We start from the raw sequence: 56,955 nt of genomic DNA on the forward strand, positions 1-56,955 counted from the left end.
TCAACAACCCGGATGGCAGGCGATAATGTGTCCACCATGTCCCCGTACATGTGTCCACCATGTGTCCGGTCCATACATCTTGGCAAAAGGGACGCAAAACCGCCTGCTCCCACATACGGCCCCTACGCTGCGCTTCGGGGTCCCCTCGCTCCGGCGGCTTGCGGGCCCGCGCGGCCTCCTGAGGTCGCGGGTAGATCAAAAGCAAGATCAAGAGGAAGAGCAAGATCAAAAGCCAGAGCAACGGCAGGCGAATCGCTGCGCTCTCGCTTTTCCCTTTACCTTCGTTTTGGGTTGTTGCGGATCTCGCGATCTGTCTTTCGAAGATAACGCCCGTGGCGGCGCCGCCGCCGAAGGCGGAAGGGGCCAGTAGCGCCGCCACATCCCTAGGATCAACCACCCAACCCCAAAGCCAAAAGCCAAAAAGCCCACCGCAAGGGTGGGCTCGATGGCGTGACCGGGCGATCAGCCTTGCGGCGTACCGACCGCAGCCTGCTGATTGGCCTCGCCGGTGCGCTCGTACCAACCACCGCCAAGTGCCTTGTACAGGTTGACCTCGCTGGTCAGCTGCGACAGACGATCGCTGATCAGTGCCTGCTGGGCGCTGAACAGGTTGCGCTGGGCGTCGAGGAACGTCAGGTTGCTGTCGATACCGATGCGGTAGCGACGTTCGGCCAGACGATAGTAGTCCTGGTTCGCCTGCACCAGGTCACGCTGCGCCTGCAGCTGCTCCTTGAAGGTCTTGCGCGCCGCAAGGCCATCTGAAACCTCCTGGAAGGCGGTCTGGATGGTCTTTTCGTACTTGGCGACGTTGATGTCCTTCTGGATCTTCGAGTAGTCCAGGCTCGCCTTCAGGCTGCCGGCGTTGAAGATCGGCAGGTTGATCTGCGGCTGGAACAGCCAGGTGCCTTGGCCGCCTGCGAACAGGTGGCCCATGTCCGGGCTCAGGCTACCGGCGTTGGCCGTCAGGCTGATGCTCGGGAAGAACGCAGCACGCGCCGCACCGATGTTGGCGTTGGCGGCCTTGAGCAGGTGCTCGGCTTCCTGAATGTCGGGACGCCGTTGCAGGACGTCGGACGGCAGGCCGGCCGGCAACTCGGCCAACTGCTCGGCACCAAGTTCCAGTGGCTGAGGCAGATCGGCCGGGATGCCGGTGCCGAGCAGTACGGCCAGGCTGTTGACGTCCTGGGCGACCAGGCGTTGGTACTGCGAATACTTGACCCGCGCGCCTTCCACAGCCGTACGCGCCTGGCTGAGGTCGAGGGCGGAGGCGACCCCGACTTCATTGCTACGGCGGGTGAGGTCGTAGCTTTCCTCGTAAGTCTTGAGGGTTTCCTGGGTCAGCTTCAGCAGCGCCTGGTCGGCCTGCCAGGTGTAGTAGGCGTTGGCCACGCTGGCCACCAGGGCGATCTGCGTGGAGCGGCGTGCCTGCTCGCTGGACAGGTAGGTTTCCAGGGCTTGCTCGGTCAGGCTGCGCACCCGACCGAACAGGTCCAACTCGTAGGCACTGACGCCGAGGGTGGCCGAGTACTGGCTGGTGATGTTGGATTCACCGGTGGTCGACATGTTCGCCGGCACCCGCTGACGGCTGCCGCTGGCGGTGGCGGAGACCGCCGGCAGCAGGTCGGCGCGCTGGATGCGGTACTGGGCGCGGTAGGCGTCGATGTTCAATGCCGCCACACGCAGGTCGCGGTTGTTCTCCAGCGAGGTCTGAATGAGCTGCTGGAGGGCCGGGTCGTGAAAGACCTGGCGCCAACCTTGTTCGGCCGCGGCCACTTCGGCCGACTGGGCCGGGGAGTACGCGGGGCCTTGCGGCCACTGCGCGGCCACCGGCGACTCCGGGGTCTGGTAATCGGGAATCAGCGAGCAACCGCCGAGGATGAAAGCGGTTACTGTCAGGGACAGCAAAGACTTGGTCATTGCCCAGCCTCATAACTTGGAGTTTCAGGGGTGGCGTCTTTTTTCGGCTGTTTGCTGCCGAACAACGACGACACTGCGACGAAGAACAGCGGTACCCAGAAGATCGCCAGCACGGTCGCACTGATCATGCCGCCGATTACCCCGGTACCGATGGCGTGCTGGCTGCCTGCGCCTGCGCCACTGGAGATGGTCAACGGTACCACGCCGAGGATGAACGCCAGCGAGGTCATGATGATCGGGCGCAAACGCATACGGCATGCCTCGATGGCTGCGTCGTACAGGCTGCGACCGTCTTCGTGCAGTTCTTTGGCGAATTCGACGATCAGAATGGCGTTCTTCGCCGCCAGACCGATGGTGGTCAGCAGGCCGACCAGGAAGTACACGTCGTTGGACAGGCCGCGCAGGCTGGTGGCGATCAGCGCACCGATGATACCCAGGGGTACCACCAGAACCACGGCGATCGGAATCGACCAGCTCTCGTACAGGGCTGCCAGGCAGAGGAACACGAACAGTACCGACAGGGCAAACAGGGCCGGCATCTGCGAGCCGGAGAGTTTTTCCTCGTAGGACATACCCGTCCAGGAGTAGCCGATGCCGGTTGGCAGTTCGCCAGCGATGCGCTCGACTTCGGCCATGGCTTCGCCGGTACTGTAGCCTGGGGCCGGGGCACCGAGAATCTCGACCGCTTCCACGCCGTTGTAGCGCGACAGCTTCGGCGAACCGTAGGTCCACTCGCCGGTGGCGAACGAGGAGAACGGCACCATCTCGCCCGCAGCGTTGCGCACGTACCACTTCTGCAGGTCTTCCGGGCTCATTCGCGAGTTCGGCTGACCCTGGATGTACACCTTCTTGACCCTACCGCGATCGATGAAGTCGTTGACGTAGCTGGCACCCAGTGCGATCGACAGGGTGTTGTTGATGTCGGAGATGGTCACGCCCAGGGCGCTGGCACGCTCGTCATCGATGGTCAGCTGGTACTGCGGCTCGTCGTTCAGGCCATTCGGGCGCACGGCGCTGAGGATCTTGCTCTGCGCGGCCTTGGCCAGGAACTGGTTGCGCGCTTCCATCAGCTTGGCATGGCCAACCCCGGCGCGGTCCTGGAGGAACACGTCGAAGCCGGTGGCGTTGCCCAGTTCGAGTACCGCCGGCGGGGCGAAGGCGAACACCATGGCATCGCGGAAGCTGAAGAAATGTTGCTGGGCGCGGCTGGCAAGGTTGAACACGCTGTTTTCCGCAGAGCGCTCGTCCCATGGCTTGAGCATGATGAACGCCATACCTGAGCTCTGGCCGCGACCGGCGAAGTTGAAGCCGTTGACGGTGAACACCGACGACACGGTATCGGCTTCGTCCTTGAGCAGGTACTTGCGCATATCGTCGATCACCACCTGGGTGCGCTCGGCGCTGGAACCGGCTGGCGTCTGCACCTGGGCGAACAATACGCCCTGGTCCTCTTCGGGCAGGAACGCAGTCGGGATGCGAGCGAACAGCCAGATCATGCCGACCACGATCAGCGCATAGGCCAACAGGAAGGGTAGCTTGTTGCGCAGAATGGTGCCGACGCTGCGCTCGTAGCCTTGAACGCTGCGGTCGAAGTTGCGGTTGAACCAGCCGAAGAACCCACCCTTGGCGACGTGATGCTCACCTTTTTTCAACGGTTTGAGCATGGTCGCGCACAAGGCTGGCGTGAAGATCAGCGCCACCAGCACCGACAGGCCCATGGCCGAGACGATGGTGATGGAGAACTGTCGATAGATCACACCGGTGGAGCCACCGAAGAAGGCCATCGGCAGCAGTACCGCCGACAGTACCAGGGCAATACCGACCAGAGCGCCCTGGATCTGCCCCATCGAACGTTTGGTCGCTTCCTTGGGCGGCAGACCTTCCTCGGACATCACCCGTTCGACGTTTTCCACCACGACGATGGCATCGTCCACCAGCAAGCCGATGGCCAGGACCATGGCGAACATGGTCAGGGTGTTGATGCTGAAGCCGGCGGCGGCGAGGATGCCGAAGGTACCCAGCAACACCACCGGAACGGTCATGGTGGTGATGATGGTGGCACGGAAGTTCTGCAGGAACAGGTACATCACCAGGAAGACCAGAACCACTGCTTCGATCAGGGTGTGGATAACCCCGCTGATCGATTCGGTGACCACTGGCGTGGTGTCGTACGGGAACACCGCTTTGACCCCAGGCGGGAAGAACGGCTCGAGATCGCTGATGGTCTTGCGCAGCGCCTTGGCGGTATCCAGGGCGTTGGCACCGGTCGCCAGCTTGACCGCCAGGCCCGAGGCCGGCTTGCCGTTGAACTGCGCACTGATGGCGTAGTTCTCGCCACCCAGGCCTACCTCGGCGACATCGCCCAGGCGGACCTGCGAGCCATCGGTGTTGACCTTGAGCAGGATGTTCTGGAACTGTTCGGCGGTCTGCAGGCGGGTCTTGCCGATGATGGTGGCGTTGAGCTGGGTACCCGGTACCGCAGGCAGGCCGCCAAGCTGGCCGGAGGACACCTGGACGTTCTGTGCGGCCACCGCGGTCTTGACGTCGACCGGGGTCAGCTGGAACTTGTTCAGCTTGGCCGGATCGAGCCAGATTCGCATCGCGTACTGTGCACCGAACACCTGGAAGTCACCGACGCCGGCTGTCCGCGAGATCGGGTCCTGCATGTTGGAGACGATATAGTTGGCCAAGTCGTCCTTGGTCATGCTGCCGTCTTCGGACACCAGGCCGATCACCATCAGGAAGTTCTTCACTGCCTTGGTGACGCGGATACCTTGCTGCTGCACTTCCTGCGGCAGCAGCGGGGTAGCCAGGTTCAGCTTGTTCTGCACCTGGACCTGCGCCGTGTCGGGGTTGGTGCCCTGCTCGAACGTGGCGGTAATGGTCATGCTGCCGTCGGAGTTACTTTCCGAGGACACATAACGCAGGTTGTCGATACCGTTGAGCTGCTGCTCGATCACCTGCACCACGGTGTCCTGCACCGTCTGCGCCGAGGCGCCCGGGTAGGTTACGGCGATGGCGATGGCCGGAGGCGCAATGCTCGGGTACTGGTTGATAGGCAACTTCAGGATCGACAGGGCGCCGACCAGCATGATCACCAAGGCGATGACCCAAGCGAAGATCGGTCGATCGATAAAGAACTTCGACATGGTTTACTCCGCTTTGGCGTCTGCTTTGGCCGCACTGGCCTGATCGGGGGCCGCTGCCTTCTTGACGTTGCTGGCTTCGCCGACCTTGACCTCGACGCCAGGGCGCACGTATTGCAGGCCCTCGGTGATCAGGCGATCGCCAGCGTTGAGGCCGGATTCGATCAGCCAGTCGCTGCCTACGGTACGGCTGGCCTTGAGCTGGCGCAGTTCGACTTTGTTTTCCTGGTTGACCACCAGGGCGGTCGGCGCGCCTTTGAGATCGCGGGTCACGCCTTGCTGCGGGGCGAGAATGGCCTTGGAGTTGACCCCAGCCTTGAGCCGCGCATGAACGAACATGCCGGGCAGCAAGGTGTGCTCGGGATTGGGGAAGACCGCACGCAGGGTGACCGAGCCGGTGGTCTCGTCGACCGATACTTCGGAGAACTCGAGGCGGCCTTCCTGCTTGAACAGGGTGCCGTCTTCCAGCACCAGTTGCACCGAAGCGGCATTGTCGCCGGCTTTTTGCAACTGACCGCTTTCCAGTTCACGGCGCAGTTTCAGCAACTCGGCGGTGGACTGCGTGACATCGACGTAGATTGGGTCGAGCTGCTGGATGGTCGCCATGGCGTTGGTCTGGCCGTTGCTCACCAAGGCGCCCTCGGTGACCGCCGAGCGTCCGATACGGCCGCTGATCGGGGCCAGGACCTTGGTGTAGCGCAGGTCGATCTGGGCGCTCTTGAGCGACGCTTCGGCCTGCAATCGTTTGGCATTGGCGTCGTCGTATTCCTGCTTGGACACAGCCTGTTCGTTGACCAGTTGCTTGTAGCGCTCGGCCAGCGAACGGGTCGATTGCAGATTGGCCTGGGCATTGGCCAGATTGGCCTCATAGACGGACGGGTCGATCTGGTACAGCTGCTGGCCTTCCTTGACCTCGCTACCTTCTTTGAACAGGCGCTTGAGGATGATGCCGTTCACCTGTGGGCGCACTTCGGCTACGCGGAAAGCGGTGGTCCGCCCCGGCAGTTCCGTGGTGAGGGTGAAGGGCTGGGGCTGCAAGGTCACCACGCCGACCAGCGGCGGCTGGGCAGCGGGGGCGGCTTGCTCTTGCTTGCAGCCACTGAGCAAGGTTGCCAGGGCGACGGCGGAAACCAGAGCGGTAACGGCTGGCTTGAATTGCATGGGGATCCTCGGGTCGCTAGAGCAGGTAGACGCTCAAGAGTAATGGAAGAGTCTTGTCAGAAAAAATCTTATCGAGTGGATAAGTAGCTTACTAACGAATATACTTACATTCACGGTTGTTTGTAAATACCGCTGCTGGGCACATCGCTATCCCCGCAGCCCTTGATTAGCCATCCGGTAGGCGCCCTGCAGAGGCGCCGCCGGCCGATTTCCTGCAGGCAAATAGCTTGCTGGCGCAGATGAGGTCCTACTGCCATGGTCCGACGAACCAAAGAAGAAGCGCTGGAAACCCGCGCTCAGATCATCGAGGCCGCGGAGAAGGCGTTCTACAAGCGCGGTATCGCGCGTACGACACTGGCCGACATCGCCGAACTGGCAGGCGTGACCCGCGGCGCGATCTATTGGCACTTCAGTAACAAGGCTGAACTGGTGCAGGCGCTGTTGGACTGCCTGCACGAAACCCATGACCACCTGGCTCGGGCCAGCGAAAGCGAAGATGAACTCGACCCGCTCGGCTGCATGCGCAAGCTGCTGCTGCAGGTGGTGCAGGGCCTGGTGCTTGACGCCCGGACTCGGCGAATCAACGAAATTCTGCATCACAAGTGCGAGTTCACTGATGACATGTGTGAGATTCGTCAGCAGCGCCAGGGCGCGGTGCTGGATTGTCATGAGGGCATCACCCTGGCGCTGGCCAATGCCGCGCGTCGCGGGCAGTTGCCTGCTGACCTGGATGTGCAGCGTGCGGCGGTCGCCCTGTTTGCCTATGTAGACGGCTTGATTGGCCGCTGGTTGTTGCTGCCTGACAGTTTCGACCTACTGGGTGACGCGGAAAAATGGGTCGATACAGGGCTCGATATGCTGCGCTTGAGCCCAGCGCTGCGCAAATGACTCTTTGTGAAGGATTGTGAGGAAGTGTTTCCCCGGTGGATTAAGCCGGGATTAACGCTTCCTCAAAGCAGATTCCATCAGCGCTATCCGGTCCCACGGGTTCTCAGCGCCCGCGCAATTGCCGGTCTGGCAGGGCGAGCGCTGCGAACAGGCCGAGCAATGCCACCCCGGCACTGGCCATCAGTACATGGCGGAACGTCTCCAGCAGACGCGCCTCGGTCGCTGGATCGGCTTCCCCGGTCTGCAGGCTGCCCAGCAGCGGGTTGCCCAGCGCAGCGAAGCCGTTGTGCTGCAACAAGGCCAGCAACAGGCTGGACATGCACGCCACCCCCATGGCGCCGCCCAGGGAGCGGAACAGGTTGGTGGTGCTGGTGGCAACGCCGATGTCGCCGCGTTCCACGGCGTTCTGCGTGCCTACCAGTGCGGTCGGGAACTGCAGGCCGCAAGCGATCCCGGTCAGCAGCATGAACAGGCCACTGAGCCAACCTGCCTGGGGCGGCGTCAGGGCCATGGCGCCGATGCTCAGCGGCATCAGCAGCGCTCCGGCGAGTATTTGCGGTTTGTAGCGGCCGATGCGGCTGGTCATTCGCCCACCATAGAATGCCCCCATCGGTAAACCCATGGCCAACGGCAGCAGATGCAGCGCCGCACTGTCTGCCCCCGCACCGGTGATGCTCTGGAAACGAAGGGGCATGATCATGGTGAGGGAAATCGACTGAAAGCCGGCGAAGAAGATCACTGCCCAGCACAGCACGGCGGCCCGGTTGGCAAACAATGGCATCGGCAGCAATGGCTCCGGACAGCGCCACTCATGGGCGATGAACAATGTCAGGCCGAGCAGGGCGCAGGCGAACATCGCCAGCACTGCGGGCGCAGTCCATGGCTCGCCCTGGCCGACCAAGGTGATGCCCAGGAGCAGGCTGCCCAGGCCAAGGACCAGCAGCACGGCGCCCAGGTAGTCGACCCGGGCCCGGCGGGTAGCCATCGGCAAGTCGGCCATGGCCCGGTGGATCGCCCACAATGCCAGTACTCCGAGCGGCAGGTTGATCCAGAACACCCAGCGCCAGGACAGGTACTCGGTCAGCCAGCCGCCCAGCACCGGGCCGGCGACGCTGGCAATGGCATACATGCTGCTGAAATAGCCCTGGTAACGACCGCGCTCACGTGGCGGGACGAAGTCGCCAATGATCGCCTGGCTCACCGAGACCATGCCGCCTGCGCCGATCCCCTGCAGCACTCGGGCCAGCACCAGTTGTGGCATGTCCTGGGCCAGCGCGCAGGCGATCGAGGCCAGGGTGAACAGGCTGATGCCGGTGAGGATCATGCGCCGGCGCCCATACAGGTCGCCGAGTTTGCCGTAGATCGGCACCGCGACGGTCATCGCTACCATGTAACCGGAAATCACCCAGGCCAGCAGGCCAACGTCATTGAACTGCGCGGAGATCGCGGGCATGGACACGGCCACGATGGTCTGGTCCAGGGCACCGAGGAAGATGGCCAGCATCAACGCACTGAGGACGTTACGCAAGGCGGCGGGGGGGAGGGCGGCAGTCACGGCATTACCTTGTTCGAGCGCGATAGCGATGTTTTTTTCGCGGATTGGCGGGATTGTAACCGGAGTTAGGTAGCTTCCTATGTACTATCTGCATCCCCTATGCAAGATCGGCATTGGCGCTTTCATCCAGTGCGACATGGCTGCGTGATATCGTGACAGGGCCACAACGGCTGAAAACCGGGGCTTGCACCAGCATGGTGCAGCAAAATGTCGCAGGTTTTCCGCGCCGTTGCATCCCACACCTTATATCCCTCTGCCTGCATGTCGAGCATGACCGCCCAGATGGCGACGGTTGGAACAGGTCAGGTGGACCCGATTCAGGGCTCGGTAGCAAACGTTCAATTTTACCTTTCAAGCGGAGTGATCATGCCCAAGGCTTCCCATCAAGATCTGCGTATTGCCTTCCGCGAGCTGCTCGCTTCGGGTGCGTGCTACCACACCGCGTCGGTGTTCGACCCCATGTCGGCGCGGATCGCCGCCGACTTGGGTTTTGAAGTCGGTATCCTGGGGGGCTCGGTCGCCTCGTTGCAGGTGCTGGCTGCCCCCGATTTTGCGCTGATCACCCTCAGCGAATTCGTCGAACAGGCCACGCGTATCGGTCGTGTGGCCCAATTGCCGGTTCTGGCCGATGCCGACCATGGTTATGGCAATGCGCTGAACGTCATGCGCACGGTGATTGAGCTGGAGCGCGCTGGTGTAGCGGCACTGACCATCGAGGATACCCTGCTGCCGGCGCAGTTCGGCCGCAAGTCCACCGACCTGATCCCGGTCGACGAGGGCGTCGGCAAGATCCGCGCGGCCCTCGAAGCTCGGGTCGACTCGTCGCTGTCGATCATTGCCCGCACCAATGCCGGCGTACTCACGACGGAGGAGTGCATCGTGCGCACCCAGAGCTATCAGAAGGCCGGTGCCGACGGCATCTGCATGGTAGGCGTGAAGGATTTCGATCAACTCGAGCAGATCGCCGAGCACCTGAGCGTGCCGCTGATGCTGGTGACCTACGGCAATCCCAACCTGCGTGACGACGAGCGTCTGGCGCGGCTGGGCGTGCGCGTAGTGGTCGATGGCCACGCCGCTTATTTCGCTGCGATCAAGGCGACCTACGATTGCCTGCGCTTGCAGCGCGGCCAGCAGAACCGCTCCGAGAACCTCAGTGCTACCGAGCTCTCGCACACCTATACCCAGCCTGAGGACTACATCCGCTGGGCCAAGGAGTACATGAGCGTCGAAGAGTGAGCGCTCGGGCGTCTCTTTCAGCAGTTCTCAGCTGGCGCTGGCGCGCAGCCGCGCTACATCTCGGATCGGCGGCGCACCATACAACCGGCTGTATTCCCGGCTGAACTGCGAGGGACTCTCGTAACCCACCCGATAGGCTGCCACCGCCGCTTCCAAGCCATCGTTGAGCATCAAGCGCCGTGCTTCCTGCAGGCGCAGTTGCTTCTGGTACTGCAACGGGCTCATCGAGGTCACCGCCTTGAAGCGGTGGTGCAGGGTCGACATGCTGAGATTCACCTCGCGCGCCAGGTCCTCGATGCGCAAGGGTTGCTGGAAGTTCTGGTTGAGCCAGGTGATGGCTTGGCTGACGCGGTGGGTCTGGCTGTTGGCCAGTGCTATTTCGTACAGGCGATAACCCTGCGGCCCACGCAGCAAGCGGTAGAGAATTTCCCGACGGATCAATGGCGCGAGCATGGCGATATCGCGAGGGGAGTCCAGCAGGCGAATCAGCCGCAACAGTGCATCGAGCAGTTGCGGGTCGGTTCGCTCCACATACAAGCCTCGCCCGGACGGCAGGTTGGGTACCAGCATCGGTCCGCTTTCGGCAATCAACTGGCTGATTTCAGCCGCGTCCAGGTCCAGGCGAATGCCCAGGCTGGGGTTTTCCGGACTGGCGTCGAGCCTGACGCCACTGAGCGGCAGAGTCACCGAGACGACCATATAGTGCAACGGATCGTAGGCATACTGCTCGTCACCGAGAAACAGGCTTTTGCTGCCTTGGGCCAGGATGCACAAAGCGGGTTGGGCCAAGGTTGGCACGGAGCGGACGTTCTCGGTGTAGCGCACCAGGTATAGGTCGTCGATAGCCGATGCCGGGCCGTGGGGCTCGCTGGCATGCCGACGGATCAACTCGGCCAGTTCCTGACGTTGCGCTTCCAGAGTCGGTTCGATGGACGGGGCGATGGTCATGGTGGCGTTCCTGGCGTTCTCACAGTGGTGTGCTGACCGACGCAGCATAGGTTTGGGCAACGCTGCGCGCTAGTCGAAACCTGCCTGTCGATTGCCTGATCCTGTCGCGCCGCAGGATCAGGCAATCGATGAGCAGTATTGGCCTAACGCGCCTCACGTGCGTGACCCTAACCTTGGCAGCCTGGTGTTTACGTCCGCCCGCTTCAAGGAGATCGTGCAATGACCCTACGACAACCGGTCACCCATTTGGCTTTCATCCGTGCCAGCAGCGGTCGCTCGGCAGAGCTCGGTGCACGCCTGCGCGACCTGCTCGAACCATCGTTGCGTACGCCAGGTTGCCTAAGTTTCACCGTGCAGCGTTCGCAGGCCGATGATGACCTGTGGTTGCTCAGCGGCAGCTGGAGCGACCAGCAGGCCATGCGTGGATACTTCGCCTCGCCCACCCTCGATGTGTTCGGCGAACTGGTGCAGGCCCAGGTCTTGCGTAGCCTGGACCTGCACACCTTCGACTGATGCATGGGGTAAGATGCTGCCCCTCGATCAAGCAAGCGGAAAGCGACATGGCACGTAGAGAGTTCCCGCACTTCGAAGCGGTTTCGGCGATGGTTCCAGTGGAAGGCGGTGGCTACCACGCCGCCATAGCCGTCAAGGCCCTGGGCATGGGCGGCGGGCCACGTTTCCATAAGGTGCTCGAAGAGCAACTGTTCAAGAGTGCCCTGGCGGCCGATGCGGCCGCCTGTGCCGAACTCGAGCGCCTGCAAGGCGTCGGCGAGCAAGGCGAGCTGATCTGGTGATCGGCGTCACCCGTCACACCTGCGGGCGGGTCATCTTGAACAGGTTGCCCAGCTCGAAATAGTCCGCCGGACCGCCGCCGCGCAGGATCGGCTCGGCGGCGACAGTGTCGTAGATCCCGTCCTTGAGCAAGTGCTCGGCAATGTGCACTGCCACCACTTCGCCAAGAATCAACCAGCTCGGCACTGGCTCCTGATCGGCACGCTTGAGCTGGACGATCTGGCTCACCTTGCACTCGAAGGCCACCGGGGTTTCGCCCACGCGGGGTACCTTGACGATCCGCGAGGGGGTAGCGGTCAGGCCGCTTAACTCGAATTCGTTCACATCCGCCGCAACGGCCGCGCAACTCTGGTTCATCTGCTCGGCCAGGGGGCGCGTGGCCAGATTCCAGACGAACTCGCCGGTCTGCTCGATGTTGTTCAGGCTGTCTTTGCGCCCGACACTGCAGAAACCGATGATCGGTGGGATGTAGTTGAAGGCGTTGAAGAAGCTGTAGGGCGCCAGGTTCAGCCGACCCTCGCTGTCCTGTGAGGAAATCCAGCCGATCGGTCGCGGACCGACGATGGCGTTGAAAGGATCATGGGGCAGGCCGTGGCCTTTTGCGGGTTCGTAATAGTACATCTGCTTTGGGCTGGTAGGCCCACCTCCTGTAGATGAGGCGCCTAGTGTGCCAAGCCTCGGGACGTCTGGGAATGATCAAGCCCGGACAAGGCCGGGCTGGTAGGGCGCATCAGAGATCAGCTGATGCGGTTGGCTTGGGTGCGGTCGAAACCGTCTTCCGCGAAGCGTTGTGCGCCGGTGTGATCGAAACCGTCTTCGGCGAAGCGCTGTGCGCCGGTGTGGTCGAAGCCGTCTTCAGCGAAGCGTTGTGCACCGGTGTGATCGAAGCCGTCTTCAGCGAAGCGTTGTGCGCCGGTGTGATCGAAACCGTCTTCGGCGAAGCGCTGTGCGCCGGTGTGATCGAAGCCGTCTTCGGCGAAGCGTTGTGCGCCGGTGTGATCGAAACCGTCTTCAGCGTAGGTTGCCGATTGGCTTTGTACGGCGGCGAAGCTATGAGCGTTGGTACGTTCGAAGCCATCTTCGGCGTAAGCGCCAGCGGCGAAGACCGAGAGAGCCAGGGTGAGGATCAGAGTGTTTTTCATGGTCAGTGCTCCTTTGGGGACGAGAGGTTGTTTGCTTCTATGGGTTTCATCCTACGCCGAATAATTTGATTAAAAAGCGCAAAAAATAGAGCTTAAAAATCGATTTTATCGATGTGTTTGGGTGCTCCCTTTGAGCCACGGCTCTGCGGTGCTAGGAAATGGAGGCTGGCGTGATGAATTTGCCCTGTGAATCAATGACGTGGGCTGGGCATTAATTGCAGGTTAAGGCTGGAGCTGGTCTGCATTCAGATTGGGAACGATCCATTTTGTGTAGCGGCGCCACTGGCTCCTTCCGCCTGAACGGCGGGCAACTTCTTTTCTTGGAAAAAGTTGCACAAAACCGCTTGCTCCCACATCCGGCCCCTATGCTGCGCTTCGGGGTCCCCTCGCTCCGGCGGCTTGCGGGCCCGCGCGGCCTCCTGAGGTCGCGGGTAGATCAAAAGCAAAAGCAAGGCAAGATCAAAAGCCAGAGCAACGGCAGGCGAATCGCTGCCCGCGGTCTGTCATTCGAAGATAACGCCAGTGGTGGCGCCGCCCCTAACTTTGCGACGTCAGGAGGCCGAGCGTAGGCGCCTGTAGGGCCAGGTGCGCAGCACCAAACCAGCTACCTCGACTACCCGTGAAACTGAAAAAGGGCGCCCATTTCACCGGCCGCCCTTTTTCCATTGCGAGGTATCACGCTCAGTCAGTGGTGATCCGCGAATGCTGCTTGGTGTCTTTCATGGTGGCGTAAACCAGCAGCGAGCAAGCGATGCAGCCGGTGACATACCAGTAGAACCCGCTCTCCAGACCGACGCTCTTGAACCACAGCGCCACGTATTCAGCGGTGCCGCCGAAGATAGACACGGTCAAGGCATACGGCAGGCCTACGCCCAGGGCGCGAATTTCGGTAGGGAACAGCTCGGCCTTCACCACAGCGTTGATCGAGGTATAGCCGCTGACGATGATCAGAGCCGCCATGATCAGGAAGAACGCACCCCACCAGGTCTCGATGGTGTGCAGGGTACTGAGGATCGGTACGGTGAACAACGTGCCCAGCACACCGAAGGCGATCAGGATGGGGCGGCGGCCGATCTTGTCGGAGAGGCCGCCGATCACCGGCTGCAGGCACATGAACAGGAACAGCGTAGCGGCCGAGATGGTGGTCGAGTCGCTGATGCTCATGCCCACTGTGTTGACCAGGTACTTCTGCATGTAGGTGGTGTAGGTATAGAAGGCCAGCGTGCCGCCCATGGTCAGGCCGACCACAGTCATCAGTTCCTTGGGGTGGCGCATCAGTGTGCGCATCACGCTTTCCTTGGCTTTTTCCTTCTTGGTGAACGAAGCCGTTTCTTCCATGCCGCGACGCAGCCACAGCGCGACCACTGCGCACATCGCGCCGATCACGAAGGGCACGCGCCAGCCCCAGGCGTAGAGCTGTTCGGTGGTCAGGGTCTGTTGCAGGATGATCAGCACCGCCAGGGCGATGAGCTGACCGGAGATCAGGGTCACGTACTGGAAGCTGGAGAAGAAGCCGCGGCGGTCCTTGGTGGCCATCTCGCTGAGATAGGTCGCGGAGGTGCCGTATTCACCACCAACCGACAAACCTTGGAGCAAACGTGCGATGACCAGCAGGATCGGAGCGGCGACGCCGATGGTGTCGTAGCCGGGGGTCAGGGCGATGACCAGCGAGCCTGCGCACATCAACAGCACCGAGGCCATCAGTGCGGCCTTGCGTCCCTTGCGGTCGGCGTACAGGCCCATCAGCCAGCCACCGATCGGGCGCATCAGGAAGCCCACGGCGAAGATCGCGGCGGTGTTGAGCAATTGTGCGGTGGTGTCGCCGGCAGGGAAGAAAGCTTTGGCGAAATACAGGGAGAATGCGGCATAGACGTACCAGTCGTACCACTCCACCATGTTGCCGATGGAACCGCTGAAGATCGATTTCAGACGGCTGGACGTGGACTTTTCAGCGGCGGGCGCGACGGCCGCCCCGGCTGGCAGGGAGGTGGCGTTATCCATCTGGGATACCTTCTCGTTGTTTTTGTGGAGCGCGCCTGAGCGCAGCTTGCCAGGGCAATTGCAGAAGGTGTGCCAAACGGGGGCGCCGTGATTCATTTGAGTGCGTGGCGGGTTCCAAGCGTCCATGGAAGCCCCGTCGATACTGGCCTGGGGCACTGCTTTCAGCAACAACGAGATTGCCCCGGGTGGGACTTCAGGGCAGCCCCATGCGCCCTGGTGAGCGATCTTCCGCTTATTGTGCGGGGCTAATGAGCGGAAATCCGCCTATTGCCGCGGAAGAAAATCTTCCCGCGCCAGGCCATGCCGTTGCATCTTTTCATTCAATGTACGCCGCGGCACTTGCAGCGCTTCCATCACGGCTTTTATTTCACCGCCATGCTGGCGCAATGCCGCGCGCAAGCATTGGGCCTCGAACGCTTCCATCTGCTCAGCCAGCGCGGGGCCGGCTGGAGCCACCTCGATGTTCGACGCGCCGAGCCCCAGGGCATGGCGCTCAGCCGCATTGGCCAGCTCGCGGACATTGCCCGGCCACTCATGGGCCAGTAGTTGCGCCAACTGCGGCCCCGATAACGCAGGGGCGGTGCGGCCCAGCCGTTCAGCCGCCGCCCGGGAGAAGTGCTCGAACAGCAAGGGGATGTCCTCACGCCGCTCCCGCAGCGGTGCCAGGCGCAGTTCGGCGACGTTCAGGCGATACGCCAGGTCTTCGCGGAACCGCCCGGCGCGGGCCTCTTCAAGCAGGTCAGGCTTGGTGGCGGCAATGATCCGCAGATCGACGCTGATGCTCTGGTTGGCCCCCAGCCGCTCCAGTTTCTGCTCCTGGATCACCCGCAGCAGCTTGGCCTGTTGGGCCAGGGGCATGCTTTCGATCTCGTCGAGGAACAGGGTGCCGCCGTTGGCGTACTCCAGCTTGCCGATACGTTTGCCTTGGGCGCCTGTGAATGCACCGTTTTCATGACCGAACAGTTCGGCCTCGAACAGCGTTTCGGGAATGGCTGCGCAATTGAGTGCGACGAAGGGTTTGTCGGCGCGCGGGCCGAAGTCATGCAGGCAGCGCGCGACCCGCTCCTTGCCACTGCCGGTCTCTCCGCGAATCAGTACGTTCACCGGCAGGTTGGCAAGGTCCAGCACCTGTCGGCGCAACTGTTGCAGGCCTTGGGACATGCCTAGCAGGGTCGCCTCCAGGCGCGACTTGAGGTCGGCCTGCTCATGCAGGTGGCGGTTCTCCAGTACCAGTTGGCGCTTTTCCAAGGCGCGGCGTAGGCTGCCCAGCAGGTGCTGCGGAGTGAAGGGTTTCTCCAGGAAATCATAGGCGCCGTTGCGCATGGCCTCGACCGCCATCGGCACATCGCCGTGGCCGGTGAGCAGGATCACCGGCAAGTCGGGGTCATCGCCTTGCAGGCGTTCGAGCAATTGCAAACCGTCCATGCCCGGCATCCGCACATCGCTGATCACCACGCCTGGAAAGTGGCGGGGCAGTTGGGCGAGGCAATCTTCGGCGCGGCCGAACAACTGCACGTTGAAGCCGGACAGGCTCAACCACTGCTCGACTGCTGTACGGATACTGGCTTCATCGTCGACGACGATCACGGAATTCAACATGCAGGCTCCTGATCTTGGGGCAGGGTGAGGCTCAGGCGGGCACCCCCAGGCAGGTTCTCGGCCTGCAACTGGCCACCGGACTCATGAACGATACCGTAGGAAATCGCCAGGCCCAGACCAAGTCCTTCGCCCACGGGCTTGGTGGTGAAAAAGGGATCGAAGATCCGTGCCAGGTCCGCTTCAGGAATGCCGCCGCCGGTGTCCAGAATACTCAGGCGCCACTGCGTTGCTTCGGGCTCGATGCGAATCTCCAGACGTTTGTAGCCTTTGTCGGCCATGGCGTCGAGACTGTTGCGCAGCAGATTGATCAGCACCTGCTCGAGACGGATGGCGTCACCGCGTACCCAGGCCGGTCGCGCCAGGTACAAGGCGACCTCGACGTCGTCGGCGCGGATCCGCGTTTGCAACAGGTGCAGGGCCTGGTCGACCACTACGGCCAGGTCCAGGCGCTCGCGCAGGCCGACTGGGCTGTTGCGCGCGAAGGTCTTCAGGTGACCGGTGAGCGCGGCCATGCGCGTGAGCATCTGCTCCAGCGGCTCCAGGGCCTGACGTGCCTCCTGGTAGCGGCCGTGGTCGAGCAACAGGCGCAGGGTTTCGAGTTGCATGCGCTGGGTGGTCAACGGCTGGTTGATCTCGTGGGCCATGGCGGCTGACATCTGCCCCAGCGCGGCCAGCTTGGCCGACTGCACCAGGCCTTCCTGTGCGGTACGCAGCTCCCGGGTGCGTTCTTCGACCTGGCGTTTGAGTTCCTCACGGCTGCGCTGGCGCACGCGGGCCAGGCGTAGGCGCTGGCTGACGAACAGCATGGCGAATACCAGGCTCAACCACACAGCGGCAGCACCGAGTGCCGCGTTGCGCCCGGCGGCTTCGACCCGGGGCTTGCGCAACAGGTGCAGGGTCCAGGCTTCGGCATCCAGTGGCAGACTTTCCCACAAGTATTCGGCGCTGCCTTCCGGGCCCTGGACGCGGCTAAGGTGGCTGTTGGCGGAAAAGCGGGTCAGTATTTCGTGTTGCAAGGGCACCAGGGGGTGCTTGTTGTACTGACGGGTTTCGGCCAGCTCGGCACGGTCGGCGCTGTTCAAAGGCTCAAGCTCGCGGTAGCGCCAGCCGTCCTGATTGGCGATGAAGGTGATGCCACGGGCGTCGCTCACCAGCAGCACATCGCTGCCCTGACGCCACTCTCGCTCCAATTCCGGGAACTCCAGTTTGACCACCATGGCGCCGAGAAAGCGGCCCTGCTCGTCGGTGATGGCGTTGGCGAGAAAGTACCCTGGCACGCCACTGGTCACACCGACACCGTAGAAGCGGCCGCTGCCCTGGCTGCGGGCCGCCTTGAAGTAGGGCCGGAAGGCATAGTTGAAGCCGACGTAGGAGGTCGGCAAACGCCAGTTGCTGGCCGCGATTGCAAGGCCCGTGCGGTCGAGCAGTTCGAGGGTGGAGGAATTGGCTGCACCATTGATGCGTTCGAGCTTGCGGTTGAGGGCGTCGCGGGTGGTTTCATCGACCGGCCCGGCCAAGGCCTGGATCAGTTCTGGATCCAGCGCCAGTACGGCAGGCAGCGCCCGGTAGCGGTCGATCAAGGTTTGCAGGGCGTTGGCATAGAGTGTCAGTTGCTGGCTGGCACGCAAGGCATCGTCCCCCATTGCCTGACGCTTGGCCTGGTGCATTGCCCAGCCGGCACTCAGTGCAGTGCCGACCAGAATCAGCAGGGTGATCAGCCCCAGACGCAGGGCGCGAAAGGAAAACGGCATGGGAGCGGTCCGGGAAATTGCACTATCGGGGCCTGCCCTTTGTCGGGTGAACCCGCTCCTGGCGGAGCGGGCTTGTCTGGCGAAAGGGGCGGTACGTTACAGCAACTCGAAGCTCGCCTGCTGCACGTTCTCGGAGTCCAGCCCGACCTGGACATTGAACTCGCCAGGTTCGGCCACTCGCTGTAGCTGGGCATTGTAGAACTTCAGATCGTTTTCGTTGAGCGTGAAACTCAGGGTGCGCGACTCACCCGCCTTGAGCATCAGCTTCTCGAAGTGCTTGAGCTCTTTCACCGGGCGGCTCATCGAGGCGGATACATCCTGCAGGTACAGCTGAACCACGGTTTCACCCTCACGCTTGCCGGTGTTCTTCACCGTGACCTTGGCTTCCAACGTGCCGCCACGCTGGAGTTGCTTGGTCGACAGGCGCAACCCGGACAGCTCGAAGGTGCTGTAGCTCAGGCCATAGCCGAACGGGTAGAGCGGACCATTGGGCTCCTCGAAATACTGCGAGGTGTAGTTGCCCGGCTTGCCCGGCGTGTAGGGGCGGCCGATGCGTGTATGGTTGTAGTACATCGGGATCTGGCCGACCGAGCGCGGGAAGGTGATGGCGAGCTTGCCGGCCGGGTTGTAGTCACCGAACAGCACGTCGGCGATGGCGTTACCGCCCTCGGTCCCGGCGAACCAGGTTTCCAGGATGGCATCGGCCTGCTCCCGCTCCCAGCCGATCGACAGCGGACGGCCGTTCATCAGCACCAGGACCAGCGGTTTGCCGGTGGCTTTCAGGGCCTTGATCAGGTCGCGTTGGACCGCTGGGATTTCCAAGGTGGTGCGGCTCGACGACTCGTGGGACATACCGCGCGATTCGCCGACCACGGCGACCACCACGTCCGATTGCCTGGCCGCCTTGACCGCTTCGTCGATCAGCAGGGAGGCGGGGCGAGGATCGTCGACGATTTCCGGAGCATCGAAGTTGAGGAAGTTCAGGTAGTCGAGGATGGCCTTGTCACCGGTGACATTGGAGCCTTTCGCATAGACCAGCTTGGCCTTGCCCTCCAAGGCCCGGCGCAGGCCTTCGCGGACGGTGACAGAGTGCATCGGTTTGCCGTCGGCGGCCCAGCTACCCATCATGTCGATCGGCGCATCGGCCAGTGGTCCGACCAGGGCGATGGTGCCGGACTTCTTCAGCGGCAGGGTCTGCTGGCGGTTCTCCAGCAGCACCAGGCTGCGCCGCGCCACGTCGCGGGCGGCTTCGCGGTGCAGGCGGTCGTCGGTGTAGTAATCCTTGAGGTCGGTCTCGGCCTTGCCGATGCGCACATAGGGGTCCTTGAACAGACCCATGTCGTACTTGGCGCCCAGAACCTCTCGTACCGCCTGGTCCAGTTCGGCGCGTGACACCTCGCCGGACTTCAGCAGCCCTGGCAGTTCCTCGCCGTAAAGGGTGTCGTTCATGCTCATGTCGATGCCGGCCTTGATCGCCAGCTTGGCGGCTTCGCGACCGTCACGGGCGACGCCGTGGCGGATCAGCTCCTGGATGGCACCATGATCGCTGATGGTCACGCCCTTGAAACCCCATTCCTTGCGCAGCAGATCGTTCATCAACCAAGTGTTGGACGTGGCAGGCACGCCATTGATCGAGTTGAGCGCGACCATCACCCCGCCGGCACCGGCATCCAGTGCGGCGCGGTAGGGTGGCAGATAGTCGTTGTACATCTTCGGCAGGCTCATATCGACCGTGTTGTAGTCGCGTCCGCCTTCCACCGCACCGTACAGGGCGAAGTGCTTGACGATGGCCATGATGCTGTCGGCGTTGGCTGGGCTGCTGCCCTGGAAAGCGCGGACCATCACCTGGCCGATCTTCGAGGTCAGGTAGGTGTCTTCGCCGAAGCCTTCGCTGGTGCGCCCCCAGCGTGGGTCACGGGCGATGTCGACCATGGGGGCGAAGGTCATGTCCAGCGCGTCGGCCGACGCTTCGATGGCCGAGGTCCGACCGACCTTGGCGATGGCCTCCATGTCCCAGGTCGCCGCCAGGCCCAGGCCGATCGGGAAGATGGTGCGCTCGCCGTGGATGGTGTCGTAGGCGAAGAACATCGGGATTTTCAGGCGGCTGCGCATGGCGGCATCCTGCATGGGCCGGTTCTCGGGTGCGGTACGCGAGTTGAAGGTGCCGCCGATACGCCCTGCGGCGATTTCCTCGCGGATCTTTTCGCGGGGCATTTCCGGGCCGATGCTGATCAGGCGCAGTTGGCCGATCTTCTCGGCCTCGGTCATTTGTCCGATGAGGTGGTCGATGAAGGCCTGCTTGTCCTGCAGGGGAGGAGCGGTCGGGGCGGCGAGGGCGGCCTGGGCGGCCAGGGCCATGGCCAGGCCCAGCAAAGACAGTTTCATCGTGAATTCCGTGGTCGGGGCCTTGGCTTTAACCAGATTGGCTATGGGCGCAGGCGAAATGTTCAGGCGGATATTGTTGTGCATGCCAGCCGGCGATTATGCCTGAATCCGCCGCTTGCGAAGGGAGTCCTGTCACTCCCGATTCGGCCACGCCGATCGTGAAAGCCTTCGCCTGACCCGGTCATCGACGTAGAATGCGCGGCATTGCGCACTGCGCTTCCCGCTATTCGAGGCACCCGTTTCCATGTCCGCCCCTATTTCCGCTTCCTCCGCGCCGGATGCGCGTGCCCAGTTCCTCGACCAGCTCGGTGCTGCCCTGCAGGGCGATACCCTGGTCAAGTTGGTGCTGGCCCGCCCGGTGGGCGCCGACCCGACCTTGCAGCGCATCATCGCCAAGCCGTTGCAGGTCAAGGGTCAACCGTGCCTTTCGCTGGTCTACCGCCACCAGACCCGCGACATCACCCGCAATCTGCCGCTGGATGAAGCCCAGGCGTTGGTGGCTGACTTGTTGCCCGATGGGTTTCGCAATGCCCACCTGTTCGATGCCGACGGCGAGTTGCAGCTGACCTTCAGCAAGAAGGGCAAGCCGATGCTGCAACGCCATGGCGCCCAGCCACCGCGTGAGGCCGCGGGCTCGACGGCGCATGATCGCGAGAAGAAGCGCTACCTGTCGCTGTCGCGGCCGTTTCTGCGCGACCTGGGCGTCACCGATGCCCAGGGCGCGCTGATTCCTGCCATGTCGCGCAAGTGGAAGCAGATCAACAAGTTCATCGAAGTCTTCGACCATGCCCTTGCCAGCGCCCCTATCCCTGGGGAGCAGGTACTGCGCGTGGCCGACTTCGGTTCGGGCAAGGGCTACCTGACCTTCGCGATGCACGACTACCTGCGTGACACCCTCGGTCGCGAGGCCGAGGTGACCGGTGTCGAATTGCGCCAGGACATGGTCGACCTGTGCAACGCCGCCGCCGCGCGCCTGGATCATCCAGGGCTGCAATTCCAGTGCGGCGATGTGCGCAGTGTGGTCCCGGAGGCCATCGAGGTGATGATCGCCCTGCATGCGTGCGATGTCGCCACCGACTATGCCATCCACACCGGCATTCGCTGCAACGCCTCGATCATCATGTGCTCGCCGTGCTGCCACAAGCAGATCCGCCCGCAGCTCCACAGCCCAGGCCTGCTGCAGCCGATGCTGCAGTACGGGCTGCACCTGGGCCAGCAGGCCGAAATGCTCACCGACAGCCTGCGCGCGCTGTACCTGGAAGCCTGTGGTTACGAGACCAAGGTGTTCGAGTTCATCTCGTTGGAGCACACCAACAAGAACAAGATGATTCTCGCGGTGAAGCGGCGCCAGCCGGTGGATAACGCAGCGCTGTTGGAGAAGATTGCCCAGTTGAAGGCGTTTTATGGCGTACAGGAGCATTGTCTGGAGACGTTGCTGCGCAATGATGGGTTGATCTGATCCGGAATCTTTGTGGGAACCGCCGAAGGCGCCTCAATGGTGAGGCGGTACGCGCCTCAGCGGTACGCCTCCGGCACCTGGATCGCCAGATCGGCTGCGCCCAACGGGTGCGTTGAAGCATCGAAGAAGTGCAGTGTCGTCTCCGTCATATCGCCGAAGCGCTCGACGAAGTGCTGCTTCTGGTTGATCACCGACGCTTCGCTCAATGGACGAATGGCGATCGAGACATGCGCTGGTCGCGCCTGGCGGATCGCTTCGAGCAGGTGCCGGTCGCTGCTGTCCAGGTGCTGGCCGAACAGGCACAGGCCCTGACTTTGCTGCGCCAGTTGGCCGAGGCACCAGGTTAGGTAGTCGGAACTGCGGATGGCGCGCAGCTTCTCGTCACTGCGCTCCTCGTTGACGAATAGCGGTACCTCACCCGGAATATTCACGGCAAAGCCGTCCAGTAGTTCGCCGGCTTCGGCGCTGCGTTGGCGGGTGCTGCCGTCGGGCAGCTTGAGCAGGTGCAGGCCGCCATGCAGATGCAGGACACGGGTCCCTTCGCTGTGGGGGCGGCGCACGTCGAAGAAACCTTGCTCGTCGAACAGCGTGGCGAAGCCCTGTGGGTCGTGCTGCATGGCCCAGGGCAGGATCAGGTCATAGTTGCTGGTATAGACGCTGCGATAGCCGCGCAAGGCCAGGTTGATCGTCCCCAGGCTGGCGGTCGGTAACAGCGACCACGGCAAGTGCACCGTGCGCACGGCATGGATCAACGCTTCCTTGATCGAGTAATAACGGTTCAGCGGCGCGGTCGAGTTGATCGCCAGCGCGGCATTGGCCCGCACCGTGTGATTGAGGGTGCTCAACAGGGGCTCGAACAACTCGCTACCCAGGGACTTGAACAACGCCTGGTCGCTGACTCCCAGGCCTTTCTTGCGGCCAGCGCGCTGGGCCTCTTCGAACAGCGAGAAATAGCCGAATGGCTTCCACAATGCACGGCTGGCGCCGTTGCCGAGCAGCAGCGCATCACAAGGATGGCGTTGGTTGAGTTCTGGCCAAGGGGCGAGACGGGCGTCGAGGGCTGGCATGTGCGTTCCATTCGGTAAAGCGGGAAACGGCGGGACTTTAGCACGGCGTGCGCACTGCATCCTCTAAAAGCTCGTGTCGTTGCTATCAGGAGATGGCCCGTTGGTTTACTGGTCCGTGGCCTCCTGGCGCTGCCTGTTCCGCCACACGCGATACGCCCGGATGCCCGCCCGCACCGACCCGAACAGCTGTTTCTCCTCCATTTCCCGGGCCATGCCCGAGCGCACCAGCATGCGCAGGAAGGTGCCGCGGGCGCGGGCAATGGCGAAGTGGATACCTTGAGCGGCCAGGGTATCGCGTAACTCACGCAAGGCGGCCATGCCACTGACGTCGATGTTGGTGACGGCCTCTGCGTCGAACAGCACGGCCTTGGGCTCGGGTTCGGTCTGCATGGCCTCGAGCAGGCGCATCTTGAAGTAGTCGGCGTTGAAGAACAGGATCGCGTCGTCGAAGCGGTACACCACCAGACCCGGAACGGTACGGGCGTCCTTGTGCCGACGGATGTCGACCTGGCCCTCCGTTCCCGGCAGCCAGCCGAGCACTGCATCGGTCGGCTGATAGATGCTATGGAGCAGGCGCAGGATCGCCAGGGTCACGGCGAAGACGATACCGGGCAGCACCCCCAGGCCCAGTACACCGACCGTGGTCAGCAGGCACAGCCAGAATTCGAAGCGGCTCAGGCGGCGGATCTGTGGCAGCGACTTGATGTCGATCAGTCCCCAGCCGGCCATCAGCAGCACGGCGCCCAGCGCCGCCTGCGGGATCCAGGCCATCGGCGCGGTGAACAGCAGCAGGATCAAGGCGATCACCAGGGCAGCGATGATGCCTACCAATTGGCTCTTGCCGCCAACCATGTCGTTGACTGCGGTGCGCGAATCGGCACCACTGATGGCGAAACCCTGAGAAATGCCAGCGGCAAGGTTGCTCACCCCGAGGGCGACGAACTCATGGTTGGCATTGATCGCGTAGCCGTGCCGTGCGGCGAAGCTGCGCGCGGTGAGCATGGCACTGCAGAAGCTGACGGTGGCGATCCCGAGGGCGTCGCGCAGCAGGCTTTTCATTTCTGCCAGGCTGCTCTGCGGCCAGGCCAGTTGTGGAATGCCCGCGGGTACTTCACCGAGAATGGCGACGCCGAAGCGGTCCAGGCCGAGCACGCCGGCCAGCAGGGTGAACACCGCCACCGTCACCAGCGCCGCGGGCAGGCGCGGGTAGCGCCGCGGCAACCAGATCAGCAAGGCCAGCCCACCGAGGCCAATGGCCAGGCTGAGCCAGTGGATCTCGTTCAGACGCTGCACGAAGTTGAGCAGGCTCAGGATGAAGCCATCACCCTCGATCTTGAAGCCCACCACTTTGGATAGCTGCCCGGCGATCAGGCTAAGACCGATGCCGTTGAGGTAGCCGATCAGGATCGGTCGGGAGAAGAAGCTGGCGATGAAGCCGGCACGGGCCATGCCGGCGGCGATCAGCATGACCCCGACCAGCACGGTGACGATCACTGCCAGCTCGGCGGTGCGTTGCGTATCGCCCATGGCCAGTGGCGCCACGGCGCCGGCGATCATCGCGCAGGTGGCCGCATCGGGGCCGACCATCAGCTGACGTGAACTGCCCACCAGGGCGTAGACCATCATTGGCAGCACGCAGGCATACAGCCCGTACTGTGGCGGCAGGCCGACGATCTGCGCATAGGCGATGGCGATGGGGATCTGAATGGCGGCGACTGAAAGCCCCGCCTGGAGATCGGCGGAAAACCACTCGCGTCGGTAATGCAGCAGGTTGGCGAGGCCTGGGAGCCAGCGTGAGAGCAACATGTGCAGTCCTTTCCGGATGTTTCGCTAATCCATGAAGCATATGCGCCATAAGCCGTTTCGCTTGCAAGCATGTCGGCGCGCCGTGCATTCAAGCGAGGAGTGGGAAAGGGGGCGTTGGGCCAGGTCAACGAACGTGCAGAAACGAAAAAAGGAGCCAAGGCTCCTTTTGACTGCGATGACGTTGCTGGAACGCCATGCGGGAATGCGATGTGGAGCGGGTAGAGGGAATCGAACCCTCGTCGGAAGCTTGGGAAGCTACTGTTCTACCATTAAACTATACCCGCGTAGACGGTCGACTTTGTACCAGAACCTGCCTGCAATGAGAAGCCCAAGGTTATAAAAAAGCTTGTCGGCGGCCTTTAGCCTGCGGGTCGAGGCGCCAGGTCGCCGATGCGCTCAGATGGCCAGTGCATGCTGCTCCTGCGCGTAGTTGAAACGCGGTCGATGCTCGCGCACGGTCGGCTTGAGGAAGCCGAGTATGGCTTCCCGGGTGGCTTCGCAGGCGGTCTTGTGTTCCATGTCGAGGAAGTGCCCGGCATCACGGATCACGCTGAAGTGGCTCTTGTCCACATGGCGGCTGAACTGACGGGCGTCATCGGCGGTGGTGTACTCGTCCCGGTCGCCGTTGATGAACAGTACCGGGATGTCGATGTTGCGCGCTGCGGTCAGAGCGCGTTGCAGGTCATGTTGCAGCACCTGGTTGATATGGAAGTGCATCTGCGCGTACTCGTGGCTGTCGAGGCTGCTGACGTGGCGGTAGTTGAAGCGCTTGAACAGCGACGGCAGGTACTTGCCGATGGTGTCGTTGACCAGGTTGCCCACCTGGTAGCGATCGCAGGCCGCGAGGTACTGGCAACCACGGTCGAGATAGTCGCGCATTGGTTCGTTGATGATCGGCGAGAACGAGCTGACCACCGCCTTCTTCACCTGCCGGGGTTGATGCGCCAGCGCCAGCAGGGTGCAGGCTCCGCCCCAGGAGAAGGACATCACGTGATCGGCATGGAAGTGTGCGATCAGCTCAAGCAGGATGTGCGCCTCGGTCTCTTTGCTGATGAGCCGTTCCTGACGATTGTGCGGCTTGGACTTGCCGGCATAGGGTTGGTCGTACAGCACGACGTTGAACTGCGGGTGCAGGTTACGCACCGTCTGGGCAAACGAGGCCGTGGTAGCCAGCGAACCGTTGATCAGGATGATCGTCTTCTCGGCCGCATCCGCGCGATAGAACTCCGTGTAAACCCGATACTGACCTTGGATATCAAGTACAGCGATTTCTGGCCTCATGTCATCGACTCCTGGCGCAAAAAGGGTATTCGCGTCACCTAGGGTGCACGTGCTTTATGACAGGTAGGCATTCGCCTGAAGCTAACCGGGGGCCCTGTGTCGATCCATGGCAAACGGTTCGACGGTATTGTTATAGGCGGGCAATCTGCCGTGCCCCAAGGCATCGGGGTCTTGGGTGGCCGGCAAAAAGGCGTCTTGGACTGCGGGGCTGACCAGGTGGTCACATGCAGACCGACGAATTAGGAGTCAAGCAGCGAGGCGGTGATCCTGCAAGGTCCGCATGAGCAGAAATGTGACCTGAGCCGCTGGGCGGTCGTATGACGTCCGGACAGTGTCCAGTCTTCACACCGAGGCGATTTCCTCAGCGCTCAGCGCCCGGAACTCCCCTGGCGCCAGCGTGGGGTCGAGACGGATGGTGCCCATGCTTTCCCGGTGCAGCCCGACCACCTTGTTGTCGAAGAAGCCGAACATGCGCTTGACCTGGTGATAGCGCCCTTCGACGATGCCCAGGCGAGCCCTGCGCGGACCGAGGATGTCCAGGCTGGCGGGCTGGGTGGTGAGGTTTTCGAACGCGAAGTACAGCCCTTGCTGGAAGGTGGCAGCGTAGTGCGCGCCGATCTCGTCCTCGGTCTCGACCAGGTAGTGTTTGGGCAGCTTGGTCTGCGGCTGGGTCAGGCGCCGTGACCATTGGCCGTCGTTGGTCAGAATCAGCAGGCCGGTGGTGTTGTAGTCCAGACGCCCGGCGATGTGCAGGCCTTCGCGTAGAGCCACGGGCAACAGGTCGAGGACGGTAGGGTGCTGCGGGTCCTGGGTGGCACTGACACAGCCGGCCGGTTTGTGCAGCATCAGGTAGCGCGCCGGACGCCCGACCTGGATCACCTGCTCATCCACCTCGACGCGGCTGAATTCGCGGACCTCGGCCTGTGGGTCGACCACCACCTCACCGCCCAGGCGTACGCGCCGCTGGGCGAGCAGCAGGCGGACCTGCTGGCGGTTATAGCAGGGCAGATTGGCGAGGAAGCGGTCAAGGCGCATGGTTGGGAGGGTATCGATTGGGGAACGCAGTCTATCGTGTCGACGCTGTGGAGGATGCGGGTAATTGCAACTCGACCGCAGCGCAGGCAGGGCAGAGGCAGGCACGGTCGCGCAGTTCGTCGGGAAGGGCCTGCAACACGGCCGGGTCGATGCTGACCGAGAAGCACCAGCAAGGCTGCGTGGCGGTCCGCGGATCGGCCAGGGTGCAGCGATTGGGGGCGCCGCAGGCGGGGCAGCGCTGAGGGTCGTTCACGTCAAAGCTACCTGTTTCAAATTATTGCACAAAGGGCACTGCACCTAGGTTCAGCGGTCTTAATCATTGCCGATGAGCGTCTGCTCGCCGGCGCTCGCCAACGCCGTTGGCCGGGCATCTTAGCGGTCCAGGAGGCCGCCATGTCCTATCGAATTCTGCTGCTCGCTCTGTTGGGCCTGATGACTTCCGCTTGCGCACCCTATTACGGCGACGGCGGTTATTATCGCTCGGATACCTACTACAGCGGTGGCTATGTGAACCCCGGTTACTACCGCTATGACCGCTACTATGTAGCACCGCAGCCCCGGTACTACTACCAGCCGGTGCCTCGCTATTACCGACCGGCCCCTGCGCCGCATCATTATCAGGGTTACCCGCGACCGGGAGTGAATCAATGGCATGGCAATCCACGCAACGATTATGGCCATCGCCAGCGTCATGACTACGGTCGGGATCGCGACCGCCACGACTATCGAAACGACAGCCAGCGTTATCAGAACGATCGCTGGTATTCCAGCGGCCGTGGCGAGCGCGAGCGCCGGCCGGACGGCATGCGTGGCGAGCGCAATCGTAACTGGCAGCGTTGAGAGCCTGCACTAGCCAAGGTCAGCCAATGGATGGCGACCCTCCCAGGCCTTGGCGAAGTGCGCTTCGACCACCGCTGTCGGCACCTGCGACACATCGGGCCAGTGCCAGCGCGGCAGATTGTCCTTGTCGATCAGACGGGCGCGCACTCCTTCGCTGAACTCCGGGTGACGGCAGCAGTTCAGGCTCAAGCCGTACTCCATCTGGAACACCTGTGGCAATGACAAATGGCGAGCTCGCCTGATCTGCTCCCAGACCAGGTGCGCGGTCAATGGGCAGCCCTCGTGCAGGCGCTGGCCAGCTTCGGCCAGCAGTGGGTCGGGGTGATGTTTGAGGTTTTCCAGTGCACGCCAGGCCGATGCGGCATCGGCCACATCCAGCACCTCATCGATCACTTGCCTGCGGAGCAACCATTGAGCCGCTGGCAGTTCGGCGCTAGCGCGATGCTGCTCGGCCTTGAGCAGACTGTTCAACTGCAGGGCCGTCTGTTCCTGCCAGTTCAGTTGCAGCAACTCCTCGATCAGGGCGTCCTGCTGCTGTTCCCCCAGGAAGCGGTCGGCCAGGTCCAGGTCCAGGGCGTCCCGGGCGTTGATCGGTGCACCGGTCAGGCCGAGGAACAAGCCGACTTTGCCGGGCAATCGAGCAAGGAACCAACTGGCGCCGACATCCGGGTACAGGCCGATACTGATCTCCGGCATCGCCAACCGGCTACTGGGCGTCACGATGCGCAACGAGGCACCCTGCAAAAGCCCCATGCCTCCACCGAGTACATGTCCGTGCCCCCAGCACAGCAGGGGTTTGGGATAGGTGTGCAGGGCGTAGTCGAGGCGGTATTCAGCGGCGAAGAAACTGGCAGCCAGCGGCGGCACGCTGCCGGGGTGGTCGCGACAGGCCTGGGCCAGGGCGCGGACGTCGCCGCCGGCGCAGAATGCCTTGGCGCCGCTGCCACGCAATAGCACACAGACGACGCCGGGGTCGTGGGCCCAGCTGTGCAACTGCTCGCCGAGTCGTTCGATCATCGGCAGATTCAAGGCGTTGAGCGCCTTGGGCGCATCCAGGGTGGCGATACCGAGCCTGGCGCCATCGACGCCGGTGAGTACCTCGCAGTGAATGGACATGAACTACCTCGCGCAAGTCATCTATCCAGTATGGCTTGCCACGCCGATCATGCCGGTCGTCGGTCGGATCGATTGACAGCCGTGGCCGGGTTACCTAGTGTCGCGCCATTGTTTACGGATGGCGCCATGACTGACGACGATCGCATCAAACTCGAACCCAGCTGGAAGGCCGCCCTGCGTGCCGAGTTCGACCAGCCCTACATGCAGCAGTTGCGCGAGTTCCTGCGCCAGGAGCACGCCGCCGGTAAAGAGATCTACCCGCCAGGGCCGCTGATCTTCAACGCACTCAACTCCACGCCGTTGCCTGAGGTTAAGGTAGTGATTCTCGGCCAGGACCCCTATCACGGTCCCGGCCAGGCCCATGGCCTGTGCTTCTCGGTGCAGCCGGGTGTCCCTGCACCGCCTTCGTTGGTGAACATCTACAAGGAGCTGCAGCGTGACCTGAACATTCCCATCCCCAACCATGGCTGCCTGCAAAGCTGGGCCGACCAGGGCGTGCTGCTGCTCAACACGACCATGACCGTCGAGCGCGCCAATGCTGCGTCGCATGCGAAAAAGGGCTGGGAGTTCTTCACCGATCGGATCATCCAGGTGGTCAGCGAGCAATGCCCGAACGTGGTGTTCCTGCTGTGGGGGGCACATGCCCAAAGCAAACAGAAGCTGATCGATGGCACCAGGCACTTGGTACTCAAGTCGGTGCACCCTTCGCCGCTGTCGGCCTATCGTGGGTTCCTCGGCTGTGGACATTTCAGCCGGGCCAATGGGTTTCTCGAGCAGCGGGGCTTGGCGCCGATCAATTGGGCGTTGCCGGCGTTGTAGTTCGCGGTGGCCTTTTCGCGGGTAAACCCGCTCCCACAGGTACACCACACGCCGCAAGGACGGTGCTGTACCTGTGGGAGCGGGCTTGCCCGCGAAAAGAGCGATGCGATCAAGGCTGGCTGGCGTTCCACCACCTGAACAGCGGCTCAGCCAGAAACAGCACGAACAACAGGCGCATCACCTGCAACGCTGTCACCAGCGGCACCGACAGTTGCAGCGTCTCCGCCGTCAGGCTCATTTCGGCAATGCCTCCAGGCATCATGCCCAAGGTCAGCGAACGCAGATCGAGCGCTGTCAGTGCGCTCAACCCCCACGCCGCGGTGGCGGCAATCACCATGCACAGCAGGGTGGCGAGCAAGGTCCGGCCCAGGAATGCCGGCGCGCGACGGAAGAATGCACGGTTGAAGTGGCAGGCCAGGCCACTGCCGATCAGCCATTGCCCGAGTTGACTGGCGCCATTGGGCAGAGCGATCTGCAGGTTGCCTGCCAGGCTGACTGCTGCGGCCACCAGCAATGGCCCGAACAGCCAAGGGTTGGGCTGGCGCAGACGTTGCCAGGCAAAGCCGACCGCCACGCCCGCCGGCACGATCAAGGCTATCCAGCCCCAGTTCACGCCAGCAGAGTGATTCAGTGCCACGCCATTGCCCAATAGCAGCTTGAACAGTGCCGGCACGCAAAGCACCACGGCCAGCACTCGTAGGCTCTGGGCTGCGGCCACTTGGCTGAGCACGGCACCGTTGCGTGCGCCGAGGTTGACCATTTCTCCCGAACCACCGGGCATGCTGGCGAAGAACGCCGTGGCGCGGTCCTCGCCGCTGCGCCGCAGCAGCCATACGCTGATCACGCTGGACAGGGTGGTGAACAGTGCGCCGAAGAAGATCAGGACGAAGTGGCTGGCCACTTGTTCGATGATCGCTGGCGTGAAGTGCAGGCCGATGCCGATGCCGATGATGCATTGTCCGCATTTGCGGCCATTGGGGATTTCCGAGAGTTGCCAGGGCGTCAGGCAGCGTACCAGGATGATCGCCAGCAACGCCCCGACCATCCATGGCAAGGGCCAGCCGATCTTGCTGGCGGCAAAACCGCCAGCAAGACCGACCAGCCCGGTGGCCCAGTACAGCGGCAACGACCGGTCAGGCATCGGCCAGAGCCCGGCGCTGCTGACTGCGCTTGCGCCAGATGCGCAGCAGCGGCAGGGTCAGCATGCAGGCGGTGAGCACCCAAACCGACAGGCTGATCGGGCTGGACCAGAGAATGCCCAGTTCGCCGTTGGAGATCGACAATGCCCGGCGCAGATTCTGTTCCATCAAGCCGCCGAGGATGAAGCCGAGCAGGATCGGCGACAGCGGGAAGTCCAGTTTGCGCAGGATGTAGCCCATGATGCCGATACCGACCATCAGGAACAGGTCGAAGGTGGTGGCGTGCACGGCATAGACGCCGATCCCGGTGATGATCGCGATGACCGGCACCAGCGCCCAGTTCGGTACGGCGAGGATGCGGGTGAAGATGCGGATCATCGGAATGTTCAGGATCACCAGCATGATGTTGGCCACGAACAGCGAGGCGATCAGGCCCCAGACCAGATCCGGCTGCTGTTCGAAGAGCAGCGGGCCAGGGGTGATGTTGTACAGCGTCAGCGCACCGATCATCACCGCGGTGGTGCCCGAGCCAGGTACGCCCAGGGTCAGCATCGGCACCAGGGCGCCGCAGCAGGACGCGCCGATGGCGGTTTCCGGAGCCGCCAGACCGCGGGCGTCGCCTTTGCCGAAGTTACCGCTGGCGCCGGCGATGCGTTTCTCGGTCATGTAGGACACGGCACTGGCCAGGGTGGCTCCGGCACCGGGCAGTACGCCCATGATGAAGCCAAGCAGGCCGCAGCGGATGTTGACCACGAACACCGATGCCGCTTCCTTGAAGTTGAACAGCATGCGCCCGGTGGCCTTGACCACCTGGTGGCCATGGTGGGTCTTTTCCAGCAGCAGGAGGATTTCGCTGATCGAGAACAGGCCCAGTACCAGCACCACGAACTGGATGCCATCGGCCAGGTGCACGCTGTCACCGGTGAAGCGGTAGACGCCGCTGTTGGCGTCGATGCCGACCGCCGAGAGGAACAGGCCGATCAACGCAGCGATGAAGGTCTTCAACGGTTTGTCGCCGGCCATGCCGCCCAGGCAGACGATGGCGAATACCATCAGCACGAAGTACTCCGCCGGGCCGAAGGCAATCGCCCACTTGGCCAGCAGTGGAGCGAACAGCACCATGCCGCATGTGGCGATCAGGGCGCCGATGAACGAACTCCAGGCCGACAGCGACAGGGCCACGCCCGCCAGGCCGTTGCGGGCCATGGGGTAGCCGTCGAGGGTAGTCATCACGGTCGAGGCCTCGCCCGGGATGTTCAGCAGGATCGAGCTGATCCGCCCGCCGTATTCGCAGCCCAGGTACACCGCTGCCAGCAGAATCAAGGCCGACTCTGGCGGCAGGCCAAGGGCGAAGGCGATCGGGATCAGCAGGGCCACGCCGTTGATCGGGCCCAGGCCCGGTAGCAGGCCGACCACGGTGCCGATCAAGGTGCCGGAAAGGGCGGTGACCAGGTTATAGGGGCTCAGGGCGACGCCGAAGCCCTGGCCCAGGTAGCTCAAGGTATCCATGTGTCAGTTCTCCAGTACGCTCAGCAGACCAAGGGGCAGGGGCACGTCCATGACGTGATCGAACAGCCAGTAAAGGAACAGGCTCATGACCACCACCACCACGGAGCTGTGCAACCAACGACCGCCGTACAGGCGGGCCATCGGGATACCGATCAGGATCGCGCTGAGGATGAAGCCCAGGGCTTCGAAGGTGCCGGCGAAGACCAGCAGCAGGCCGACGCAGGTTGCGATCTTGGTCAACGTGGCGCGGTCGAGTTCGGGTTCGTCATCCTTGCGCACGATGGGCGTGGGGCGGATGGCGAGGTACAGCAGACCCAGGCTCATCAAGGCGAGCATCAGCAACGGATAGGCCCGCGGACCCACCGGTTCATAGGAAAATGCGGCCTGGTAGGGCCAGGCCATCACGGCCAGTGCGGCGCATACCGCCAGCAGGGCCAGGGCGAAGATGCGTTGCAGGATCATTGGAAAATCCTCGATTGAAGCGGCTCTCATACTTCCCTGTGGGAGCGGGCTTGCCCGCGAACATCGGCAACGCCGATGCCATGCATCGCGGTGCGTTCTTCGCGGGCAAGCCCGCTCCCACAGGGATCGTGGAAGGACTCGGCGGGTTACTGAACCAAGCCGAATTCCTTGGCCAGTGCCTTGTACGCAACCACCTGTTTCTTCACGTAGGCGTCCAGTTCCTCGCCGGTCATGGCGAACGGGAACAGCTCACGCTGGTCACGCAGCTTGGCGAAGTCTTGAGAAGCCAGCATCTTGTCGAACGAGGCCTTCCACCAGGCGTAGTCTTCGTCGCTGACCTTTGGCCCGAGGTAGAAACCGCGTACCACTGGCCAGACGATGTCGTAGCCCTGCTCCTTGGCAGTCGGGATGTCTTTCATCTCCGGCTCATCCAGGCGGTTTTCCGAGAACACCGCAAGGATGCGCATGCTGCCGCTCTGGATGTGCGGCATGGAGTCGGAGATATCGGTGGAACCGACCTGGATGTGGCCGCCGAGCAGTGCAGTGGCGATCTCGCCGCCGCCCTCCAAAGCCACATAGCGCAGGTCACGCGGATTGATGCCAGCGGCCTTGGCGATCAGCGCGGTCTGCATCCAGTCCTGGCTGCCAACGGTGCCGCCGGAACCGATCACCACCTTGCTCGGGTCCTTCTTCAGCGCTGCGACCAGGTCGTCGAGGGTCTTGTAGGGCGAGTCGCTTTTCACCGCGATGGCACCATAGCTGGTGCCGACAGCGGCCAACCATTTCACTGCATTTTCGTCGAAACGGCCGAACTTGCCTTGGGCCAGGTTCAGCAGCGAACCGCTGGACCAGGCCACCAGGGTGCCGGCATCGGCGGGGCGCTGGGCGACCACGGCGTTGTACGCCACTGCACCGACTCCGCCGGGCATGTAGGTGACGCGCATTGGCTTGCTCAGGATGTTTTCCTGCACCAGAGCGCTTTGCACCAGCTTGCAGGTCAGGTCGAAGCCACCGCCTGGCGAGGCCGGCGCGATGCATTCAGGGCGTTTCGGTTCGGCAGCGATGGCACTGCTGGCAAGCAGCAGGCAGCCAGTGGCAAGGGCGAGGCGGCGCAGTGAAAAGGTCATCGTCTATCTCCGAGGGTGTTGTTGTTATGAGGTGTTACCAGAGGGCCACGCTGTAGCTCACCAGCAGACGCACTTCGTCGGCATCGCGGGCGAAGTTCGAGCGGAATGTGGCATTGCGCAGGCGAACGGCGACGTTTTTCAGCGGGCCGCTTTGTACCACGTACTTGAGCTCGGTATCGCGTTCCCATTCCTTGCCTTCGCCGCCTGCGGCGCGACTGACGTTGTCGCCGCTGATGTAGCGGGTCATGAAGGTCAGCCCAGGAACGCCCAGGGCGGCGAAGTTGTAGTCGTAGCGCGCTTGCCAGGAGCGTTCGTCGGCACCGGCGAAGTCGTTGATCTGGACGAAGTTGACCAGGTACGGGTTGGCGCCATCGACGTAGGGAAAGGCGCTGTCGCCGGTCAGCTGCTGCCAGGCAGCGCTGACCTTATGGCCGCCCAGGGCGTAACTGAGCATGCCGTTGAACGTGGTGTTGTCGATGCGTCCGGCCTTGGCCTGCCCTGCGTCGTCGCTGAGCGCCAGACGCAGGTCGGCGCCGAAGGTGCCCGGCCCCCACGGCTGGCTGGCGACCAGACCGATGAAGTGCTGACGGTAGATGTCGTCGAGCTGGGCGAAATGGTAGCTGCCGGTGAGGCGGTCGGTGATTTGATAGTCCAGGCCGGCCAAGGACAGATTGTCGGCTGTGAAGCTCCCGCCGAAGCGGCCATTCTTGTTGTTGAGGGCGAGATCTTCCCAGTTGGTGTCGTTGCGATCCTTGGCTTTGTCCAGGCGTCCGCCGGTGAAGGTCAGACCCTTGATTTCCTGCGAGGTGAGCAGCCCACCTTCGAAGGTTTGCGGCAGGATACGCCCGTCGTTGGGCTGCAGGGTGGGCAGATCCGGTATCAGCGAGCCGATCTTGAGCTCGGTGTTGGATACCTTCACCTTGCCGGTCAGGCCAAGCTTGGAATACTCGTCGGCGGCTTTGCCGTCATCATGTACCGGCAGCAGGCCGCTGCCGGCGCGGTCTGGGCTGGAGTCGAGCTTGATGCCCAGCATGCCCAATGCATCCAGGCCGAAGCCTACGGTGCCTTCGGTGTAGCCAGACTCGAAATTGAGCATGAAACCCTGGGCCCATTCGTCGCGCTTGGATTGTTGCGCGCTGGTGCCGTCGCGAAAATCGCGGTTGAAGTACATGTTGCGGGTTTCGAAGGTGGCCGTGCTGTCTTCGAGGAAGGCTGCCTGGCTCAATGGGGCGACGCCGGCTAGCGCGAGGGCGCTGGCGAGGGCGGAAGGTCGTGTAGACAGGGAACGGCGAGGCGTGAACGCCTGCGGCTGCGATGACAGCATCGGGATGACTCCGTATTTTTGTTCTTATTCGATGCACCTTGTTGGTGCTTTTTCCGGCGCGCAGTGCGACCGTGATGCGATGCTAGGTAACGAACCTTTCACCAAGCTTTCACTGTGAAAGGATTGTTACAAGGAGCTTCACAGTGCCGATTACAGCGGTACACTCCGCGCCACCGTCCACCCGAGCAGGGAGAATCCGATGCGTGTGCTGCTGGTCGAAGACCATCTGCAACTGGCCGAAAGCGTGGCCCAGGCCCTCAAGAGCCAAGGTCTGACCGTTGATGTGCTGCATGACGGCGTGGCCGCCGACCTAGCCCTGGCCAGCGAGGACTATGCCGTGGCCGTGCTCGATGTCGGCTTGCCGCGGTTGGATGGTTTCGAAGTGCTGGCCCGTCTGCGCGGGCGCGGCAAGAACATTCCGGTGCTGATGCTCACCGCGCGCAGTGACGTCAAGGACCGGGTCCACGGCCTGAACCTGGGGGCCGACGACTACCTGGCCAAGCCCTTCGAACTGAGCGAACTCGAGGCGCGGGTCAAGGCGTTGTTGCGCCGCAGCGTGCTCGGCGGCGAGCGTCAGCAGCGCTGTGGGCCGCTGGTTTACGACCTCGACACGCGGCGTTTCAGCCTCGGTGACGAGAACCTGACCTTGACCCAGCGTGAGCAAAGCGTGCTCGAGGCTTTGATCGCCCGCCCTGGTCGGGTGATGAGCAAGGAGCAGTTGGCCGCCCAGGTGTTCGGCCTGGACGAAGAAGCCAGTCCGGACGCCATCGAGATCTATATCCATCGCCTGCGCAAGAAGCTCGACAGCCAATCGGTCGCCATCGTGACCTTCCGTGGTCTGGGTTACCTGCTCGAGCATCGCGATGCGTGATGCCGGCAGCCTGCGTGGAAGGTTACTGGGCAATCTGGCACTGCTGCTGGTCATGCTGATGCTTGCCAGTGGCCTGAGCGCCTACTGGAACGGCCGCGAAGCAGCCGATACCGCCTACGATCGCACCCTGTTGGCCTCGGCGCGGACCATCGCTGCCGGCGTCTCCCAGCGGGACGGCAGCCTGAGTGCCGATGTGCCCTACGTGGCCCTGGACACCTTCGCTTACGACAGCGCCGGGCGTATCTACTATCAGGTGCTGGACATCGATCGGCAGTTGATCTCCGGTTACGAAAACCTGCCGCCGCCGCCGCCCGGCACCCCCCGGACCGATGATTACCCGGCGCTGGCGCGGTTCTACAACGCCACTTATCAGGGCCAGGACGTCCGTGTGGTGAGCCTGCTGCGGGCAGTGAGCGAGCCGAACATGAATGGCATGGCCGAGATCCGGGTGGCTGAAACCGAAGAGGCACGTGTGCGCATGGCCCGTGGGCTGATGGCCGATACCTTGCTGCGCCTGGGCATGCTGGCGCTCACCGCGTTATTGATGGTCTGGTTCACCGTCAGTGCAGCATTGCGGCCCCTGGAGCGCTTGCGCTCGGCGGTGGAGGAGCGCCAACCCGACGACCTGCGTGCCTTGCCGGTGGTACCGGTGCAACGTGAGCTACGACCGTTGGTGGAAGCGCTGAACCACTTCACCGAGCGCCTGCGTGCGCAGTTCGAGCGCCAGGCGCAGTTCATCGCCGATGCCGCCCATGAGTTGCGCACGCCCTTGGCGGCGCTCAAAGCGCGGGTGGAGCTGGGGCTGCGCTCGGAGCAACCTGAGCAGTGGCGCCAGACCCTCGACGCCGCAGTGCAGGGTACCGACCGCTTGACCCATCTGGCCAACCAGCTGCTTTCGCTGGCACGAGTCGAGAACGGTGCGCGGGCAATCGCCGAAGGCGGCGCGCAGCGCCTGGACCTGAGCCAGCTGGCCCGCGAGCTGGGCATGGCCATGGCACCCCTGGCGTACAAGCATGGCGTGGCCTTGGCACTGGAGGCCGAGCGACCGGTGTGGCTCAAGGGCGAGCCGACCCTGCTCAACGAGCTGCTCAGCAATCTGGTGGACAACGCCTTGGCCCATACCCCAAGGGGGGGCAATGTGATCTTGCGGGTGCTGGCCCCGGCGGTGCTGGAGGTGGAGGACGATGGACCAGGAATTCCCGAGCAGGAGCGGGCGCGGGTGTTCGAGCGATTCTATCGGCGCAGCGCCCAGGGTAGCGGCCTGGGCTTGGCCATCGTGGGCGAGATCTGTCGCGCGCATTTGGCGCAGATCAGCCTGCATGATGGGGAGAAGGGCGGCTTGAAGGTGCGGGTGAGTTTCACTGCAGATTGAGTGGCAGTCTCCACCGGCCGTGACGCCGGCAAGCTTCAGGTGCCTAGCGCAACATGCTGCGGGCTTCGAGCAACTCGCCGATCTCCAGCTCGGTGCCGAACGGCAGGCCCAGGTGCCGGTAGGCCGGTAGCGCCGCCAATGGCCGGCTGCGCCCCCGCTGGCTGACGCAGCGGGCGATCTGCACGATGTCGATGTAATCCACGTGATCGGTGCGTCGGTCCAGGTCTTGGACCAGACTCGGGAGGCTGACCAGTTGCTCGGGAAACTCCCAGGACGACAGGATCTTGTCGCCCAGCACGGGCTGGATCTGTTCGATCACGTAATGCAGGCACACCGGATCAGACAGCAGCTCGTTGTGCTCTTCGGCATAGATCAGCACCGGTAGCGCACCGATCTGGTGAACCAGGCCGCCGAGGGTGGCCTGGTCGGCTTTGAGCTGAGTGTAGCGTCGGCACAGTTCATAACTGATGCCCGCCACTTCAAGGCTGTTTGCCCAGATATCCCTTAATTTCTGCTCCACGGCCGGCGAGCGGGCGTGGAAGATCTGCTCGATCACCAGGCCGATGGCCAGATTGCAGCTGTAGTTGATCCCCAGTCGGGTGATCGCCGTATGCAGGTCGGTGACTTCCACCGCGGCGCGCAGCAAGGGGCTGTTGACCACCTTGATCAGACGTGCCGAGAGCGCTGCATCACGGCCGATCACCTTGCTCAGGGCGGCCACGCTGATCTCGCTGTCTTCGGCGGCATCGCGGATGCTCAGGGCGACTTCCGGCAAGGTGGGCAGGACCAGGTCATCGTTGCTGATAGCATCGAGCAGTTGCGCTTGGACCATTTCGGCCAGCTTGTTCATGGGCTTCTCTACGGCAGTGGTGGTGCGGCCCCGTCCGTCGGGCGGGGCAGGCTGGTCAGCGTTGGATTTCCTGGTCGCGGTCCAGTTCGTAAGGCAGATTCAACAGCGTCAGGCGCGGACCGCCGAGGCTGGCCAGGTGCAGATTGTCATCGGCCACGGCCTCGGCGCTGAGCACGGCAAGCAACTCGCAGCCATGACCGGTACTGGCGGCCAGGACCACTTCGCCGACCGACGAACCGTGGGTTGGCGAGAAGATTTCCGTGCCGGCCAAAGGCACTTCCTGCTGCTCCAGAGCCAGGCGATATTGCCGGCGCTTGAGCTTGCCCAGGTACTGCATGCGGGCGACGATTTCCTGGCCGGTATAGCAGCCTTTCTTGAAGCTCACACCGTCCAGGGCCTGCAGGTTGATCATCTGCGGGATGAACAGCTCTCGGGTCGGTCCTGTGACCTGGCCAATGCCGGCGCGGATCTGGCCGAGCAACCAGTCATTGAGACTGGCCTCGGCCATGCTGGCCGCCAGGGTTTCGCCCACGGAACCTGCCTGCTCGGCGGGAACCCAGAGCTCGACACGCCCTGGCGAGACGGCCACTGCGATCAGCCCGGCGTTGCGCACCGTGGTACCGGCTGGCGCATCGGCTGGCAGCGGCACCTGCAGTGCCTGCAGCGCAGCCTGGCCACCCTGCAGGCCGAAGCGGGTCCAGGCGGCACTTTCGTCGGTCAGCGTGGCCTTGGAGAACACCGCGTACTTTTTCAGGTCGGCCATTTGCGCATCGAGCAGCTCGCTGGCCATGGCCAGCAGGTAGCCGTTGCCCTCGGGGAGGATGCGGAAGCTCGATTGCATCCGTCCCTTGACCATGCAGCGGGCACCGAGGCTGGCGTGGTCGAGGCTCAGGTAGTTGATGTTGCAGGTCAGCTGGCCCTGGAGGAACTTGCCGGCGTCCGAGCCGCGGACGGCGAGGATGCCCTCGTGGGACAGGGGGCTGTAGAAAGCGGAATCGGGCATGGGTCATCGCGGTGGCTTAAAGACTGGTGGCCATCATAGAACGCCGGTAACAAAATAGGTAGGTGACTAGACCAACGCCTTGTGCCGCTTCGTTCGCCGCTTGGTATACTGCGCGACCTATTCGAGGAGGGCCCCATGGTCGAACAAACTGAACTCAACCGGCTTTTCTGGCACAGCCGCCGCGGCATGCTGGAACTGGACGTGCTGCTGGTGCCCTTCACCCAGGAGGTCTACCCGAACCTGAGCGAAGCGGACCGGGAACTGTACCGCCGCCTGCTGACCTGCGAAGATCAGGACATGTTCGGCTGGTTCATGGAGCGTACCGAGTCCGAAGACCCGGAGCTGCAGCGCATGGTCCGTATCATCCTGGACCGTGTCCAGCCCAAGTGAAGGTTTCCAGTGCCGCTGGCAAGGCTCGCGCCTGCTGCTGACGGCCTACCTGGGCTGCCAGCTGCTGGCGTCGCTGGCCTTGTTGTCGAGCACGTTGCCTGGCTGGCTCATTCTGGTGCTTGTCTTCGCTTGTCTGGCCCACGCCTGCTGGGCCATCCCCCGCCGTATTTCGTTGACCCATCCACATGCCGCGACCGGCCTGCGCCGTGATGGGCGTGGTTGGTGGGTATTCTCCCAGGCGGGGGGCTGGCAACCCGTGCGTTTGTGCCGCGACAGCATGGCATTGCCGGGGTGGGTGGTGCTGCGTTACGTCAGGGCAGGGCAGCGTTTTGCCCAGAGCCAGTGCGTGGTCGTGGATGCCCTGGAGGCCGAGCAGCACCGGCGCCTGCGCCTGCGCCTGAAGTTCAGCCGCAGGCGTTGGGCAGGCCTTACGCCGGAGTAAGGACGGTGTCCCTGGCCTCGTCGAGCATCCCTGGATAATCCAGCGTGTAATGCAGTCCGCGGCTTTCCTTGCGCTGCATGGCCGAGCGGATCATCAGCTCCGCCACCTGCGCCAGGTTGCGCAGCTCGATCAGGTCACGACTGACCTTGTAGTTGCTGTAGAACTCGTCGATCTCATCCAGCAGCAGGCGGACCCGATGCTCGGCCCTTTGCAGGCGTTTGCTGGTGCGGACGATGCCCACGTAGTCCCACATGAAGCGCCGCAGTTCGTCCCAGTTGTGCGCGATGATCACGTCTTCGTCCGAGTCGGTCACCTGGCTGGCATCCCAGCAGGGCAGGGCCTTGGGGATCTGGACCTGCTCCAGGTTGGCCTGGATGTCGGCGGCGGCGGCGCGGCCATAGACGAAGCATTCGAGCAGCGAGTTGCTGGCCATGCGGTTGGCGCCATGCAGACCGGTGAAGCTGGTCTCGCCGATGGCGTAGAGGCCGGGCACGTCGGTGTGGCCGCGATCGTCGACCATCACACCGCCGCACGTGTAGTGCGCGGCCGGTACCACCGGGATCGGCTGGCGAGTGATATCGATACCGAAGCCCAGGCAGCGCTCGTAGACGGTGGGGAAGTGCTGCTTGATGAAATCGGCTGGCTTGTGGCTGATGTCCAGGTACACGCAATCCACGCCCAGGCGCTTCATCTCATGGTCGATGGCGCGCGCCACGATATCGCGTGGTGCCAGCTCTTCGCGGGGGTCGAAGCGCGGCATGAAGCGCTCGCCGTTGGGAAGGCGCAGCAGGGCGCCCTCGCCGCGCAGGGCTTCGGTGATCAGGAAGCTCTTGGCCTGTGGATGGTACAGGCAGGTCGGGTGGAACTGGTTGAACTCCAGGTTGGCCACCCGGCAGCCGGCGCGCCAGGCCATGGCGATGCCGTCGCCACAGGCGCCATCCGGATTGCTGGTATAGAGGTAGACCTTGGCAGCGCCGCCGGTGGCCAGCACCGTGAAGCGCGCGCCGAAAGTGTCGACCTCGCCTGTGTTGCGGTCCAGCACGTAGGCGCCCAGACAGCGCTCGCCCGGCAGGCCCAGGCGGCGCTCGGTAATCAGGTCGACGGCCACGCGTTGTTCCAGCAGCTCGATGTTGGCGCGTTGACGGGCCTTGGCCAGCAGGGTGGTGAAGATCGCCGCGCCCGTGGCATCGGCAGCGTGGATGATGCGTCGATGGCTATGACCGCCCTCGCGGGTGAGGTGGAATTCGAAACCGCCGTCGTCGACGCTGTGCCGCTCGTCCCGGGTAAAGGGCACGCCCTGCTCGATCAACCACTGGATCGCTTCGCGGCTGTGTTCGACGGTGAACCGCACCGCCTGCTCATGGCACAGGCCGCCTCCGGCATTGAGCGTATCCTCGACGTGGGACTGCACGGTGTCGCTGTCGTCGAGCACCGCGGCGACACCGCCTTGGGCCCAGAAGGTCGAGCCATTGGCCAGGTCGCCCTTGCTCAGGACCGCGATGCGCAGGTGGCTGGGAAGGTTCAGTGCCAGGCTGAGGCCGGCCGCACCGCTGCCGATCACCAGGACATCATGTTGGAATTGTTGGCTCATGTCGGGACACTAGTAATCTTTGGAAGGGGCACGGCACAATAGTCACGCGCCGATGGCAATGTGAAACTATCGTGAATACTGGCCGGGATGCCTTTATAGCAGCCCCGGGTGGCGAATTTCCATGCCGCTGGTGAGGTGTCGGCAATCTCGTGGGAACTTTCCGACACGGCGGGAAATCCTATGAAGGCTGCCCGCACGCCACCATTTTGCCAGCGGCGACGCAGGGCGGCAGCTGTATCCGGGCTGCTACCCGCGTATTCGAAACCTGATTATCGACGCCGCCGGCTCCGATCGTGCCGCGTCTTTCGTGCGAGCCGACCAAGGGCCGCAGGAAACTTGCTTGGAGGGGAGAACTTTTGCGCAAAGCCCGAGTCTATGTTTGCAAGCCTGAACGATGGCTGTTGCAACGCTCCTTCAGGTTCATTGAGGAGTGTTCATGCTAACCCAGGAAGAGGATCAGCAGCTGGTCGAGCGCGTGCAGCGCGGCGACAGGCGAGCTTTCGATCTGTTGGTGCTGAAGTATCAGCACAAGATTCTGGGGTTGATCGTGCGGTTCGTTCACGATACCCACGAGGCCCAGGATGTGGCGCAGGAAGCCTTTATCAAGGCCTACCGTGCGCTTGGCAATTTCCGCGGTGACAGCGCGTTTTATACCTGGCTGTACCGCATCGCCATCAACACGGCGAAGAACTACCTGGTGTCCCGTGGAAGACGGCCGCCAGACAGTGATGTGAGCTCTGAGGATGCGGAGTTTTACGACGGCGATCATGGTCTCAAGGATCTCGAGTCCCCAGAGCGCTCGTTGTTGCGGGATGAAATCGAAGGCACCGTCCATCGCACCATCCAGCAACTGCCCGAAGACCTGCGCACGGCGTTGACCCTGCGTGAGTTCGATGGGTTGAGTTACGAGGACATTGCCAGTGTCATGCAATGTCCGGTGGGTACCGTGCGCTCTCGAATCTTCCGCGCTCGGGAGGCCATAGACAAAGCCCTGCAACCTCTGTTGCAGGAAACCTGAGACAGCGGCGACAGCCAAGAGAGGAACCGCCATGAGTCGTGAAGCTTTGCAGGAATCGCTGTCCGCGGTAATGGATAACGAAGCGGACGAACTGGAATTACGTCGGGTGCTGAACGCCGTCGACGATGCCGAAACCCGTGCCACCTGGTCGCGTTACCAGGTCGCCCGTGCAGCCATGCACAAGGAGTTGCTGCTGCCGAAACTGGATATCGCCTCGGCGGTGTCTGCCGCACTGGCCGACGAAGCCGTGCCGGCCAAGGCCAAGAAAGGCCCGTGGCGCAGCATTGGCCGCCTGGCTGTCGCTGCCTCGGTCACCGTTGCGGTACTGGCCGGTGTGCGTATGTACAACCAGGACGAGATCACTGGTGCCGAGCTCGCCTCCCAGCAGCCAGCCCAGCAAGGCCTGAGCATGCCACAAACCCAGGGCCCCGCTGTATTGGCAGGCTATAGTGAGAGCAGTGAGCAACCGACCGGGCCGATGGCCAACGGCGTGCTGCAGAACCAGGCTGGCTGGGATCAGCGCCTGCCAGGTTACCTGCGCCAACACGCTCAGGAGTCTGCGATCAAGGGCACCGAAACCGCTCTGCCATATGCCCGCGCCGCCAGCCTGGAAAACCGCTAAATAAGGAGGACCATGCGCGCGCTACCTCTCCTGTCGCTGCTGCTAGGCAGCTGCATGACGGTGCCAGTGTTGGCGGCCAATTCTTCGCCCGAGGCGAGCGAATGGCTGAGCAAGCTGGCACAAGCCGAGCAGAATCAGAGTTATCAGGGCTCCTTCGTCTACGAACGTAATGGCAGCTTTTCTTCCCACGATATCTGGCATCGCGTCCAGGACGGCAAGGTCAGCGAGCGATTGTTGCAGCTCGATGGCGCCGCCCAGGAAGTCGTGCGCGTGGATGGCAAGGTGCAGTGCGTCAGTGGTGCGTTGGCCAGTGATCTGGCTGGCGCAGGGGCACCGGATTCGGCGCCGCGGGTACTCGATCCCCTCAAATTGATGAGCTGGTACGACCTGAGCGTGGCCGGCAAGTCACGGGTGGCCGACCGCGATGCGGTGATCGTCACCTTGACCCCGCGTGATCAACACCGCTACGGCTTCGAGTTGCACCTCGACCGTCGCACCGGGTTGCCGTTGCGCTCGTTGATGCTCAACGACAAGGGGCAATTGCTCGAGCGCTTCCAGATGACTCGTCTGGACACCGATGATGTGCCCAGTGACGATGATCTGCGTGCCAGCGCCGCCTGCAAGCCTGTGGCGCGTGCCAGCGGCTCTTCGGCGCAGGCTGTGGTTGGCTGGCGCTCGGATTGGTTGCCGCCGGGTTTCGAATTGATCGGCAGTTCAGTCCGCCGCGACAGTGAGCGTGGCACCACGGTGAGCAGCTTGATGTATGACGATGGCCTGACCCGCTTTTCGGTGTTCCTCGAGCCTATCGACGGCGATGCGGGCACCGACACGCGCACTCAGCTTGGTCCTACCTCGGCAGTGTCGCGGCATCTGAATACGCCTAAAGGCAAGGTCATGGTGACCGTGGTGGGCGAGGTGCCTCTGGGCACCGCAGAGCGAGTGGCGCTATCGATGCGTCCGCAGGACAACCAGGCGCGCCAGTAATGGCGCGCTTTTCTTTTAGCCGTGCCAACCTGTGCAAACCCTTGGCTGAAATGAAATTAAAGCATTGTCATTTGCAATCCTTCGTCAAATTTTCTATAGGTCAGACTTCTTGGAGTCTGGCCTTTGCTGCGTCTGCAAAAGCTTAACTGCTAACTACGCTCGTTGTGACGGGAGCCGTATGTCAATACCACGCTTGAAATCCTATCTATCGATGTTCGCCGCCGTGCTCATGCTTGGCCAGGTGCTCACTGCCCAGGCCGAAGAAGCCCTGCCGGACTTCACGACCCTGGTCGAGCAGGCCTCGCCAGCGGTGGTCAACATCAGTACCAAACAGAAACTGCCTGACCGCCTCGCCGGTGGGCAGATGCCTGATCTTGAAGGTCTGCCACCGATGTTCCGCGAGTTCTTCGAGCGCAACATCCCGCAGCAGCCGCGTTCGCCCCGCGGCGACCGTCAGCGTGAAGCCCAGTCGCTGGGCTCGGGCTTCATCATCTCCAGCGACGGATACGTGCTCACAAACAACCACGTGGTGGCCGATGCCGACGAGATCATCGTCCGCCTGTCGGACCGTAGCGAGCTGAAGGCCAAGCTGGTCGGTACCGATCCGCGCACCGACGTGGCCCTGCTCAAGGTCGACGGCAAGAACCTGCCGACCGTGAAGCTCGGTGACTCGGAGAAGCTCAAGGTCGGTGAGTGGGTATTGGCCATCGGTTCGCCGTTCGGCTTCGATCACTCTGTGACCAAAGGTATCGTCAGTGCCAAGGGCCGAACCCTGCCCAATGACACCTACGTGCCGTTCATCCAGACCGACGTGGCGATCAACCCAGGCAACTCCGGCGGCCCACTGTTCAACATGAAGGGCGAAGTGGTCGGGATCAACTCGCAGATCTTCACCCGCTCCGGCGGCTTCATGGGCCTGTCGTTCGCCATCCCGATCGACGTGGCGCTGGACGTTTCCAATCAGCTGAAGAAAGACGGCAAGGTCAGCCGCGGCTGGCTGGGCGTGGTGATCCAGGAGGTCAACAAGGACCTGGCCGAGTCGTTCGGTCTCGACAAGCCGGCTGGCGCACTGGTCGCCCAGGTACTCGAAGATGGTCCGGCTGCCAAGGGTGGCCTGCAGGTAGGTGACGTGATCCTGAGCATGAACGGTCAGCCGATCGTCATGTCCGCCGATCTGCCGCATCTGGTCGGTAGCCTCAAGGACGGCGAAAAGGCCAAGCTGGAGATCATTCGCAACGGCAAGCGTCAGAACCTGGACGTAGTCGTTGGCACGCTGCCGGACGACGACGCCGACATCGCTGCCGGTGCCCAAGGGAGTGCCGAACGTAGCAGCAACCGCCTGGGCGTATCGGTCAGCGACCTGACCGACGAGCAGAAGAAATCGCTCGAGCTCAAGGGCGGCGTGGTCATCAAGGAAGTCCAGGAAGGTCCGGCTGCGCTGATCGGTCTGCGTCCGGGCGACGTCATCAGTCACCTGAACAACCAGGCCATCACCTCGGCCAAGCAATTTGCCGAGATCGCCAAGGAGCTGCCGAAGAACCGCTCGGTATCGATGCGCGTCCTGCGTCAGGGTCGTGCAAGTTTCATTACCTTCAAACTGGCTGAATAAGCTGGCGTTGAGGTAGGAAAAGGGCAGCTTCGGCTGCCCTTTTTCATGAAGTCCTTTATTCACGGTGATGAAACCTCAATGCACAGCCGATCGAGGAATCTCCCATATCCCTGAAGCTTGAGGTACAATTCCCGGCTATTTTTCGGCGGGCGTCCGGCTCGCAGCCTTTTCGAGTGTTGACCTGTGAGTGATTTGAGTCATATCCGCAATTTCTCCATCATCGCCCACATCGACCATGGCAAGTCGACGCTGGCCGACCGTTTCATCCAGATGTGCGGTGGCCTGACTGCGCGTGAAATGGAAGCCCAGGTGCTCGACTCCATGGACCTGGAGCGTGAGCGCGGTATCACCATCAAGGCCCACAGCGTCACGCTCAACTACAAGGCGCAAGATGGCAAGATCTACCAGCTGAACTTCATCGACACCCCCGGCCATGTCGACTTCACCTATGAAGTCTCGCGCTCGTTGGCAGCTTGCGAGGGTGCTCTGCTGGTGGTCGATGCTGGCCAGGGCGTCGAGGCGCAATCGGTGGCCAACTGCTACACCGCGATCGAGCAAGGTCTCGAGGTGATGCCGGTACTGAACAAGATGGATCTGCCCCAGGCCGACCCGGACCGCGTCAAGGACGAGATCGAGAAGATCATCGGCATCGATGCCACCGACGCCGTAGCGTGCAGCGCCAAGAGCGGCATGGGCGTCGACGAGGTGCTCGAGCGCCTGGTGCACACCATCCCGGCCCCCGAGGGGGAAATCGACGCCCCTCTGCAGGCGCTGATCATCGATTCCTGGTTCGACAACTACCTGGGCGTCGTTTCCCTGGTGCGTGTGCGTCATGGCCGCGTCAAGAAGGGCGACAAGATCCTGGTCAAGTCCACCGGCAAGGTGCACCTGGTCGACAGCGTCGGGGTCTTCACCCCCAAACACACCCAGACCGCTGACCTCAAGGCCGGCGAAGTGGGCTTCATCATTGCCAGCATCAAGGACATCCATGGTGCTCCGGTCGGTGACACCCTGACCTTGTCCGCGACCCCCGAGGTCGAGGTGCTGCCAGGCTTCAAGAAGATCCAGCCGCAGGTCTACGCGGGTCTGTTCCCGGTCAGCTCCGACGATTTCGAAGACTTCCGCGACGCTCTGCAGAAGCTCACGCTCAACGATTCCTCGTTGCAGTACATGCCGGAAAGCTCCGACGCCCTGGGCTTCGGTTTCCGCTGTGGCTTCCTCGGCATGCTGCACATGGAGATCATCCAGGAGCGCCTGGAGCGCGAGTACGACCTGGACCTGATCACCACTGCACCAAGCGTGATCTACGAGCTCGAACTCAAGACCGGCGAAACCATTACCGTCGACAACCCGTCGAAGCTGCCAGATGTATCGGCCGTGGCCGATTTCCGCGAGCCGATCGTCACTGCGACCATCCTCGTGCCGCAGGAGCATCTGGGCAACGTCATCACCCTGTGCATCGAGAAACGCGGCGTGCAGCGCGACATGCAGTTCCTCGGCAGCCAGGTGCAGGTGCGTTACGACATGCCGATGAACGAGGTGGTGCTGGACTTCTTCGACCGCCTCAAGTCCACCAGCCGCGGCTACGCTTCGCTGGACTATCATTTCGATCGCTACCAGTCGGCCAACCTGGTCAAGCTGGATGTACTGATCAATGGCGACAAGGTCGATGCCCTGGCATTGATCGTGCACCGCGACAACGCGGCCTATAAAGGCCGCGCGTTGACCGAGAAGATGAAGGAACTGATTCCTCGGCAGATGTTCGATGTAGCGATTCAGGCAGCCATCGGCGGCCAGATCATTGCGCGGACAACCGTCAAGGCGCTCAGAAAGAACGTACTGGCCAAGTGCTACGGCGGTGACGTCAGCCGTAAGAAGAAGTTGCTGGAGAAGCAGAAGGCCGGTAAGAAACGCATGAAACAGGTCGGCAACGTGGAGATTCCACAAGAAGCCTTCCTTGCCGTGCTCAGGTTGGATAGCTAGGTCCTATGTCGCTAAATTTCCCGCTGTTGCTAGTCATCGCCGTTGCTGTCTGCGGCCTGTTGGGCTTGATCGACCTGCTGTTCCTGGCCCCGCGCCGGCGAGCAGCGGTCGCCAATTACCAGGGCAGCGTCAGCCAGCCAGAAATGGCCGTGGTCGAACGCTTGAACAAGGAGCCGTTGCTGGTTGAGTACGGCAAGTCGTTCTTCCCGGTGCTGTTCATCGTGCTGGTGCTGCGTTCGTTCCTGGTGGAGCCGTTCCAGATCCCGTCGGGGTCGATGAAACCGACCCTGGAAGTCGGTGATTTCATCCTGGTGAACAAGTTCTCCTACGGCATCCGTCTGCCGGTGATCGACAAGAAGGTCATCGAGGTGGGCGACCCGCAACGCGGCGATGTGATGGTCTTCCGCTACCCCAGCGACCCGAACGTCAACTACATCAAGCGTGTGGTCGGTCTTCCGGGTGACCAGATCCGCTACACCAGCGACAAGCGGTTGTACGTCAACGGCCAGCCGGTCGCCGAGCAACTGGTCGGCGCAGAGCCGGGCACCTTGGGCAGCGCCGAGCTGTACAAAGAGAAGCTGGGCGAGACCGAACACCTGATCCGCAAGGAAATGACCCGCTATCGCATGCCGCCCGACCAGCAATGGACCGTGCCGGCCGGCCACTATTTCATGATGGGCGACAACCGCGACAACTCCAACGACAGCCGTTACTGGGACGACCCCAATATCCCCCAGGCGCTGCATGGCATGGTCCCGGACCGCAACATCGTCGGCAAGGCCTTCGCGGTGTGGATGAGCTGGCCAGAGCCCAAGCTCAGCCACTTCCCCAACCTGTCGCGGGTCGGCCTGATCCATTGATACCCAACGGCGCTGTCCAGCAGACAGCGCCGAATGCATTTCTGACATAGGCTGTGTTCTCAGGGATCGAGAGATCCGCCGCCGGTGGCGGTGGACCACAGCCAAACAAGTCTTCCAGGATGTTGATTTGAACAACGCGTTGAACAACCCACGGGTGGCCGCATGAGTGCTTCCCTTGCCCGTCTGGAGCGCAAGCTCGGTTACACCTTCAAGAACCAGGATCAGATGCTCCTGGCCCTGACCCATCGCAGCTATGCCGGGCGCAATAATGAGCGCCTGGAATTCCTCGGTGACGCCATTCTCAATTTCGTGGTTGGCGAAGCCCTGTTCGAGCGCTTCCCTCAGGCGCGCGAAGGCCAGTTGTCGCGCCTTCGTGCACGGTTGGTCAAGGGCGAGACCCTGGCCCGCCTGGCCCGGGGCTTCGACCTGGGCGAGTATTTGCGCCTGGGATCGGGTGAACTCAAGAGCGGCGGTTTCCGCCGCGAGTCGATCCTCGCCGACGCCCTTGAGGCACTGATCGGTGCCATTTACCTGGACGCCGACATGCAGGCTGCCCGGGAGCGTATCCTGGACTGGCTGACCAACGAGTTCGACGGCCTGACCTTGGTCGACACCAACAAGGACCCCAAGACACGCCTGCAGGAGTTCCTGCAATCGCGTGGTTGCGAGCTGCCGCGTTACGAGGTGGTGGACATCCAGGGCGAACCGCACTGCCGTACCTTCTTCGTCGAATGCGAAGTGGTTCTGCTGAACAACAAGAGCCGTGGCCAGGGCGTCAGCCGGCGTATCGCCGAGCAGGTCGCCGCCGCCGCTGCATTGATCGCCCTGGGCGTGGAGAATGGCAATGACTGATAGCAACCCGACCCGCTGCGGCTACGTGGCCATCGTCGGCCGTCCCAACGTGGGCAAGTCGACGCTGCTCAACCACATCCTCGGGCAGAAGCTCGCGATCACCTCGCGCAAGCCGCAGACCACCCGCCACAACATGCTCGGTATCAAGACCGAGGGTGACGTGCAGGCGATCTACGTCGATACCCCGGGTATGCACAAGGCCAACGACAAGGCCCTGAACCGCTACATGAACCGCAACGCCTCGGCGGCCCTGAAGGACGTCGACGTGGTGATCTTCGTGGTCGATCGGACCCGCTGGACCGATGAGGACCAACTGGTGCTGGAGCGGGTGCAGTACGTCACCGGCCCCGTGATCCTGGCCGTGAACAAGACCGACCGGATGGACGAGAAGGCCGAGCTGATCCCGCATCTGCAGTGGCTGCAGCAGCAACTGCCGAATGCCGAGATCGTGCCGATTTCGGCCCAGCAGGGGCACAACCTCGAGTCACTGGAAGCGCTGATCGCCAAGCACCTGCCGGAAAACGAGCACTTCTTCCCCGAAGACCAGATCACCGACCGCAGCAGCCGCTTTCTCGCCGCTGAACTGGTGCGTGAAAAGATCATGCGTCAGCTCGGTGCCGAGCTGCCGTACCAGATCACCGTCGAGATCGAGGAGTTCAAGCAGCAGGGGCATGTGTTGCATATCCACGCCCTGATCCTGGTCGAGCGGGATGGCCAGAAGAAGATCATCATTGGCGACAAGGGCGAGCGTATCAAGCGTATCGGTTCCGATGCCCGCAAGGACATGGAAGTGCTGTTCGACGCCAAGGTCATGCTCAACCTCTGGGTCAAGGTCAAAGGAGGCTGGTCCGACGATGAGCGCGCCCTGCGCTCGTTGGGCTACGGCGACCTGTAGCGGTCCAGCGCAATTGGCGTGCTCTGTGGGAGCGGGCCTACAGAGATAGTGCATGGAACAACCTGACGCCCAGCCGGCCTATGTACTGCACAGTCGTGCCTACAAGGAAACCAGTGCACTGGTCGACTTCCTCACGCCCCAAGGCCGTATGCGCGCAGTGTTGCGCCGGGCCAGGGGCAAGGGCGGCAGCCTGGTGCGGCCGTTCGTGCCGCTGGAAGTGGAGCTGCGTGGGCGCGGCGAGCTGAAGAACGTCGGGCGCCTCGATACCCTGGGCATCGCCGCCTGGTTGCATGGTGACGCACTGTTCAGCGGCCTCTATCTCAACGAATTGCTGATGCGCCTGCTGCCGGCGGAAGCGCCTCACCCGGCATTGTTCGAGCACTACACCTTGACCTTGCAAGCGCTGGCCGCAGATCGGCCGCTGGAGCCGCTGTTACGTTCCTTCGAATGGCGCCTGCTGGATGAACTGGGCTATGCCTTCGCCCTGGGGCAGGATGTCAACGGCCAGCCCGTGGATGCCAGTGGCCTCTATCGCCTGCGAGTCGATGCGGGCCTGGAGCGGGTGGAACTGGTGCAGCCTGGCTTGTTCACGGGGGCCGAGCTGTTGGCCCTGGCGCAGGCCGACTGGGACGCTCCCGGCGCCTTGCTTGCAGCGAAGCGCCTGATGCGCCAGGCCTTGGCGGTGCATCTTGGGCCAAAGCCTCTGGTTAGCCGGGAACTGTTTCGCAAGCGCTGAGCACGTCGTATCCTGTAGCGCTAAACCATCAGGAGAGCCTTTCGTGACTCACAGCAACCGCATGCTTCTTGGCGTCAACATCGACCACGTGGCGACGCTGCGCCAAGCCCGCGGCACGCGTTACCCGGACCCGGTCAAGGCCGCCCTGGACGCCGAGGAAGCCGGTGCCGACGGCATTACCGTGCACCTGCGCGAAGACCGCCGGCATATCCAGGAGCGTGATGTGCTGCTGCTCAAGGAAGTGCTGCAGACCCGCATGAACTTCGAGATGGGCGTCACCGAAGAAATGATGGCCTTCGCCGAAAAGATCCGCCCAGCGCACATCTGCCTGGTGCCCGAAACCCGCCAGGAGCTGACCACCGAGGGTGGGCTGGACGTGGCAGGCCAGGAGGAGCGGATCAAGGCTGCTGTCGAGCGCCTGGCGCGCACCGGTGCCGAGGTGTCGCTGTTCATCGATGCCGACCAGCGGCAGATCGAGGCCTCGCGCCGTGTCGGTGCCCCAGCGATCGAGCTGCATACTGGACGTTATGCCGATGCCCAGACGCCAACCGAGCTTGCCGAAGAGCTTCAGCGCATCAAGGACGGCGTGGCGTTTGGCGTGGGTCAGGGGCTGATCGTCAATGCCGGGCATGGCCTGCATTACCACAACGTCGAGGCGGTAGCCGCTATCAAAGGCATCAATGAACTGAACATCGGCCATGCGTTGGTGGCCCATGCGCTGTTCGTCGGCTTCAAGGCTGCCGTGGCCGAGATGAAGGCCCTGATCGTGGCGGCCGCGCGCTGAGAACGATCGCCGGCGCCTGCAGGCGCCGGCTCAAGGGGAAGGCGGCGTTACTTGCGCGCCAGTAGCGTCGCGCGCCGTGGCGCCGGCAGACCTTCGATGGTCTTGCCATGGTCATTGGGATCGAGGAAGTCGACCAACGACTGATAGCGCATCCAGTCGGTGCTGCGTTGTTCCTCGACACTGGTCACACTGACATCCACGCAGCGTACCTCGCTGAAACCCGCGCGCCGCAACCAACGCTCCAGCGCCGGCACCGACGGTAGGTACCAGACGTTACGCATCTGCGCGTAGCGGTCTTCGGGCACCAGCACCTGCTGTTCGTCACCTTCGATCACCAGCGTTTCCAGTACCAGTTCGCCGCCTTTGACCAGGCAGTCCTTCAGCGCCAGCAGATGTTCGATCGGTGAGCGGCGGTGGTAGAACACTCCCATGGAGAACACCGTGTCGAAACCTTCGAGATTGGCAGGCAGGTCTTCCAGGGCGAATGGCAGGTGCCAGGCGGGCAGGTCGGGGAGGTATTGCTGCACTGCCTGGAACTGACAGAAGAACAGCCAGTTCGGGTCGACGCCAATGACCATGTCGGCCCCTGCGCCGAGCATGCGCCACTGGTAGTAGCCGTTGCCACAGCCGACATCGAGGACGCGCTTACCCTTGAGGTCCAGGTGCGGGCTGACCCGAGACCACTTCCAGTCCGAGCGCCATTCGGTGTCGACGTGGACGCCGAACAGGTCGAACGGCCCCTTGCGCCAAGGTGACAGGCCCATCAGAGCCTGATGCATCTGGGCGCGGGTGGCATCGTCGCAGGGGCAGTCCAGACGCAGGCCATCGACCAGGTCGATCTCGCTCGGTTGCAGACGCGGCAGGGCCTCCAAGGCCCCGCGCCAGCGATCGAGGTCGCCATGGCCTTTTTCCAGCTTGGCTTCGAGTTGAGCTTGCAGGCCTCGGGACCAGGAAGCCAGTGGAGTGCCCGCCAGGCGGCGGACCAGGGGAGACAGATCGATCATCGGCTTTCTCCGCGAGATACCCCGTACTTTAGTGCGGGGAGGGATAGCGAGGCGTGCGAACTGCGCGCCCTTACGCCGGCCTGTCTTGCTGCTCGATGTAGCGCCGAACCACGTGCAATGGCGCACCGCCTACGCTGCCGGCGAAATACGACGCCGACCATAACGCATTCCCCTGCCAGGCTGGTTGCATCAATTCCGGGAAATAACACGCAACGAATCCTCCACTAGACCAACCTTGAGAAAACCAGGGTAACCGCGCTATTTTGCTGAATAATATGGATAAAGGCTAATCCAGAGTGAAAGCTACCAAAACCCTCCAATTGCGCATCAAGGACAGGCATGCGCCCGTTCTGCGCGGGTGGGCGCGGTCGGTTAACACTGTCTGGAATTACCTGAACGAATTGAGCTATCGCAACATCTGTGACCATGGGCGATTCTTGACCGGCTTTGATTTTCAGCCGTACACCAAAGGCTCCGGCAAGTTGCTCGGCTTGCATAGCGGCACCGTGCAGGAATTGCAGGAACAATACGCCGTCAAGCGTAATGCAGCTAAGCGTGCGCGGCTGGCCTGGCGCAAGTCGGGCGGCGTTCGCCGGTCGTTGGGTTGGGTTCCCTTCAAGGGCGCTCAATGCGCACCGGTCTGGAAAAATGGGCAACTCTACTTTAACGGGCATTACTTCGGCGTATGGGACAGCTACGGCCTTGGGCAATTCAAGTTTCGCGCCGGTAGCTTTAGCGAAGATGCCCGTGGCCGTTGGTACTTCAACGTGTGTGTTGAGGTCGAACGTACTTGCCCAGCCGGACAGGCTGAAATCGGTATCGACCTTGGGTTGAAAACCACGGCCACCTGTAGCGACGGCAGCGCCCTTGAGGCGGGGCGGTTCTACCGCGACCTTGAAGGCAAGTTGGCCATTGCCCAGCGTGCCGGCAAGAAAACCCGCGCGCGAGCCATCCACGCCAAGATCGCGAACCGTCGCAAGGATGCACTTCACAAATTCAGCACCGCGCTTGTGCAGCGGTGCGGGCTGATCGTTGTTGGCAACGTCAAGCCCAAAGCGTTGGCTAAGACCCAAATGGCCAAGTCGGTGCACGACGCCGGTTGGGGCATGTTGAAAACGATGCTGTCTTACAAGTGCGATAGCGCAGGCATCGTTTTTCGTGAAGTCAACGAAGCGTACACCACCCAAGCCTGTTCGCATTGCGGCGCACTCCCGCCCAGTAGTCCGAAAGGTAGAACCGGCCTTGGAATAAGAGAATGGACGTGTGAGTGTGGTGTCACTCACGACCGCGACATTAACGCGGCGAGGAACATTCTCGCGGTCGGGCATGGCCGTCTACCTGTAGGAATTCCCGTCCTTTAGGGCGGGGAGGATGTCAAGGCAGGGCTATCAGCGAAGCGAAGTTAAGGCATTGGAACCATGGCACCACCTTGGTGAAGCCGGCGGCGAGCAGTCGTTCCTTGTGGGCGTCGAGGGTATCGGGTTTCATCACGTTCTCGATGGCGCTGCGTTTCTGGGCGATCTCCAGTTCGCTGTAGCCATTGGCACGCTTGAAGTCCAGGTGCAATTCATTGAGCAGGGCCTGTTCGGCATCGTCGGCGAAACGCAGCTTTTCCGAGAGGATCAGCGCGCCTCCAGGCAGCAGCGCCTGGCGGATGCGTCCAAGCAATGCCAGGCGTTGCTCAGGCGCGATGAACTGCAGGGTGAAATTCATCGCCACGACCGAAGCAGGTTGCAGCGGCAGGGCGAGAATGTCGGCTTCCAGCACCTGTACCGGCAACAGTTCCTGGAACATCGAATCCTGGGCGGCCAGATACTGTCGGCAGCGCTCGACCATGGCCGCCGAATTGTCCACGGCGATTACCTGGCAGCCTTCGCTACGTACGTGGCGACGCAGAGACTGAGTGACCGCGCCCAGCGATGCGCCAAGGTCGTACAGCGCGGTGTGCGGCTGGGCGAACCGTGCCGCCAGCACCCCAAGGTTCTCGACGATGGTCGGGTAACCGGGCACCGAGCGCTTGATCATGTCCGGGAATACGCGGACCACGTCCTCGTTGAAGACGAAGTCGGGCACCTGCTCGAGGGGCTGGGCGAAAAGCCGGTCGGATTGCTTGCTCACGGTGTGCTCGTGCTGGGAAACGGGGCGCCATTCTAACCAAAAGCCGGCATCGCTGCCTAATGATCGGACCAATGCGACGAACTGCGGGGTGGGGGACGGTTTCCTTGTTTCAAAGCCCTGACCGGGAACGGCGATCTTTCTCCATGGGTATCGTAATAACCCCGACTTCGCCGCGCAGTGGAGATGTTTAAAGTCGTCTAAGTAGTCCAGTGTCGAATAAGCCATTAGAGGCATTGAATGTATGGTAAAGGAAAGTCGTGAGTATTCAGCGCTGTTCGCGTCGGATCAAGTAACACCTGGGAAGTCCTTCACCTTTGAACAATTGGACAGCGAGCAGCGCGCAGCTCTCGTACCCAGTCAACTGTTCGATCATAAGAAAAATGACCCGGCATTCATTTTTAGTTCGGACAATCTATTAACCATCAAGCGCTATGAACATGCCGTTGGACGCTTGCCCAGTCATCAGGAGATTGAGGCAAACCGAGCCTTTGCCATCTTGCAGATCGACGTCGCCGACGTGAAAGTGCTGTTTGACAATCTGCGAGCGCACGCCAACTCCTGGGATGCGATCGAAGACGAATGCAAGCGTTTAGGTTCCGGCTTGCAGGTATTTGCCGAATCAATCATCACGGAAGGCGCTGCGCTGATAGCGCAGATCAAGGCAATGGACTCCTGGAGTGCCCAGGTCGACAGCAAGGCCCTGGGTGCCGCAGCCTTCATGAACGATGATGGCAAGACCTTCCGCGAGCAGGTCGACGCCCACCTCTCGTTGATCAAAGAGGATGTCCTGCACCAACGCAGCAACATTCAACACATCAGGGCGCTTGTCGACCGTTTCGGTGATGACATTAGCGAAAATCTCAAGCCCATGACCGATGCCTTGTTGGCGCAGGTCCAGAGCCAATCCGTTCCCGAAAAACTGGTCGAGCTGCAGCAGAAGCTTGCCGAGTTGGACGAGGCCATACAATTCAATTTGAGCCAATATAAAACCTTTGTCGGTGTTTCTTTCTCCGGCTTGGCGTTTGGCCCTTATGGGCTCATCATTACCGGTGGCATCTTCGGCGCCAAAGCTGAAAAGGTCAGAAAAGAAAAGAACGAACTGATTAAACAACGCGCGCAGGTGGACCGCGACATCAAAGCGCTCGTTGGTGATGTCGGTGGATTCGAAACCATCGGTGAGCATATCTTGGACATACAGTTTCGCCTGGTTGACGTCAGTGTCGCGGCAAAGAATCTAGAGGATGTCTGGATTCTCTTGGGATCTTATGTAGAACATTCCATCAGAAGAGCCGAGCGGGTGTCGACCCAGTTGGAGCTTCGTCACTTCGTCACTTCGTTCGAGCGGGTCATCAGGCCTTGGAACAACATCCAAGACATCTCGATCCAGCTTTCTCGGCTGTTCAACAAAGCCCTCAAACTCGAAGGAGACGAATAAATCATGGACATCAAAGCAGACGATCTACCGG

The 56,955-nt window shown here is 62.4% G+C and carries 52 protein-coding genes and 1 tRNA gene (1 of these 53 only partly in view); 24 read left to right on the plus strand and 29 right to left on the minus strand.

The genetic code is table 11. The features are described 5' to 3' along the window. Positions 1-462: 462 nt before the first annotated feature. The 3 genes from KY379_RS21455 to KY379_RS21465 are packed head-to-tail and all read right to left on the minus strand — an operon-like array spanning position 463 to position 6,224. The gene (locus KY379_RS21455; protein ID WP_133332023.1) at positions 463-1,917 is read right to left on the minus strand and encodes an AdeC/AdeK/OprM family multidrug efflux complex outer membrane factor; all 1,455 of its coding nucleotides are present in this window, start codon (positions 1,915-1,917) and stop codon (positions 463-465) included. Then, a complete protein-coding gene (gene ttgB, locus KY379_RS21460; protein ID WP_133332024.1) occupies positions 1,914-5,066 on the minus strand; it encodes a multidrug efflux RND transporter permease subunit TtgB in 3,153 nt (1,050 codons plus the stop codon). The genes KY379_RS21455 and ttgB overlap by 4 nt, the downstream gene beginning before the upstream one ends. Positions 5,067-5,069: 3 nt before the next feature. Further along, the gene (locus KY379_RS21465) at positions 5,070-6,224 is read right to left on the minus strand and encodes an efflux RND transporter periplasmic adaptor subunit (RefSeq protein ID WP_133332025.1); all 1,155 of its coding nucleotides are present in this window, start codon (positions 6,222-6,224) and stop codon (positions 5,070-5,072) included. Positions 6,225-6,479: 255 nt separating this feature from the next. Here KY379_RS21465 and KY379_RS21470 point away from each other — a divergent pair, with 255 nt between their 5' ends. Next, positions 6,480-7,112, plus strand: a complete 633-nt coding sequence (locus tag KY379_RS21470; RefSeq protein WP_133332026.1) for a TetR family transcriptional regulator — start codon at positions 6,480-6,482, stop codon at positions 7,110-7,112. 103 nt (positions 7,113-7,215) lie between these two features. On the opposite strand, the gene KY379_RS21475 is transcribed toward KY379_RS21470, so the two are convergent. After that, positions 7,216-8,667, minus strand: coding sequence for an MDR family MFS transporter (locus KY379_RS21475; RefSeq protein WP_196171558.1), 1,452 nt, complete (start codon positions 8,665-8,667; stop codon positions 7,216-7,218). A 366-nt stretch (positions 8,668-9,033) separates the two neighbouring features. On the opposite strand from KY379_RS21475, the gene KY379_RS21480 reads away from it, so the two are divergent. Continuing rightward, positions 9,034-9,903: an oxaloacetate decarboxylase gene (locus tag KY379_RS21480; protein ID WP_133332028.1), complete on the plus strand. Its 870-nt coding sequence runs from the start codon at positions 9,034-9,036 to the stop codon at positions 9,901-9,903. A 27-nt stretch (positions 9,904-9,930) separates the two neighbouring features. Here KY379_RS21480 and KY379_RS21485 read toward each other — a convergent pair whose 3' ends face one another. After that, the gene (locus KY379_RS21485) at positions 9,931-10,851 is read right to left on the minus strand and encodes an AraC family transcriptional regulator (protein ID WP_133332029.1); all 921 of its coding nucleotides are present in this window, start codon (positions 10,849-10,851) and stop codon (positions 9,931-9,933) included. Positions 10,852-11,070: 219 nt separating this feature from the next. On the opposite strand from KY379_RS21485, the gene KY379_RS21490 reads away from it, so the two are divergent. Together KY379_RS21490 and KY379_RS21495 are read left to right on the plus strand one after the other, a co-directional pair. Beyond that, positions 11,071-11,364, plus strand: coding sequence for a putative quinol monooxygenase (locus KY379_RS21490; protein ID WP_133332030.1), 294 nt, complete (start codon positions 11,071-11,073; stop codon positions 11,362-11,364). 47 nt (positions 11,365-11,411) lie between these two features. Then, positions 11,412-11,645, plus strand: a complete 234-nt coding sequence (locus tag KY379_RS21495) for a hypothetical protein (protein ID WP_261241471.1) — start codon at positions 11,412-11,414, stop codon at positions 11,643-11,645. A gap of 13 nt (positions 11,646-11,658) precedes the next feature. On the opposite strand, the gene KY379_RS21500 is transcribed toward KY379_RS21495, so the two are convergent. The 6 genes from KY379_RS21500 to bglX form a co-directional block, all read right to left on the minus strand. Then, the gene (locus tag KY379_RS21500; protein WP_133332032.1) at positions 11,659-12,264 is read right to left on the minus strand and encodes a flavin reductase family protein; all 606 of its coding nucleotides are present in this window, start codon (positions 12,262-12,264) and stop codon (positions 11,659-11,661) included. A gap of 116 nt (positions 12,265-12,380) precedes the next feature. Further along, positions 12,381-12,785 (minus strand): heme utilization protein, encoded by a 405-nt coding sequence (locus KY379_RS21505; RefSeq protein WP_133332033.1) that lies wholly within the window; start codon positions 12,783-12,785, stop codon positions 12,381-12,383. Positions 12,786-13,466: 681 nt separating this feature from the next. Beyond that, positions 13,467-14,786 (minus strand): MFS transporter, encoded by a 1,320-nt coding sequence (locus tag KY379_RS21510; RefSeq protein ID WP_133332034.1) that lies wholly within the window; start codon positions 14,784-14,786, stop codon positions 13,467-13,469. A gap of 264 nt (positions 14,787-15,050) precedes the next feature. Further along, complete coding sequence (locus KY379_RS21515) at positions 15,051-16,385, minus strand: sigma-54-dependent transcriptional regulator (protein WP_261241472.1); 1,335 nt, start codon at positions 16,383-16,385, stop codon at positions 15,051-15,053. Then, a complete protein-coding gene (locus KY379_RS21520) occupies positions 16,379-18,136 on the minus strand; it encodes an ATP-binding protein (protein WP_261241473.1) in 1,758 nt (585 codons plus the stop codon). The genes KY379_RS21515 and KY379_RS21520 overlap by 7 nt, the downstream gene beginning before the upstream one ends. A gap of 96 nt (positions 18,137-18,232) precedes the next feature. Next, positions 18,233-20,521: a beta-glucosidase BglX gene (gene bglX / locus KY379_RS21525; RefSeq protein ID WP_133332037.1), complete on the minus strand. Its 2,289-nt coding sequence runs from the start codon at positions 20,519-20,521 to the stop codon at positions 18,233-18,235. A gap of 244 nt (positions 20,522-20,765) precedes the next feature. Between bglX and KY379_RS21530 the strand changes: the two genes are divergently transcribed. Continuing rightward, positions 20,766-21,980, plus strand: a complete 1,215-nt coding sequence (locus tag KY379_RS21530; RefSeq protein WP_133332038.1) for a class I SAM-dependent methyltransferase — start codon at positions 20,766-20,768, stop codon at positions 21,978-21,980. A 56-nt stretch (positions 21,981-22,036) separates the two neighbouring features. Here KY379_RS21530 and KY379_RS21535 read toward each other — a convergent pair whose 3' ends face one another. The 6 genes from KY379_RS21535 to KY379_RS21560 form a co-directional block, all read right to left on the minus strand. Then, complete coding sequence (locus tag KY379_RS21535; protein WP_261241474.1) at positions 22,037-23,047, minus strand: DUF4917 family protein; 1,011 nt, start codon at positions 23,045-23,047, stop codon at positions 22,037-22,039. Between the two features lie 105 nt (positions 23,048-23,152). After that, complete coding sequence (locus KY379_RS21540) at positions 23,153-24,853, minus strand: SulP family inorganic anion transporter (RefSeq protein ID WP_261241475.1); 1,701 nt, start codon at positions 24,851-24,853, stop codon at positions 23,153-23,155. A gap of 210 nt (positions 24,854-25,063) precedes the next feature. Continuing rightward, a tRNA-Gly gene (locus KY379_RS21545) sits at positions 25,064-25,137 on the minus strand. Between the two features lie 112 nt (positions 25,138-25,249). Beyond that, positions 25,250-26,134, minus strand: a complete 885-nt coding sequence (locus KY379_RS21550) for an alpha/beta fold hydrolase (protein ID WP_133332042.1) — start codon at positions 26,132-26,134, stop codon at positions 25,250-25,252. 342 nt (positions 26,135-26,476) lie between these two features. Then, complete coding sequence (locus KY379_RS21555) at positions 26,477-27,169, minus strand: pseudouridine synthase (protein WP_133332043.1); 693 nt, start codon at positions 27,167-27,169, stop codon at positions 26,477-26,479. A gap of 31 nt (positions 27,170-27,200) precedes the next feature. Continuing rightward, positions 27,201-27,422 (minus strand): cysteine-rich CWC family protein, encoded by a 222-nt coding sequence (locus KY379_RS21560; RefSeq protein ID WP_133332044.1) that lies wholly within the window; start codon positions 27,420-27,422, stop codon positions 27,201-27,203. 140 nt (positions 27,423-27,562) lie between these two features. On the opposite strand from KY379_RS21560, the gene KY379_RS21565 reads away from it, so the two are divergent. Continuing rightward, positions 27,563-28,009: a hypothetical protein gene (locus KY379_RS21565; RefSeq protein ID WP_261241476.1), complete on the plus strand. Its 447-nt coding sequence runs from the start codon at positions 27,563-27,565 to the stop codon at positions 28,007-28,009. Between the two features lie 9 nt (positions 28,010-28,018). Here the strand turns inward: KY379_RS21565 and KY379_RS21570 are convergent, their stop codons facing one another. Further along, a complete protein-coding gene (locus KY379_RS21570; RefSeq protein ID WP_261241477.1) occupies positions 28,019-29,125 on the minus strand; it encodes an enoyl-CoA hydratase/isomerase family protein in 1,107 nt (368 codons plus the stop codon). A 126-nt stretch (positions 29,126-29,251) separates the two neighbouring features. On the opposite strand from KY379_RS21570, the gene ung reads away from it, so the two are divergent. After that, on the plus strand, positions 29,252-29,944 hold the full coding sequence (ung, locus tag KY379_RS21575) for a uracil-DNA glycosylase (protein WP_133332047.1): 693 nt from the start codon (positions 29,252-29,254) through the stop codon (positions 29,942-29,944). A gap of 109 nt (positions 29,945-30,053) precedes the next feature. Here the strand turns inward: ung and KY379_RS21580 are convergent, their stop codons facing one another. The 5 genes from KY379_RS21580 to KY379_RS21600 all read right to left on the minus strand — a co-directional run bounded on the left by KY379_RS21580 (position 30,054) and on the right by KY379_RS21600 (position 35,505). Beyond that, positions 30,054-31,085: an AbrB family transcriptional regulator gene (locus tag KY379_RS21580; protein WP_133332048.1), complete on the minus strand. Its 1,032-nt coding sequence runs from the start codon at positions 31,083-31,085 to the stop codon at positions 30,054-30,056. After that, on the minus strand, positions 31,078-32,592 hold the full coding sequence (locus tag KY379_RS21585) for a tripartite tricarboxylate transporter permease (RefSeq protein WP_261241478.1): 1,515 nt from the start codon (positions 32,590-32,592) through the stop codon (positions 31,078-31,080). The genes KY379_RS21580 and KY379_RS21585 overlap by 8 nt, the downstream gene beginning before the upstream one ends. A gap of 3 nt (positions 32,593-32,595) precedes the next feature. Beyond that, positions 32,596-33,054: a tripartite tricarboxylate transporter TctB family protein gene (locus KY379_RS21590; RefSeq protein WP_261241479.1), complete on the minus strand. Its 459-nt coding sequence runs from the start codon at positions 33,052-33,054 to the stop codon at positions 32,596-32,598. Between the two features lie 146 nt (positions 33,055-33,200). Beyond that, the gene (locus tag KY379_RS21595) at positions 33,201-34,181 is read right to left on the minus strand and encodes a Bug family tripartite tricarboxylate transporter substrate binding protein (RefSeq protein ID WP_133332051.1); all 981 of its coding nucleotides are present in this window, start codon (positions 34,179-34,181) and stop codon (positions 33,201-33,203) included. A 34-nt stretch (positions 34,182-34,215) separates the two neighbouring features. Further along, positions 34,216-35,505 carry an OprD family porin gene (locus KY379_RS21600; protein ID WP_261241480.1) on the minus strand — a complete coding sequence of 430 codons (1,290 nt, stop codon included), beginning with the start codon at positions 35,503-35,505 and terminating at the stop codon, positions 34,216-34,218. A 199-nt stretch (positions 35,506-35,704) separates the two neighbouring features. On the opposite strand from KY379_RS21600, the gene KY379_RS21605 reads away from it, so the two are divergent. Beyond that, positions 35,705-36,376, plus strand: coding sequence for a response regulator (locus KY379_RS21605; protein WP_133332053.1), 672 nt, complete (start codon positions 35,705-35,707; stop codon positions 36,374-36,376). Beyond that, on the plus strand, positions 36,369-37,748 hold the full coding sequence (locus KY379_RS21610) for a sensor histidine kinase (RefSeq protein WP_261241481.1): 1,380 nt from the start codon (positions 36,369-36,371) through the stop codon (positions 37,746-37,748). The genes KY379_RS21605 and KY379_RS21610 overlap by 8 nt, the downstream gene beginning before the upstream one ends. A 43-nt stretch (positions 37,749-37,791) precedes the next feature. Here the strand turns inward: KY379_RS21610 and KY379_RS21615 are convergent, their stop codons facing one another. Next, entirely contained in the window at positions 37,792-38,598 is an 807-nt protein-coding gene (locus KY379_RS21615) for an HDOD domain-containing protein (protein ID WP_133332055.1), read from the minus strand. A 55-nt stretch (positions 38,599-38,653) separates the two neighbouring features. After that, positions 38,654-39,601, minus strand: coding sequence for a YgfZ/GcvT domain-containing protein (locus tag KY379_RS21620; protein WP_133332056.1), 948 nt, complete (start codon positions 39,599-39,601; stop codon positions 38,654-38,656). 135 nt (positions 39,602-39,736) lie between these two features. Here KY379_RS21620 and KY379_RS21625 point away from each other — a divergent pair, with 135 nt between their 5' ends. Together KY379_RS21625 and KY379_RS21630 are read left to right on the plus strand one after the other, a co-directional pair. Further along, positions 39,737-39,991 (plus strand): succinate dehydrogenase assembly factor 2, encoded by a 255-nt coding sequence (locus KY379_RS21625; RefSeq protein WP_133332057.1) that lies wholly within the window; start codon positions 39,737-39,739, stop codon positions 39,989-39,991. Then, positions 39,975-40,433: a protein YgfX gene (locus KY379_RS21630; protein ID WP_133332058.1), complete on the plus strand. Its 459-nt coding sequence runs from the start codon at positions 39,975-39,977 to the stop codon at positions 40,431-40,433. The genes KY379_RS21625 and KY379_RS21630 overlap by 17 nt, the downstream gene beginning before the upstream one ends. Here the strand turns inward: KY379_RS21630 and nadB are convergent. Continuing rightward, entirely contained in the window at positions 40,420-42,024 is a 1,605-nt protein-coding gene (gene nadB / locus KY379_RS21635) for an L-aspartate oxidase (protein ID WP_261241482.1), read from the minus strand. The two genes, KY379_RS21630 and nadB, sit on opposite strands and share 14 nt — an antisense overlap. Positions 42,025-42,460: 436 nt before the next feature. Here nadB and rpoE point away from each other — a divergent pair, with 436 nt between their 5' ends. The 10 genes from rpoE (at position 42,461) to pdxJ (ending at position 52,367) form a co-directional block, all read left to right on the plus strand. Then, a complete protein-coding gene (gene rpoE, locus KY379_RS21640) occupies positions 42,461-43,042 on the plus strand; it encodes an RNA polymerase sigma factor RpoE (RefSeq protein WP_003252049.1) in 582 nt (193 codons plus the stop codon). Positions 43,043-43,073: 31 nt separating this feature from the next. Beyond that, positions 43,074-43,664 carry a sigma-E factor negative regulatory protein gene (locus tag KY379_RS21645; protein ID WP_133332060.1) on the plus strand — a complete coding sequence of 197 codons (591 nt, stop codon included), beginning with the start codon at positions 43,074-43,076 and terminating at the stop codon, positions 43,662-43,664. Between the two features lie 12 nt (positions 43,665-43,676). Then, entirely contained in the window at positions 43,677-44,648 is a 972-nt protein-coding gene (locus KY379_RS21650; RefSeq protein WP_261241483.1) for a MucB/RseB C-terminal domain-containing protein, read from the plus strand. A 211-nt stretch (positions 44,649-44,859) separates the two neighbouring features. Then, complete coding sequence (locus KY379_RS21655) at positions 44,860-46,257, plus strand: DegQ family serine endoprotease (RefSeq protein WP_397466890.1); 1,398 nt, start codon at positions 44,860-44,862, stop codon at positions 46,255-46,257. Between the two features lie 183 nt (positions 46,258-46,440). Continuing rightward, a complete protein-coding gene (lepA, locus tag KY379_RS21660; RefSeq protein WP_133332063.1) occupies positions 46,441-48,240 on the plus strand; it encodes a translation elongation factor 4 in 1,800 nt (599 codons plus the stop codon). 5 nt (positions 48,241-48,245) lie between these two features. Next, positions 48,246-49,100, plus strand: a complete 855-nt coding sequence (lepB, locus tag KY379_RS21665) for a signal peptidase I (RefSeq protein WP_133332064.1) — start codon at positions 48,246-48,248, stop codon at positions 49,098-49,100. 162 nt (positions 49,101-49,262) lie between these two features. Beyond that, complete coding sequence (gene rnc / locus KY379_RS21670; protein ID WP_133332065.1) at positions 49,263-49,952, plus strand: ribonuclease III; 690 nt, start codon at positions 49,263-49,265, stop codon at positions 49,950-49,952. Then, the gene (era, locus tag KY379_RS21675) at positions 49,945-50,847 is read left to right on the plus strand and encodes a GTPase Era (RefSeq protein WP_133332066.1); all 903 of its coding nucleotides are present in this window, start codon (positions 49,945-49,947) and stop codon (positions 50,845-50,847) included. The genes rnc and era overlap by 8 nt, the downstream gene beginning before the upstream one ends. Before the next feature lie 52 nt (positions 50,848-50,899). Beyond that, a complete protein-coding gene (gene recO, locus KY379_RS21680; protein ID WP_133332067.1) occupies positions 50,900-51,583 on the plus strand; it encodes a DNA repair protein RecO in 684 nt (227 codons plus the stop codon). A gap of 61 nt (positions 51,584-51,644) precedes the next feature. Continuing rightward, positions 51,645-52,367: a pyridoxine 5'-phosphate synthase gene (gene pdxJ, locus KY379_RS21685; RefSeq protein WP_230385241.1), complete on the plus strand. Its 723-nt coding sequence runs from the start codon at positions 51,645-51,647 to the stop codon at positions 52,365-52,367. A gap of 47 nt (positions 52,368-52,414) precedes the next feature. On the opposite strand, the gene cmoB is transcribed toward pdxJ, so the two are convergent. Beyond that, entirely contained in the window at positions 52,415-53,371 is a 957-nt protein-coding gene (gene cmoB / locus KY379_RS21690) for a tRNA 5-methoxyuridine(34)/uridine 5-oxyacetic acid(34) synthase CmoB (RefSeq protein WP_133332069.1), read from the minus strand. Between the two features lie 70 nt (positions 53,372-53,441). After that, positions 53,442-53,561, minus strand: a complete 120-nt coding sequence (locus KY379_RS27295; RefSeq protein ID WP_314733526.1) for a transposase — start codon at positions 53,559-53,561, stop codon at positions 53,442-53,444. Between the two features lie 106 nt (positions 53,562-53,667). On the opposite strand from KY379_RS27295, the gene KY379_RS21700 reads away from it, so the two are divergent. Then, positions 53,668-54,732 (plus strand): RNA-guided endonuclease InsQ/TnpB family protein, encoded by a 1,065-nt coding sequence (locus tag KY379_RS21700; RefSeq protein ID WP_261261841.1) that lies wholly within the window; start codon positions 53,668-53,670, stop codon positions 54,730-54,732. Positions 54,733-54,745: 13 nt separating this feature from the next. Here KY379_RS21700 and cmoA read toward each other — a convergent pair whose 3' ends face one another. Beyond that, the gene (gene cmoA, locus KY379_RS21705; RefSeq protein WP_261241302.1) at positions 54,746-55,489 is read right to left on the minus strand and encodes a carboxy-S-adenosyl-L-methionine synthase CmoA; all 744 of its coding nucleotides are present in this window, start codon (positions 55,487-55,489) and stop codon (positions 54,746-54,748) included. Positions 55,490-55,730: 241 nt separating this feature from the next. Between cmoA and KY379_RS21710 the strand changes: the two genes are divergently transcribed. Together KY379_RS21710 and KY379_RS21715 are read left to right on the plus strand one after the other, a co-directional pair. Beyond that, positions 55,731-56,924 carry an alpha-xenorhabdolysin family binary toxin subunit A gene (locus KY379_RS21710; RefSeq protein ID WP_261241301.1) on the plus strand — a complete coding sequence of 398 codons (1,194 nt, stop codon included), beginning with the start codon at positions 55,731-55,733 and terminating at the stop codon, positions 56,922-56,924. A 3-nt stretch (positions 56,925-56,927) separates the two neighbouring features. Further along, a protein-coding gene (locus KY379_RS21715; RefSeq protein WP_261241300.1) for an alpha-xenorhabdolysin family binary toxin subunit B crosses the window boundary here: on the plus strand, positions 56,928-56,955 show its start. It continues 893 nt past the right edge of the window; only the first 28 of its 921 coding nucleotides appear in the window; the start codon lies at positions 56,928-56,930; the stop codon falls past the right edge of the window.

Origin of the sequence: Pseudomonas sp. HD6422 (assembly GCF_025377065.1) — a bacterium.
Taxonomy (GTDB): domain Bacteria; phylum Pseudomonadota; class Gammaproteobacteria; order Pseudomonadales; family Pseudomonadaceae; genus Aquipseudomonas; species Aquipseudomonas putida_U.

Coding starts and splice junctions, on each gene's coding strand:
- KY379_RS21455 (WP_133332023.1), bottom strand. CDS start 1,917: ATGACCAAGTCTTTGCTGTCCCTGACAGTAACCGCTTTCATCCTCGGC.
- ttgB (WP_133332024.1), bottom strand. CDS start 5,066: ATGTCGAAGTTCTTTATCGATCGACCGATCTTCGCTTGGGTCATCGCC.
- KY379_RS21465 (WP_133332025.1), bottom strand. CDS start 6,224: ATGCAATTCAAGCCAGCCGTTACCGCTCTGGTTTCCGCCGTCGCCCTG.
- KY379_RS21470 (WP_133332026.1), top strand. CDS start 6,480: ATGGTCCGACGAACCAAAGAAGAAGCGCTGGAAACCCGCGCTCAGATC.
- KY379_RS21480 (WP_133332028.1), top strand. CDS start 9,034: ATGCCCAAGGCTTCCCATCAAGATCTGCGTATTGCCTTCCGCGAGCTG.
- KY379_RS21485 (WP_133332029.1), bottom strand. CDS start 10,851: ATGACCATCGCCCCGTCCATCGAACCGACTCTGGAAGCGCAACGTCAG.
- KY379_RS21490 (WP_133332030.1), top strand. CDS start 11,071: ATGACCCTACGACAACCGGTCACCCATTTGGCTTTCATCCGTGCCAGC.
- KY379_RS21495 (WP_261241471.1), top strand. CDS start 11,412: ATGGCACGTAGAGAGTTCCCGCACTTCGAAGCGGTTTCGGCGATGGTT.
- KY379_RS21500 (WP_133332032.1), bottom strand. CDS start 12,264: ATGTACTATTACGAACCCGCAAAAGGCCACGGCCTGCCCCATGATCCT.
- KY379_RS21505 (WP_133332033.1), bottom strand. CDS start 12,785: ATGAAAAACACTCTGATCCTCACCCTGGCTCTCTCGGTCTTCGCCGCT.
- KY379_RS21510 (WP_133332034.1), bottom strand. CDS start 14,786: ATGGATAACGCCACCTCCCTGCCAGCCGGGGCGGCCGTCGCGCCCGCC.
- KY379_RS21515 (WP_261241472.1), bottom strand. CDS start 16,385: ATGTTGAATTCCGTGATCGTCGTCGACGATGAAGCCAGTATCCGTACA.
- KY379_RS21520 (WP_261241473.1), bottom strand. CDS start 18,136: ATGCCGTTTTCCTTTCGCGCCCTGCGTCTGGGGCTGATCACCCTGCTG.
- bglX (WP_133332037.1), bottom strand. CDS start 20,521: ATGAAACTGTCTTTGCTGGGCCTGGCCATGGCCCTGGCCGCCCAGGCC.
- KY379_RS21530 (WP_133332038.1), top strand. CDS start 20,766: ATGTCCGCCCCTATTTCCGCTTCCTCCGCGCCGGATGCGCGTGCCCAG.
- KY379_RS21535 (WP_261241474.1), bottom strand. CDS start 23,047: ATGCCAGCCCTCGACGCCCGTCTCGCCCCTTGGCCAGAACTCAACCAA.
- KY379_RS21540 (WP_261241475.1), bottom strand. CDS start 24,853: ATGTTGCTCTCACGCTGGCTCCCAGGCCTCGCCAACCTGCTGCATTAC.
- KY379_RS21550 (WP_133332042.1), bottom strand. CDS start 26,134: ATGAGGCCAGAAATCGCTGTACTTGATATCCAAGGTCAGTATCGGGTT.
- KY379_RS21555 (WP_133332043.1), bottom strand. CDS start 27,169: ATGCGCCTTGACCGCTTCCTCGCCAATCTGCCCTGCTATAACCGCCAG.
- KY379_RS21565 (WP_261241476.1), top strand. CDS start 27,563: ATGTCCTATCGAATTCTGCTGCTCGCTCTGTTGGGCCTGATGACTTCC.
- KY379_RS21570 (WP_261241477.1), bottom strand. CDS start 29,125: ATGTCCATTCACTGCGAGGTACTCACCGGCGTCGATGGCGCCAGGCTC.
- ung (WP_133332047.1), top strand. CDS start 29,252: ATGACTGACGACGATCGCATCAAACTCGAACCCAGCTGGAAGGCCGCC.
- KY379_RS21580 (WP_133332048.1), bottom strand. CDS start 31,085: ATGCCTGACCGGTCGTTGCCGCTGTACTGGGCCACCGGGCTGGTCGGT.
- KY379_RS21585 (WP_261241478.1), bottom strand. CDS start 32,592: ATGGATACCTTGAGCTACCTGGGCCAGGGCTTCGGCGTCGCCCTGAGC.
- KY379_RS21590 (WP_261241479.1), bottom strand. CDS start 33,054: ATGATCCTGCAACGCATCTTCGCCCTGGCCCTGCTGGCGGTATGCGCC.
- KY379_RS21595 (WP_133332051.1), bottom strand. CDS start 34,181: ATGACCTTTTCACTGCGCCGCCTCGCCCTTGCCACTGGCTGCCTGCTG.
- KY379_RS21600 (WP_261241480.1), bottom strand. CDS start 35,505: ATGCTGTCATCGCAGCCGCAGGCGTTCACGCCTCGCCGTTCCCTGTCT.
- KY379_RS21605 (WP_133332053.1), top strand. CDS start 35,705: ATGCGTGTGCTGCTGGTCGAAGACCATCTGCAACTGGCCGAAAGCGTG.
- KY379_RS21610 (WP_261241481.1), top strand. CDS start 36,369: ATGCGTGATGCCGGCAGCCTGCGTGGAAGGTTACTGGGCAATCTGGCA.
- KY379_RS21615 (WP_133332055.1), bottom strand. CDS start 38,598: ATGAACAAGCTGGCCGAAATGGTCCAAGCGCAACTGCTCGATGCTATC.
- KY379_RS21620 (WP_133332056.1), bottom strand. CDS start 39,601: ATGCCCGATTCCGCTTTCTACAGCCCCCTGTCCCACGAGGGCATCCTC.
- KY379_RS21625 (WP_133332057.1), top strand. CDS start 39,737: ATGGTCGAACAAACTGAACTCAACCGGCTTTTCTGGCACAGCCGCCGC.
- nadB (WP_261241482.1), bottom strand. CDS start 42,024: ATGAGCCAACAATTCCAACATGATGTCCTGGTGATCGGCAGCGGTGCG.
- rpoE (WP_003252049.1), top strand. CDS start 42,461: ATGCTAACCCAGGAAGAGGATCAGCAGCTGGTCGAGCGCGTGCAGCGC.
- KY379_RS21645 (WP_133332060.1), top strand. CDS start 43,074: ATGAGTCGTGAAGCTTTGCAGGAATCGCTGTCCGCGGTAATGGATAAC.
- KY379_RS21650 (WP_261241483.1), top strand. CDS start 43,677: ATGCGCGCGCTACCTCTCCTGTCGCTGCTGCTAGGCAGCTGCATGACG.
- KY379_RS21655 (WP_397466890.1), top strand. CDS start 44,860: ATGTTCGCCGCCGTGCTCATGCTTGGCCAGGTGCTCACTGCCCAGGCC.
- lepB (WP_133332064.1), top strand. CDS start 48,246: ATGTCGCTAAATTTCCCGCTGTTGCTAGTCATCGCCGTTGCTGTCTGC.
- rnc (WP_133332065.1), top strand. CDS start 49,263: ATGAGTGCTTCCCTTGCCCGTCTGGAGCGCAAGCTCGGTTACACCTTC.
- era (WP_133332066.1), top strand. CDS start 49,945: ATGACTGATAGCAACCCGACCCGCTGCGGCTACGTGGCCATCGTCGGC.
- recO (WP_133332067.1), top strand. CDS start 50,900: ATGGAACAACCTGACGCCCAGCCGGCCTATGTACTGCACAGTCGTGCC.
- pdxJ (WP_230385241.1), top strand. CDS start 51,645: ATGCTTCTTGGCGTCAACATCGACCACGTGGCGACGCTGCGCCAAGCC.
- cmoB (WP_133332069.1), bottom strand. CDS start 53,371: ATGATCGATCTGTCTCCCCTGGTCCGCCGCCTGGCGGGCACTCCACTG.
- KY379_RS27295 (WP_314733526.1), bottom strand. CDS start 53,561: ATGCAACCAGCCTGGCAGGGGAATGCGTTATGGTCGGCGTCGTATTTC.
- KY379_RS21710 (WP_261241301.1), top strand. CDS start 55,731: ATGGTAAAGGAAAGTCGTGAGTATTCAGCGCTGTTCGCGTCGGATCAA.